This window comes from Halosimplex amylolyticum (genome assembly GCF_051414035.1).
GTDB lineage: Archaea > Halobacteriota > Halobacteria > Halobacteriales > Haloarculaceae > Halosimplex > Halosimplex amylolyticum.
The window spans coordinates 1,184,851-1,240,413 of the sequence record NZ_JBLKNW010000001.1 but is presented as its reverse complement, the minus strand read 5'-3'; the positions used below and the strand labels follow the sequence as shown (position 1 = coordinate 1,240,413).

The 55,563-nt window shown below is 69.0% G+C and carries 51 protein-coding genes, 1 tRNA gene and 1 pseudogene (2 of these 53 cut by a window edge); 23 read left to right on the top strand and 30 right to left on the bottom strand.

Annotated elements, in window-relative coordinates; all coding sequences use genetic code 11:
* The 9 genes from ACMGFE_RS05935 to ACMGFE_RS05895 all read right to left on the bottom strand — a co-directional run.
* Window positions 1-241, bottom strand: partial view of a hypothetical protein gene (locus tag ACMGFE_RS05935; RefSeq protein ID WP_436924154.1) — the 5' portion only. 230 nt of this gene lie to the left of the window's left edge; the window shows 241 of its 471 coding nt (coding positions 1-241); it begins with the start codon at window positions 239-241; its stop codon lies beyond the left edge, outside the window.
* 134 nt (window positions 242-375) lie between these two features.
* Entirely contained in the window at window positions 376-1,599 is a 1,224-nt protein-coding gene (locus tag ACMGFE_RS05930) for a lactate racemase domain-containing protein (protein ID WP_436924153.1), read from the bottom strand.
* A gap of 65 nt (window positions 1,600-1,664) precedes the next feature.
* On the bottom strand, window positions 1,665-2,513 hold the full coding sequence (locus tag ACMGFE_RS05925) for a phosphatase PAP2 family protein (protein ID WP_436924152.1): 849 nt from the start codon (window positions 2,511-2,513) through the stop codon (window positions 1,665-1,667).
* Between the two features lie 350 nt (window positions 2,514-2,863).
* Window positions 2,864-5,635, bottom strand: coding sequence for an AAA domain-containing protein (locus tag ACMGFE_RS05920; protein ID WP_436924151.1), 2,772 nt, complete (start codon window positions 5,633-5,635; stop codon window positions 2,864-2,866).
* Between the two features lie 39 nt (window positions 5,636-5,674).
* The gene (locus tag ACMGFE_RS05915) at window positions 5,675-6,823 is read right to left on the bottom strand and encodes an AAA family ATPase (protein WP_436924150.1); all 1,149 of its coding nucleotides are present in this window, start codon (window positions 6,821-6,823) and stop codon (window positions 5,675-5,677) included.
* 90 nt (window positions 6,824-6,913) lie between these two features.
* Window positions 6,914-8,344 (bottom strand): DUF7519 family protein, encoded by a 1,431-nt coding sequence (locus tag ACMGFE_RS05910; RefSeq protein WP_436924149.1) that lies wholly within the window; start codon window positions 8,342-8,344, stop codon window positions 6,914-6,916.
* A complete protein-coding gene (locus ACMGFE_RS05905; protein ID WP_436924148.1) occupies window positions 8,344-9,651 on the bottom strand; it encodes a DUF58 domain-containing protein in 1,308 nt (435 codons plus the stop codon). The genes ACMGFE_RS05910 and ACMGFE_RS05905 overlap by 1 nt, the downstream gene beginning before the upstream one ends.
* On the bottom strand, window positions 9,644-10,588 hold the full coding sequence (locus tag ACMGFE_RS05900) for a DUF7269 family protein (RefSeq protein ID WP_436924147.1): 945 nt from the start codon (window positions 10,586-10,588) through the stop codon (window positions 9,644-9,646). Before ACMGFE_RS05900 ends, ACMGFE_RS05905 begins: the two co-directional genes overlap by 8 nt.
* Window positions 10,585-12,867 carry a DUF4129 domain-containing protein gene (locus tag ACMGFE_RS05895; RefSeq protein WP_436924146.1) on the bottom strand — a complete coding sequence of 761 codons (2,283 nt, stop codon included), beginning with the start codon at window positions 12,865-12,867 and terminating at the stop codon, window positions 10,585-10,587. The genes ACMGFE_RS05900 and ACMGFE_RS05895 overlap by 4 nt, the downstream gene beginning before the upstream one ends.
* 275 nt (window positions 12,868-13,142) lie before the next feature.
* Between ACMGFE_RS05895 and ACMGFE_RS05890 the strand changes: the two genes are divergently transcribed.
* From ACMGFE_RS05890 to ACMGFE_RS05880, 3 genes are read left to right on the top strand one after another with little or no spacing between them, the layout of a single operon-like run.
* On the top strand, window positions 13,143-13,694 hold the full coding sequence (locus ACMGFE_RS05890; RefSeq protein WP_436924145.1) for a hypothetical protein: 552 nt from the start codon (window positions 13,143-13,145) through the stop codon (window positions 13,692-13,694).
* Window positions 13,694-14,128, top strand: coding sequence for a nuclear transport factor 2 family protein (locus ACMGFE_RS05885; RefSeq protein WP_436924144.1), 435 nt, complete (start codon window positions 13,694-13,696; stop codon window positions 14,126-14,128). Before ACMGFE_RS05890 ends, ACMGFE_RS05885 begins: the two co-directional genes overlap by 1 nt.
* A gap of 31 nt (window positions 14,129-14,159) precedes the next feature.
* Entirely contained in the window at window positions 14,160-14,519 is a 360-nt protein-coding gene (locus ACMGFE_RS05880; RefSeq protein WP_436924143.1) for a DUF8527 family protein, read from the top strand.
* Window positions 14,520-14,601: 82 nt separating this feature from the next.
* Here ACMGFE_RS05880 and ACMGFE_RS05875 read toward each other — a convergent pair whose 3' ends face one another.
* Together ACMGFE_RS05875 and ACMGFE_RS05870 are read right to left on the bottom strand one after the other, a co-directional pair.
* Window positions 14,602-15,552 carry a zinc-dependent metalloprotease gene (locus ACMGFE_RS05875; RefSeq protein ID WP_436924142.1) on the bottom strand — a complete coding sequence of 317 codons (951 nt, stop codon included), beginning with the start codon at window positions 15,550-15,552 and terminating at the stop codon, window positions 14,602-14,604.
* A 51-nt stretch (window positions 15,553-15,603) separates the two neighbouring features.
* Window positions 15,604-15,915, bottom strand: a complete 312-nt coding sequence (locus ACMGFE_RS05870) for a hypothetical protein (RefSeq protein WP_436924141.1) — start codon at window positions 15,913-15,915, stop codon at window positions 15,604-15,606.
* Between the two features lie 125 nt (window positions 15,916-16,040).
* Here ACMGFE_RS05870 and ACMGFE_RS05865 point away from each other — a divergent pair, with 125 nt between their 5' ends.
* From ACMGFE_RS05865 to purF, 7 genes are all read left to right on the top strand, one after another.
* The gene (locus ACMGFE_RS05865) at window positions 16,041-17,216 is read left to right on the top strand and encodes an enolase C-terminal domain-like protein (RefSeq protein ID WP_436924140.1); all 1,176 of its coding nucleotides are present in this window, start codon (window positions 16,041-16,043) and stop codon (window positions 17,214-17,216) included.
* Window positions 17,217-17,291: 75 nt separating this feature from the next.
* A complete protein-coding gene (locus ACMGFE_RS05860; protein WP_436924139.1) occupies window positions 17,292-18,701 on the top strand; it encodes an alpha-L-fucosidase in 1,410 nt (469 codons plus the stop codon).
* Window positions 18,702-18,749: 48 nt separating this feature from the next.
* The gene (locus tag ACMGFE_RS05855) at window positions 18,750-19,856 is read left to right on the top strand and encodes a Gfo/Idh/MocA family protein (RefSeq protein WP_436924138.1); all 1,107 of its coding nucleotides are present in this window, start codon (window positions 18,750-18,752) and stop codon (window positions 19,854-19,856) included.
* Between the two features lie 85 nt (window positions 19,857-19,941).
* Complete coding sequence (locus ACMGFE_RS05850; protein WP_436924137.1) at window positions 19,942-21,009, top strand: M20/M25/M40 family metallo-hydrolase; 1,068 nt, start codon at window positions 19,942-19,944, stop codon at window positions 21,007-21,009.
* A gap of 141 nt (window positions 21,010-21,150) precedes the next feature.
* On the top strand, window positions 21,151-21,336 hold the full coding sequence (locus tag ACMGFE_RS05845; protein ID WP_436924136.1) for an LSM domain-containing protein: 186 nt from the start codon (window positions 21,151-21,153) through the stop codon (window positions 21,334-21,336).
* Window positions 21,333-21,506 (top strand): 50S ribosomal protein L37e, encoded by a 174-nt coding sequence (locus ACMGFE_RS05840; protein WP_135363063.1) that lies wholly within the window; start codon window positions 21,333-21,335, stop codon window positions 21,504-21,506. Before ACMGFE_RS05845 ends, ACMGFE_RS05840 begins: the two co-directional genes overlap by 4 nt.
* A gap of 4 nt (window positions 21,507-21,510) precedes the next feature.
* Window positions 21,511-22,938, top strand: a complete 1,428-nt coding sequence (gene purF / locus ACMGFE_RS05835) for an amidophosphoribosyltransferase (protein WP_436924135.1) — start codon at window positions 21,511-21,513, stop codon at window positions 22,936-22,938.
* 60 nt (window positions 22,939-22,998) lie between these two features.
* Here purF and ACMGFE_RS05830 read toward each other — a convergent pair whose 3' ends face one another.
* On the bottom strand, window positions 22,999-23,190 hold the full coding sequence (locus ACMGFE_RS05830; protein ID WP_436924134.1) for a XapX domain-containing protein: 192 nt from the start codon (window positions 23,188-23,190) through the stop codon (window positions 22,999-23,001).
* Between the two features lie 409 nt (window positions 23,191-23,599).
* Here ACMGFE_RS05830 and ACMGFE_RS05825 point away from each other — a divergent pair, with 409 nt between their 5' ends.
* Entirely contained in the window at window positions 23,600-24,193 is a 594-nt protein-coding gene (locus ACMGFE_RS05825) for a response regulator transcription factor (protein WP_436924133.1), read from the top strand.
* A 240-nt stretch (window positions 24,194-24,433) separates the two neighbouring features.
* Here the strand turns inward: ACMGFE_RS05825 and ACMGFE_RS05820 are convergent.
* Window positions 24,434-24,518, bottom strand: a tRNA-Leu gene (locus ACMGFE_RS05820).
* 148 nt (window positions 24,519-24,666) lie between these two features.
* Here ACMGFE_RS05820 and ACMGFE_RS05815 point away from each other — a divergent pair.
* From ACMGFE_RS05815 to ACMGFE_RS05805, 3 genes are all read left to right on the top strand, one after another.
* Window positions 24,667-25,158 carry a helix-turn-helix domain-containing protein gene (locus ACMGFE_RS05815; RefSeq protein WP_436924132.1) on the top strand — a complete coding sequence of 164 codons (492 nt, stop codon included), beginning with the start codon at window positions 24,667-24,669 and terminating at the stop codon, window positions 25,156-25,158.
* A 254-nt stretch (window positions 25,159-25,412) separates the two neighbouring features.
* Entirely contained in the window at window positions 25,413-26,549 is a 1,137-nt protein-coding gene (locus ACMGFE_RS05810) for an acyl-CoA dehydrogenase family protein (RefSeq protein ID WP_436924131.1), read from the top strand.
* Between the two features lie 72 nt (window positions 26,550-26,621).
* The gene (locus ACMGFE_RS05805) at window positions 26,622-27,149 is read left to right on the top strand and encodes an HAD family hydrolase (RefSeq protein WP_436924130.1); all 528 of its coding nucleotides are present in this window, start codon (window positions 26,622-26,624) and stop codon (window positions 27,147-27,149) included.
* A gap of 36 nt (window positions 27,150-27,185) precedes the next feature.
* On the opposite strand, the gene ACMGFE_RS05800 is transcribed toward ACMGFE_RS05805, so the two are convergent.
* The gene (locus ACMGFE_RS05800) at window positions 27,186-27,419 is read right to left on the bottom strand and encodes a DUF5822 domain-containing protein (RefSeq protein WP_436924129.1); all 234 of its coding nucleotides are present in this window, start codon (window positions 27,417-27,419) and stop codon (window positions 27,186-27,188) included.
* A gap of 76 nt (window positions 27,420-27,495) precedes the next feature.
* Complete coding sequence (locus ACMGFE_RS05795) at window positions 27,496-28,293, bottom strand: alpha/beta fold hydrolase (protein ID WP_436924128.1); 798 nt, start codon at window positions 28,291-28,293, stop codon at window positions 27,496-27,498.
* 185 nt (window positions 28,294-28,478) lie between these two features.
* Here ACMGFE_RS05795 and ACMGFE_RS05790 point away from each other — a divergent pair, with 185 nt between their 5' ends.
* The 5 genes from ACMGFE_RS05790 to ACMGFE_RS05770 all read left to right on the top strand — a co-directional run bounded on the left by ACMGFE_RS05790 (window position 28,479) and on the right by ACMGFE_RS05770 (window position 33,284).
* The gene (locus ACMGFE_RS05790) at window positions 28,479-28,706 is read left to right on the top strand and encodes a DUF7127 family protein (protein ID WP_436924127.1); all 228 of its coding nucleotides are present in this window, start codon (window positions 28,479-28,481) and stop codon (window positions 28,704-28,706) included.
* The gene (locus ACMGFE_RS05785) at window positions 28,703-30,970 is read left to right on the top strand and encodes a CDC48 family AAA ATPase (protein ID WP_436924126.1); all 2,268 of its coding nucleotides are present in this window, start codon (window positions 28,703-28,705) and stop codon (window positions 30,968-30,970) included. Before ACMGFE_RS05790 ends, ACMGFE_RS05785 begins: the two co-directional genes overlap by 4 nt.
* Before the next feature lie 173 nt (window positions 30,971-31,143).
* A complete protein-coding gene (locus ACMGFE_RS05780; protein ID WP_436924125.1) occupies window positions 31,144-31,296 on the top strand; it encodes a rubrerythrin-like domain-containing protein in 153 nt (50 codons plus the stop codon).
* A gap of 15 nt (window positions 31,297-31,311) precedes the next feature.
* Window positions 31,312-32,610, top strand: coding sequence for a glutamate dehydrogenase GdhB (gdhB, locus tag ACMGFE_RS05775; RefSeq protein WP_436924124.1), 1,299 nt, complete (start codon window positions 31,312-31,314; stop codon window positions 32,608-32,610).
* A 119-nt stretch (window positions 32,611-32,729) separates the two neighbouring features.
* Complete coding sequence (locus ACMGFE_RS05770; RefSeq protein ID WP_436924123.1) at window positions 32,730-33,284, top strand: DUF420 domain-containing protein; 555 nt, start codon at window positions 32,730-32,732, stop codon at window positions 33,282-33,284.
* An 85-nt stretch (window positions 33,285-33,369) separates the two neighbouring features.
* On the opposite strand, the gene ACMGFE_RS05765 is transcribed toward ACMGFE_RS05770, so the two are convergent.
* Entirely contained in the window at window positions 33,370-34,092 is a 723-nt protein-coding gene (locus ACMGFE_RS05765; RefSeq protein ID WP_436924122.1) for an alpha/beta fold hydrolase, read from the bottom strand.
* Window positions 34,093-34,201: 109 nt separating this feature from the next.
* On the bottom strand, window positions 34,202-35,308 hold the full coding sequence (locus ACMGFE_RS05760; RefSeq protein ID WP_436924121.1) for a Gfo/Idh/MocA family protein: 1,107 nt from the start codon (window positions 35,306-35,308) through the stop codon (window positions 34,202-34,204).
* Between the two features lie 214 nt (window positions 35,309-35,522).
* Between ACMGFE_RS05760 and ACMGFE_RS05755 the strand changes: the two genes are divergently transcribed.
* Entirely contained in the window at window positions 35,523-36,125 is a 603-nt protein-coding gene (locus ACMGFE_RS05755; protein ID WP_436924120.1) for a hypothetical protein, read from the top strand.
* A gap of 316 nt (window positions 36,126-36,441) precedes the next feature.
* On the opposite strand, the gene ACMGFE_RS05750 is transcribed toward ACMGFE_RS05755, so the two are convergent.
* The 5 genes from ACMGFE_RS05750 to ACMGFE_RS05730 all read right to left on the bottom strand — a co-directional run bounded on the left by ACMGFE_RS05750 (window position 36,442) and on the right by ACMGFE_RS05730 (window position 41,191).
* Window positions 36,442-38,265, bottom strand: a complete 1,824-nt coding sequence (locus ACMGFE_RS05750) for an FAD-binding protein (protein WP_436924119.1) — start codon at window positions 38,263-38,265, stop codon at window positions 36,442-36,444.
* Between the two features lie 2 nt (window positions 38,266-38,267).
* Entirely contained in the window at window positions 38,268-39,158 is an 891-nt protein-coding gene (locus ACMGFE_RS05745; RefSeq protein WP_436924118.1) for a succinate dehydrogenase/fumarate reductase iron-sulfur subunit, read from the bottom strand.
* Window positions 39,155-39,520: a succinate dehydrogenase hydrophobic membrane anchor subunit gene (locus ACMGFE_RS05740; RefSeq protein WP_436924117.1), complete on the bottom strand. Its 366-nt coding sequence runs from the start codon at window positions 39,518-39,520 to the stop codon at window positions 39,155-39,157. Before ACMGFE_RS05740 ends, ACMGFE_RS05745 begins: the two co-directional genes overlap by 4 nt.
* Before the next feature lie 3 nt (window positions 39,521-39,523).
* Window positions 39,524-39,916, bottom strand: a complete 393-nt coding sequence (gene sdhC, locus ACMGFE_RS05735) for a succinate dehydrogenase, cytochrome b556 subunit (protein WP_436924116.1) — start codon at window positions 39,914-39,916, stop codon at window positions 39,524-39,526.
* Window positions 39,917-40,132: 216 nt separating this feature from the next.
* On the bottom strand, window positions 40,133-41,191 hold the full coding sequence (locus ACMGFE_RS05730) for a succinylglutamate desuccinylase/aspartoacylase family protein (RefSeq protein WP_436924115.1): 1,059 nt from the start codon (window positions 41,189-41,191) through the stop codon (window positions 40,133-40,135).
* 206 nt (window positions 41,192-41,397) lie between these two features.
* Here ACMGFE_RS05730 and ACMGFE_RS05725 point away from each other — a divergent pair, with 206 nt between their 5' ends.
* Window positions 41,398-42,741 (top strand): putative ATP-dependent zinc protease, encoded by a 1,344-nt coding sequence (locus ACMGFE_RS05725; RefSeq protein WP_436924114.1) that lies wholly within the window; start codon window positions 41,398-41,400, stop codon window positions 42,739-42,741.
* Window positions 42,742-42,819: 78 nt separating this feature from the next.
* Here the strand turns inward: ACMGFE_RS05725 and ACMGFE_RS05720 are convergent, their stop codons facing one another.
* The 5 genes and pseudogenes from ACMGFE_RS05720 to ACMGFE_RS05700 form a co-directional block, all read right to left on the bottom strand.
* Window positions 42,820-43,119 carry a DUF8152 family protein gene (locus ACMGFE_RS05720; RefSeq protein ID WP_436924113.1) on the bottom strand — a complete coding sequence of 100 codons (300 nt, stop codon included), beginning with the start codon at window positions 43,117-43,119 and terminating at the stop codon, window positions 42,820-42,822.
* Window positions 43,120-43,228: 109 nt separating this feature from the next.
* A complete protein-coding gene (locus tag ACMGFE_RS05715) occupies window positions 43,229-44,239 on the bottom strand; it encodes a transcription initiation factor IIB (protein WP_436924112.1) in 1,011 nt (336 codons plus the stop codon).
* A 224-nt stretch (window positions 44,240-44,463) separates the two neighbouring features.
* The gene (locus ACMGFE_RS05710; RefSeq protein ID WP_436924111.1) at window positions 44,464-45,066 is read right to left on the bottom strand and encodes a DNA-3-methyladenine glycosylase family protein; all 603 of its coding nucleotides are present in this window, start codon (window positions 45,064-45,066) and stop codon (window positions 44,464-44,466) included.
* Between the two features lie 295 nt (window positions 45,067-45,361).
* Window positions 45,362-45,874, bottom strand: a pseudogene (gene epsC, locus ACMGFE_RS05705) (serine O-acetyltransferase EpsC); the annotation flags it as partial.
* 701 nt (window positions 45,875-46,575) lie between these two features.
* A complete protein-coding gene (locus tag ACMGFE_RS05700) occupies window positions 46,576-47,733 on the bottom strand; it encodes an acyl-CoA dehydrogenase family protein (protein ID WP_436924110.1) in 1,158 nt (385 codons plus the stop codon).
* Window positions 47,734-47,847: 114 nt separating this feature from the next.
* Here ACMGFE_RS05700 and ACMGFE_RS05695 point away from each other — a divergent pair, with 114 nt between their 5' ends.
* Window positions 47,848-49,818: a 3-hydroxyacyl-CoA dehydrogenase/enoyl-CoA hydratase family protein gene (locus ACMGFE_RS05695; protein ID WP_436924109.1), complete on the top strand. Its 1,971-nt coding sequence runs from the start codon at window positions 47,848-47,850 to the stop codon at window positions 49,816-49,818.
* A gap of 36 nt (window positions 49,819-49,854) precedes the next feature.
* On the opposite strand, the gene ACMGFE_RS05690 is transcribed toward ACMGFE_RS05695, so the two are convergent.
* The 3 genes from ACMGFE_RS05690 to ACMGFE_RS05680 all read right to left on the bottom strand — a co-directional run bounded on the left by ACMGFE_RS05690 (window position 49,855) and on the right by ACMGFE_RS05680 (window position 55,103).
* Window positions 49,855-51,816 carry an ABC transporter ATP-binding protein gene (locus tag ACMGFE_RS05690; RefSeq protein WP_436924108.1) on the bottom strand — a complete coding sequence of 654 codons (1,962 nt, stop codon included), beginning with the start codon at window positions 51,814-51,816 and terminating at the stop codon, window positions 49,855-49,857.
* A 129-nt stretch (window positions 51,817-51,945) separates the two neighbouring features.
* Window positions 51,946-52,137 (bottom strand): hypothetical protein, encoded by a 192-nt coding sequence (locus tag ACMGFE_RS05685; protein ID WP_436924107.1) that lies wholly within the window; start codon window positions 52,135-52,137, stop codon window positions 51,946-51,948.
* Window positions 52,138-52,220: 83 nt separating this feature from the next.
* Entirely contained in the window at window positions 52,221-55,103 is a 2,883-nt protein-coding gene (locus ACMGFE_RS05680) for a DEAD/DEAH box helicase (RefSeq protein WP_436924106.1), read from the bottom strand.
* Between the two features lie 153 nt (window positions 55,104-55,256).
* On the opposite strand from ACMGFE_RS05680, the gene ACMGFE_RS05675 reads away from it, so the two are divergent.
* On the top strand, window positions 55,257-55,563 hold the 5' portion of the coding sequence (locus ACMGFE_RS05675) for an SCO family protein (protein WP_436924105.1). 353 nt of this gene lie beyond the right edge of the window; the window shows 307 of its 660 coding nt (coding positions 1-307); its start codon is at window positions 55,257-55,259; the stop codon falls past the right edge of the window.

Genomic DNA, 55,563 nt, shown 5'->3' with positions numbered 1-55,563 from the left:
CGTCCATGGAATCGGTCGTCGAGTCGTCGCCGTCCATCGCGTCAGTCATCGATCCGTCGTCCATCGAGTCGTCGCCGTCGTCCATGGAATCCCCACCGTCGTCCATCGAGCCCTCGCCTGGTTCGGTCGTCTGGCTGTCACCGCCGTCGTCGCCTCCGGTCGAACAGCCGGCCACTGCACCGGCCGCGACGGTCGCGATCGCGCCTCTCACGAACGTGCGTCGAGTCGTCTCGTCTGTCATGATTCGTTCGCGTCCGCGCCCGGACCGGGGATAAGGAATTTTCAAACTCCGCTCGGAGGGCCCGCAAACTCCGTTCGGATCGCGTGCAGAGTCCGTCCGAACTCCGTTCAAAATTCGGCTGTGGGCCGCCCCGCTCAGACCAGCAGCGTATCGAGCGCGTCGGGGACGACGAGCACGTCGCTCCCGGGTTCGACGGCCGCGTCCACCGACTCGCGGGCCTCCATCAGACATGCCTCGACGACGTCGGGGCTGTCGCTGTTCGTGACGTAGATGTCGTGGTCGCGTAGCGCGCGGGCGACGACGAACGCTCGCTGGGCGCCGGGCTCGTACCCCTCGCGCATCTCCGCGTAGAGCGCCTCCGCGCTCTCGGCGGTGGAGAGCCGATCGTAGAACCGGCGTTCGCCGGTACCCTCGCCGGCGCCCTCGGGGAGCGCCGCCGGAATGACGACGCGACCCCCCTCACGAAGGGGATTGTGCGCCCCGAGGATCACGTAGGTCGCCGCGCGGGTCGTCTGGTAGAGGTTCGCGTCCTTCGGCGCGCCGACGCCGGCGACGACCGCGTCGTATCCGCCTTCGACGGGAGTCGCGAGGGCGTCGCGAGCCGTGTCGGCCAGGTCCCGCACGACCGAGCGCGGGTCGCCCGCCGCCGCGCCGAGGATCCCGCTCGGACCGTGGGTGACGTTGAGCGAGAACTCGACGCCCACCAGATCACCGGCCGCGTCGACGAACTCGCGGAACGGGTTGTCGTCGACGCGGCCGAGCCTGACGCCATCGCGGGCGAGCAGCTCCGGGCCGTGGGAGTAGCCGATCTGCGACTCGCCGCCGGCGCCGACCACGACGGTCTTCGCGCCGCCGGAGAAGCCGGCGTACTGGTGGGGCTCGACCATCCCCGTCGCGAGGACGGTGTCGGTCATCGCCAGCGTCTCGTTGATCTCGATCGGCGTCCCCTCCACCGCCCCCGCTTCGACGGTCGCGTCGGGGTCGTGATTCCGCGCGAGGTCGGCGTGATCGCCGAGGGCGTCCTCGATCTCGGCGTCGCTCATCGGTCGATGGAGGCCGAGACCGAGGATCACCGTGACCTGCTCGCGGGCGACGCCGGCCGTCCGGAGTTCGTCGAGGAGCACGTCGAGCAGGACGTCGTCGGGCGTCGCGCGGGTCACGTCGGTCACGACGATCCCCACGGTGTCGTCCGGGTCGACGCGCCGTGCGAGCCGCGGACCGTGCGGGTCGTCGACGGCCGCTTGCGCCGCATCGCGGACGTCCACTGGTTCGCCGCCGGGCGGTCGACAGACGCTCACGTCGCAGTCCGGGAGCGAGACGGACACCGTCCCCTCGCCCAGTGGGAGTTCGACAGGCACGCGAGAACCTACGGACCCGCCGTCCGAGAGACTACCGGTCGGACGGACGGGACGACGAAAAACCGTCAGTCCGCCGCGGTCCCGGGCTGCAGCCGCTCGAACCGGCCGACGATCGACGGGAGCGCGACGATGCCGAACGCGAGGGCGGCGTTCGCGACGCTCGCGACGATCAGTTGCGTCTCGACGGCTTCGACGACGATCAGCGCTCCGCCGACGAATCCGACGCCGACGACGTTGACAGTCGCTCGCTCCGCCCGGGAGCGGAACCGTTCGGCGCGCGAGCGCCAGATCGCGCCGACGAGGCCGCCGAGGCTTCCGCCCACGGCCAGCGCGGCGTCGCCGGTCTCCGTCGTCACCAACACCGCCGGGATCGAGAGCGCGACCGCGAGTCCGAACACGACAGCGGGCCCCTCGTCGATGGCGACGGCGAGCACGCCCAGCATCACCAGCCCGACGGCGAACCCCGCGAGGATATCTCCGAGGTAGTGGACGCCGAGGACGACGCGGGAGAGACCGATGAGCGCCACGAGCGCGCCGACGCCGAGGACGGTCCGCCGGTCCCGGTACTCGTCCATGGCGATCAATGCACCGCCGTAGACCGTCGTGGCCGCGATGGCGTGCCCGCTCGGGAACCCGACGGGGCTGGGCTCGACGGGATAGTGCTGGACGCCCGCCGGTGGCCTGGGGAGGCCGAACCAGTACTTCAGCGCGAGCGTCACCGAGACAGCGACGAACGCGACGCTGATCACGGCGAGCAACTCGCGGCGTCGCCGCTGGTCGTTCCAGTACGCCAGCGACAGCCCGACCATCAGGAACTTCGCGCTCCCGAGGAGCGTGACCACCCAGAACACCGGCACGAGTTCGGGTGGCACCGCCTCGCGGATCGCACGACTCGCCTCGACCAGCCGAAACATACCGTATTCCCACCGGCGACGAGGCTTATATCTTCCTTCCCGGGAACCGCGAGAGCGGTCGGAACCTAGTCATAAATCTTCGCCACACGGTGAACGTGGTAACGAAACCGGGAGATAACATCTCGCCACGGGGTGAAAGTGAAACGGTCGAAACCTAGTGATAAACGTCCGCCACGGAGTGAAAGTGAAACGGTCCGCAGCTAGACATAAATCTCCGCCACACGGTGAAAGTGGAGCGACCGTTCACTAGTGAAAAGTGATAGCCACGGGGTGAAAGTGGAACGCTGTCGGTGACGGCTGCTCGCAGCGGAATCCGAGTGCGCTCGCCGAGAACGGAGAACTGACTGGAGTCAGCGCGCCCAGTCGACCATGCGGCCGTACGTCTCGTCGGTGCCGAGCGCCTCGGCGTCGCCGACGAGCACCAGGGCCTTCTTCGCCCGCGTCAGCGCGACGTTGACGCGCCGGTAGTCCTCGAAGATCGGGCTCTCCAGCGTTCCGGTGGCGACGAAGGAGATGACGATGACCTCCTTGCTCGACCCCTGGAATCGGTCGACGGTGTCGACGGCCACGCCGTCGGGGACGTGCTTGCCGATCTCGGCGACCTGTGCCCGGAACGGTGCGATGACGCCGATCTCCTCGGCCGGAACGCCCGCCTCACGGTAGTCGCGGACGGTCTCCGCGACGGTCGCCGCCTCGGTCGGGTTCGTGTTCCCCTCGGCGTGCCCGTCGGGGTCGACGAACGCGACCTGGTCCTGGAGGTGCCCGGGGAGCGCATCGACGTCGACGCCGGGGAGGTCGCGGAGGTGCTGGCCGGCCACCTCGCCCGTCGCGGGCCTGAGCTGGCCGTCGTAGAACTCCCTGGAGGCGAACGCCTGGATGCGCTGGGCCATGCGGTACTGGCGGTCGAGCATGACCGAGGCGTCCGGATACCGCTCGATGAGCCGCTGGAAGAGCGACCGCGAGAGCGTGGCGCCGGGCGCCGGCGTCTCGTCGCCGCCCGCGCCACCGTCGACCGTCGTCTCGGGGTCCGGCTCGTCGGCCTGGACGACCGGCGGCAGCTGCTGGTGGTCGCCGACGAGGACGAACCGCTCGGCGAGGTTCGTCGCCGCGAGCGTGCCGGGCTCGGTGAGCTGTCCCGCCTCGTCGACGACCGCCGCGTCGAAGTCCTGCTCGCGCATGATCCGCGAGCCGCAGGTCGCCGTCGTCGCCGCGACGACCTGCGCGTCCCGCAGTTCCGCCACCCGTTCGTCGGGGTCACCGGCGCGTTCGAGGCGGTAGGGCTGCATGTCCTCGCGGACGCCGCTCTCCGTACCCACGCGGACGAACTCCTCGAACCCCTGGTCTACGAGCGCTTCGAGGGCGTTGTCGACGGCGCGGTTCGTGAACGCCGACAGCAGGACGCGCTCGCCGTCCTCGACCAGCGCTTGCACGATGTGTGCCAGCGTATACGTCTTCCCGGTGCCGGGCGGTCCGTGGATCAGCGCGCAGTCCTCGCAGCCGACGGCGAGGCGGACGGCCTCGTCCTGGGCGTCGTTGTTCGGGACGTACGTCTCGTCGACGGATTCGAACTCGGGTTCGCGCCGGCCGAAGAGGACGTCCTTCTCCGCGGGCGACTGCGTGAGAACGGCGTCGTGCAGCGCCGTGAGCATCCGGTCGGTCGATATCTCCGAGGGGTACACGTCGATGCGCCGCAGTTCGACCGGTTCGTCCGCGGTGACGACGATTTCCGGGCGGGGATCGGTGTCGCCCCCACTGTCGTCGCCGCCTTCGTCGTCGACGCCACCGCCAAGCCGCTCGACGCGCGCGAGTTCGGCCTCGCCGCGGATCGGGTCGCCGTCGCTCGCGAGCACGAGGTCGCCCTCGCGGATCTTCGAGACCGCGCCGGTTCCGCGGGCGCGCAGCTCCCAGTTGCCGCCGTCGAGTTCGCGTCGTTCTGTCGGTTCGAGGTCCACGAGCGCGCGGTCGTCGTCGGCCCGTTCCTCGGGCGTCTGCTCCCAGAGCTTCGCGTACTCGCGGTGGACCGCGCGGCGCTCGCGCTCGATGGACTGGTACACTCGATCGAAGTACTCGCGCTCTTCGTCCGGGACGGGCGACCCGACGACCCCGGCCTTGGACTCCTGGCCCAGCCGGCCGGAGACGGCCATGCAGGTGTCTTGCTCGAAGCAGTACTCGCACTTCGCGTCGGCCTCGTAGCCGGTCGGGACGCTCGCGTCGTACTCCATCGCGGCCAGGGCGTTTCGCGTCCGCAGCACGAACTTCAGGAAGCCCGAGCCGATGGAGAACTCCTTGGCCGGCGAGAGGTCGCCGGTCTCCTCGTTGCGCTCGACCGCGGCGTTCTTGGTGTAGAGCAGGGTGCCCGTATCGGGCGGTTCGCCCCGGCGCTCGCCGAGGATGAGCGCGTAGCAGGTCGCCTGCACCTTGTCGTGAAAGCGGGGTTCGCGCTTCGTGTTCTTCCCCGTCTTCAGTTCGACCGGCATCCCGCGGCGGACGGCGTCGGCCCGCCCCTTCAGGCCGTAGGTCTCGCTGACGAGCGTCATCTCGGAGCGCCACTCGTCTTCGTCGGTCAGGGTCCCCTGCTGGAGCCAGCCCTCGATGGCCGAGGCGTTCTGTCGCACTTCCTCGCGGACCTCCTCGGCGCTGCGACCGAGCATCCCGAGTTCGAGACCGGCCTCCTCGACGCGCTCGTCGATGGACTCCTCCAGGTCCCGCCCGCGGAGCAGGTCGCCGAACACCTCGTGGACGATGGTCCCCTTGACCACGGGGTAGGCGTTTGGCACCCCGCCGATCTTGTTGAGGTAGTACATCCGCGGGCACTGCACCCACGAGCGCACGTCGGTCACGTCCACGAGGAAGTCGGGCTCGACGACGACCATCGAGTCGCCGGTCGTCGAGAACTGCTGTTCGCCGCGGTACTCCCGTTCCTCGGGGTTCGTGACGGCCAGTTCCATCCCGGGTTCGAGGTACGTCGCCGTCTCGGTCCACTTGTCCCAGAGCGTCACCGTGGTCGGTTCGCCCCGCCCCCGGTCGGGCCGCAGGCTCACCTCGACGAGTTCGCTCTCGCCGTACTGGGTCGAGACCGTCTTCGGGTCGCTCACGTCGACGACGACGCCGCGGAGTGTCACGCTCAGTTCTCGGGACGGCCGCGGGAAAAACGCTGTCGGTTAGACGGGGTCGTCGCCGCTGGCGTCGGGTCTGCCCCCGTCCGACCGCTCGGGCGTCGCTCGCCCCTCGCTGCGGCCGCCGTCACCGGAGGTGTCGTTAGGACCGTTCCCGTCGCCGTCAGTACGATCGCCGTTCGCGCGGTCTGTCCCGCCCGCCGAGTTGCCCGGGTCGGGAGCGGCCGGCGAGACGGCGGGGACGTCCACCGCGGCCAGCGCGTCCGAGATTATCGCCTCGGGGTCGACGCCCTCGACGGTCGCCTCGGTCGTGAGGACGAGCCGGTGGGCCATCGTCGCGCGGGCGAGTCGCTTCACGTCGTCAGGCGTCGTGTACTCGCGGCCGGCGACGACGGCGCCCGCCCGTACCGCCTCGAACACCCGCTGGACGCCCCGCGGGGAGACGCCGATCTCGGTCCGGTCGTCGGCGCGGGTCTCCCGGGCGATGTCGATGATGTACCGGCGGACCTTGTCGTCGACGCGCACGTCCTCGGCCAGGTCCTGGAGCGCGAGTACCGTCCCGGGACCCACGACGGGGTCGACGCTCGGCGCGAGCGACCGCCGCTCGGCCCGCTTGTCGAGCAGGTCCATCTCGCCGCCCACGTCGGGGTATCCCATCGCGGTCTTGATCGAGAAGCGGTCGCGCTGCGCTTCTGGCAGGCGGAAGGTCCCCTCCTGTTCGACGGGGTTCTGCGTCGCGATGACGACGAACGGCTCGGGCAGGTCGTGGGTCGTCCCGTCGACGCTCACCTGGCGCTCCTCCATCGATTCCAGCAGCGCGGCCTGAGTCTTCGGCGGCGCGCGGTTGATCTCGTCGGCGAGGACGACGTTCGTGAAGACGGGCCCCTGCGCGAACTCGAACTCCCGCTCGTGCTCGTTGTAGACGTTCGAGCCGGTCACGTCCGCGGGCAGGAGATCCGGCGTGAACTGGACGCGAGTGAACCCCAGCCCCAGCGATTCGGCGAGGACGCGCGCCAGCACCGTCTTGCCCGTTCCCGGCACGTCCTCGACGAGGACGTGGCCGCGGGCGATGACGGCCGCGAGCGTCTCGAACAGCACCGACCGCTCGACGACGACGGCCTCCTCCACCCGTTCCACCACGTCGAGACACACCTCCGTCGCCTCGTCGACGGTCAGATCCTCCTGGTCGGCCATGGCCGTTCCGTGTGACGCCACCGACATGAATCTGTGCGATCCCCGACGCGGAACTGCGAGGCCGGACGGCAGCGGCGGATTCTAGATGCCCTATCCGCGGAGTAACGCCGCCAGTACGAGCGTGCCGACGACGGCGGCGGTCATCGCTACCGTGTTGCCCGCCGGTCCCAGGGCGGTCGTCCGGAGCGCGTACAGGCCAGTGGCGCCCAGCACGGCGACCGCACCGATCCCGACGGCGAAGACACCGTGGTAGAGCTCCAGGCGCCTGGTCTCGGGGCGGTGGCCCAGTTCGGCCGTGAGACCGAGGCCGAACGACCCCGCGTCCCAGACGACGAGCGCCCCCGCGACGCAGGCGAACACGAGCGGTGCGGGGAGCCCGCCGCTGTCCGCGCCGATAGCGGCGATCACCAGGCCCGCGGCGGCCAGCGCCGGCCCGCCGGCCCGGTCGGGGAACACGTCCAGACGGACGGCGATCAGCGCGAACCCGACGAGGACGAACACGGCCAGCGGCGCGAGCAGGACGGCGATCAGGAACAGTATCGGGCTGAAGAGGATGATCCCGGCCGCCTGTGGGACGACGCCGAAGAGGAGAACCACGACGTAGCCGGCGCCGGCGATGGCGCCAGCGACGGTCCGGGTCTTCGTCTCGTCGAACTGCCGGGTGATCTGCCTGGCGCCGACGGCGACGCCCGCCGCCAGGAGCGCGAGCGCGCCGACGGCGAGCAGCGGCCCCAGGACGAACACCGAGGCGAGCGCGCCGACGACCGGCGCGGCACCGGGAACGAGCCCCAGCGCCGGCGAGGAGGTGGCGAGGAAGACCAGCGAGACGAGCGCGGTTCCGACGCCGCCCAGCGCCGCCAGCGTGAGCGCGCGCTTCGCTCCCCCGAGGTTCGCCCGGACGGCGTCGCGTCGGTCGCGAGGGGTCAACTGCACGACCGGGAGCGCGCGGAGCGAGACCCTGACCGCGGCGGCGACGAGTCCGACGACAGCCAGGAAGCCGATCGCGGCGGCCGTCGGGTTCGACGCCGCGGTCGTCCCGGTCGCGAGCTGCCAGCAGAGGAACAGGCCGGCGAGGACGATGCCGCTCCCGAACAGCCAGCAGAGGCCGAACACGTACGAGAGGATCCCCTGCGAGAGCGCCGACTCCAGCGGCTCGTCCGTCGCCACGTCCGCCCAGGAACTCGCCGTCCCGAGCAGCGCGAGCGCGAAGCCGCCGATCAGCAGGTTGAGCCCGCCCGGATAGACGACCACGAGCACCCCGAGCAGTATCGCCCCCGGGAGGAAGCAGAGGTGGCCGACGACCTTCTCGCCGAGGGTGTCGCGGTCGAGCAGGGCGACCCCAGCCGCCGCGATGCCGGCGACGAGGGCGAAGCCCGTGAGGAAGGTCGGCCGGCCGAGGACGACGCCCGTCGCCAGCGCGAGCGCGACGACCGTCACCGCGGCGATGCCGAGACTCGTCTCGCGTGGTCGCCCCTCGTCGCCGACGGCCGACGGCCTGTCCAGGCGGGGACCGAACGGCATCAGCCACCCCCTCCCGTGGCCGTTCCCGCGGGCCGGCGCGCTTCGACGGCGAGCGCGTACTCAAGGACGAGCGCCAGCGGCGTCCCGCGCCGCCAGTCGATCGTTCGCGCCCCGCTGGACTGACAGCGCGCGAGCCGCGTCCGCCGTCGGACGGCGTCGAGCTGCCCGCCGACGGTCGTCGCCGACACCACGTCCGGCGAGAGGACGACCCGCGAGCGACCGAGCGCGCCCCACGAGGAGACCGCCTGTGCGGGTTCCGCGTCGAGCAGCGGCGAGACGAGCGCGATCTGCGAGCGCGGGCTCGCGAGTTCCGCGACCTTCCGGAACTGGTAGCTCGGGTCCACGTCGCTCGGCACGTCGACCTCGACCGCCCGCTCGATGCTGTCGAGCAGCCGCGAGCGGTGGTCTGAGCCAGTCCCCGGCGAGACCCAGTCGAGCCCGCCCGGGCTCGAGGTGTCGCGGCCGACCACCGCCAGGCCGACGTCGTGGCCGACTCGCAGGAGCGCGGTGACCGTCCGGACCGCGGCGTACGCGGAGCGTTCGACCGCCGTGGGCCGGCCCGGTCCCGCGGCCACGCGACAGACGTCGCGGGCGTCGAGCACGACCACGACCGACGTCGACACCCACCGCTCGTAGTTGACGGTCGCGAGTTCGCCCCGGCGAGCGTACTGCCGCCAGTCGATCCGGTCGGCGGCGTCGCCGTGGCGGTACTCCCGTGTCGAGTGGAACTGGACGCCGCGACCGGGCCGGTCGCTCGTGAGTCTCCCGACGAAGTCGTCGCCCCGGTCGGCGAGCGGCGGCGCGTCGGCGTCCAGCCGACAGACCAGCCGGTCGTCGCCGGCCGTTTCGAGCGCCGTCGTCGCGACCATCCCCGCACCGCCCGAGCGGAGGCGCGCTCGCGGTCGCTCGAAGTCGTACTCGCCGCGGCGCGCGACGACCGTGTATTCGACCGTACAGGACTCGCCCGGTTCGAGCGTCGTCCCCGCGCGCGGCGATCCCTCGACGACCTGCAGGTCGTCGGGGACCCGGTCGACGACCCGCAGGTCCGAGAGCGTCCGCTCGCCCTCGTTCGTCGCGGTCACCGTCACCGTGACGGGGCGGCCCGGTGGCGCCGGCGTCGGGTCGACCGTGCGCTCGACCGCGACGGCGTTCGGCGAGTCGACCGTCGAGAGCGTGCCGTAAGCCACGTAGACGAGCGGAACGGCCGCGGCCAGCACGAGCGCGGCGCTCCGGTTCCACAGCCCCGCCACCGCGAGGACGAGCGTCGCGGCGACGGCCCCGCGCCAGCGGACGCGACGCCTACGCATCGTCCCACACCTCCTCGACGAGATCCGCAACCCCCGCGTCTCCGTCCCCCGAACCGTCGGTATCCACGTCTCGGCGGGCAGCGGCCCGTTCGCCGCCGGACTCGCCTGTCGGTTCGTCGGGGGTTTCTTCTTCGCCTGTCGTCCCACCGCCTGTCTCCTCGTCGTCTGTCGCCCCGCCGTCGGTCGCCCCGTCGGCGGTCGCGGGGGAACCGGTGGGGCGCGACGCGCTGGCCCGCTGGAGCGTCCCGTCCGCGGAGCGCTGGAGGCTGCCGAGCGCGGGCGCGAGCGTCGGCACCGTGCGCGGCGCGCGCTGGCCGACGACCGGTGGGAGTTCCGCGTCGGCCGCGTCGGCGATCGCCGCGACCGCCCGGGCGGACTGCCGACGGACGACCCGTTCGGGGAACAACCAGGCCCGGATCCGTTCGCGGAGCGACACTCGTGGCCGCTGGACCTGCTCGTCGAGGACCGCGGCCGCGACCCGGTCGTCCGTCCACGCGCCCGTCGCGAGGACGTCCGCGACCGTCTCCCGTTCGGTGCCGCCCGCCACGAGCACGCGCGTCAGCGTCTCCCGCAGCGGCGGCCGGACGACTTCGAACCCGTCCTCGACGGTTTCGCCCGACGCTGCCCGCTCGCAGGCCTCGTCGACGCGTTTCGCGAACTCCTCGCCGGTCACGTCCGCCGGGTCCGCCGTCTCCTCGGGCGTCCCGACGACGAGCGCGCCCTCGTCTGTCCACGGCGCGGGCGCGACCGTCTCGTCGTCGTCGCCAGAACGATAGAGCTTCGCGACCGCGATGACGCCGCCGACCAGCGCGACGAGGGCTGCCCCGGCGCCCGCCTCGGAGGCGGTCACCGGCGTCAGCACGACGGCCATCGCGAGCGCGGCGGCGATGGCGAGCGTCCCGATCAGAGCCGCGAGCGCGGCGAGGACGCGCTTCACGTGTCCTCGCCCTCCCGCTCGCGTTCGATCGATTCGAAGGCCTCGCGGGCCTGCTCGCTCCGGTCGGTCGACGACCGGTCGCCGTACTCCACCTCGCGGAAGGCCTCGGTGAGGACGCGCACCGGCCGTTCGGGGAAGCCGCGCTCGATGGCCGCCCGCGACACCTCCCCCGGGGTCGACTGGCGCCAGGAGTTCGGGCGAACCCATCGCGCGAACCGGCGCCAGATCGCGCGAAGCGAACGTCGCGTCGCCCCGTCGTCGCCCCCCGTTCGCCGACTCCGCGCACCCCAGGCCGGTCCGGCGTCGGCGCCGGCGTCGGCATCGGCCTCGGGGTCCTCGCGCGTCCACCGGCGGTACGCGAGGAAACCGACGAACAGCGCGACGAGCGACCCCAGGAACCCGAGCGCTCCGAATCGGGCGGTGAGCGCGACGACGAGCGCGACACAGGCGACGGCGCCGACGACGCGGCGGACGGAGAGTCTGGCAGCCGCGAACGCGCGAACGCGTCCCGGAAGCGCCCGGAGCCAGCCCCAGAGCCGAGCCGCGAGCCCGCGGGCCGAGAGCGGGAGCGCGGCGATGCGCGCGGCGAGGCGGCCGAGCACGGCAGCCAGCCGGTCCAGCGCGACAGCCACCCAGTCGGCGACCGCCAGGGCCGTCCGGCGGACGAACGCGACGAGCGCGCGCAGCGTCTCGGCCAGCGAACCGCCGCCCGACCGGACGCGCTGGCGATTCGACAGGGCCGCACCGAGCAGGACGACCCCCGTCGAGACGAGCAAGCCGAGGCCCTCGCCGACCACGAGGCCGACGAACATCGTCGCGACGCCGGCCCACAGCAGGGCGGCGCGGCGGGCGGCGCGCCGCCCGCGAGCGCGAGCGGTGACGCTCACACCGAGGACGCCGACGACCAGCAGGAGCGCGCTCGGGACGAGCGTCGCCGCGTACGCGCTCCAGAGCGTCGTCGTCGCGGTCTGTCGTTCCGTTTCGACCGTGACCGTCTGGCGAGGATCCGCCGGGAGCGAGAGTGCGAGGCTGCCGCTGTCGTCGGTCCGACCGAGTCGCGACCCGTCGAGGGAGACGCGGGCGCCGTCGACGGGGGGCCCGCCCACGGTCGCGTTGACGAGCGCGGGTTCGCCCGGAAATGGTAGTCCCTCCTGGGGGACCACGCGCGCGTCGAGGAGCCACACGTCGACGGCCGTCGACCCCGCGAAGTCGCCGCGCTCGACCGTGACCGTGACGCGCTCGCGGTCTCGCGGGATCGCGAGTTCGTAAGTGCCGTTCGCCGTCGTCCGTCCGACGCGATCGCCGTCGACGCTGACGTTCGCCCGGCGCATGGGCACGTGCTCGACCGTCGCGAAGACCGTCACCGTCTCGCCCGGGTACCGGTCGCCGGCGACGGAGAGGTTGACCGCCCCGTGGACGGCGTACGGTGCGGTGTCGTTCGCCTCGTCCTCGGTCGCCTGTGCGGAGCGGTGTCCGTCGTCGGTACCACCGAGCGCGAGCGGAGTCCCGTCGAGAGTTCCCAGCGACGAACCGAGCGACACCGACTCGTCGAGCGACGGGCCGGGCATCAGCGACCGGTCCAGTCCACCGAGGTCCGACTCGGCTTCGTCGCGATAGGGTCGACGGAAGAACTCGCAGTCGGCGCCCGGCATCTCGACGGTCACGTTCATCTCGCGGGTGTAGGGCGCCCGGCCGCTCACGCTGCCGGTCTCGTCGGTGCGGCCGACGAAGCGGTCGCCGAACCAGACGGGCACGTCCGCGGCGGGGGCCAGGTCGTCGTACACGCTGACTTCGACGATCCCGCCCGGGATCGGTTCGTTCTCCACGACGACCCCGCAGCCCCGTTCGGTCGGCGGCGCGTCGCCGCCCGGGATCGGGATCGGGTCGCCGTCGTCGCGGATCACGTCACCGCCCCCGCCGGCGTCGCCCTCGCCGTTCGCGTCGCCCTCCCCGTCGTTCTGGTCCCCATCGCTCCCGTCGCCACCACCGGCGCCCTCGCCGGCCTCACCGCCGTCGCCGGATTCGCCTCCGTCGCCGGACTCGCCGCCGTCACCGGATTCGCCGCTGTCTCCATCGGAGCCACCGCCGTCACCGCCCTCGCCGAGGCCGCCGCCGGCACCGCCGACGCCGCCCGCGTCGGGCAGTATCGGGGCGACGAACGCGGCGACGACGAGCCCGAGCAGACAGAGAACCACGAGCGCCACCTGTCGGCGGTCGACACCGGCGGCTCCGGCGTCCGCGTCGCCACCGGCGTCGCCCGTCGCGTCTGTCTCTGACACCGTTGTATCCCCACGCGTCCGGGGCCGGAGCCGTCCGGCCGCCGGGTTGTTGTACACCTGTCAGGTGGCCCGGGTAATCAAACGTCCGGTCCTCCGGGTCGGTGCCGCAGCGCGGCGAGGGCGCGGGTGACCGGGCGAGTGGGGGTGCGGGCCATCAGGCGAGCAGGGGCACGGGCCACCAGACGAGCGGACGGCCGCCGATCCAGAGTCGAAGACCGACCGGGTGACCGGGGACCGATGCCTTCATTCCCGGTGGCGTCCAAGGCGCGACCGACATGCGCGTCCGCGACTGGCAGGACATCCTGGAAGACGTCGTGGAGAGCACCGCCGACCCGAGCGGTTGGCGCGCGACCGGCGGCGACCGCGCGAACGGCATCGGCGAGGACCTCTACTTCGGCCACCCCTCCGTCGGGGTGTTCCACGTCAAGACCTACGCGAAGAACCCCTACGAGGTGCGCGGCGTCGGCGCCGAGGTCGCGCGGAAGATCGACGACGAACTCGACCCGCTGTTCCCCGAAGAACCCGGCGAGGGCGGGATGTTCGGCGTCCAGCAGGGGATCGAAGACGAAGACGAGGCCGAGGAGACGGCGTCCCGACTCGAAGAGGTCGTCCAGGCCCACGCCGACGCGCCGACGACGCCGGACGCCCTCTTCGAGGACGTGATGGACGCCCTCGAATCGCCCGCCTACGGGCCGATGGAGTACGACCAGTACGGACGCCCCGAGTCGGTCGAAGACCTCGCGGACACCTTCGAGGAGGCCGAACAGCTACTCGACGCCGAACTCGACGACCTCATCGACGAGTCGGTCGACCGGGGCTTTCACTGATGGGCGCCGCCGACCGGGTGCGGGCGTACTACGACGCGCTCCGGGCCGGCGAGGCACTCGCCCCCTTCTTCGCCCCCGGCGAGGACGTCGTCAAGGTCGGCATCTCGGAACGACTCGTCGGAGGCGAGGAGGTCGCGGACGGTTTGCGCCAACAGACGGAGACGACGACCGGGTGGAGCGTCGAGAGCCGCGACCTCCGCGTCACCGAACGCGACCGCCACGCCTGGTTCGCCGACCGGGTCTCCCTGGCGTGGACCGACACCGACCGACAGATCCGCTACGAGTTCGACACCCGCTGGAGCGGGACCCTCGAACGACGCGAGGCGGACGAACCGACCGACCCCGACGAGGACGAACAAACCGACGCGGCAGCGTCCGACGAGCGCTGGCAGTTCGTCGGCATGCACGTCAGCACTGCGAGGGACCTCGGATGAGTCGAGCGAGACCTCCGGTCGGGTGGTATCGATGGTAGACCCCATCTCGGACGCCGAGCGCTCGTCGTTCAACCGGCGCGTCACGGTCGGCGTGACGCTGCTCGTCGGCCTCTCCGGGGGGCTGGTCGCCCTCCAGATGGATCCGACGCCGCTTCAGATAGTCGGCGCCGTCGCGTTCGGACTGGTCGTCGGCTACCCGCTGGCCCGGTTCGTCGTCCCGACCGGCCCCGCGCCGGCGACGCGGCAGCGCAAGCGCAGGCGCGAGCGCCGCATCGAGGAGAACCCGTTCGCCGACGGGGGCGACGGCGACGAGCGCGACGACGGGACCGGTTCGAACGGCGACGACGGAGCCGGGACAGGATCGCGGTCTCGCGACCGCGGCGGGCGCTGATCGGTCGTCGAACGATTGTACCGTCGCGAACCGGTCGAGAATCGGCCGTCGACCGGTCGAGAAGGGAGGAGTGCTTCGGTCCCTATTCGCTGACGCGGGCGAGCCACAGCGACGGGTCGTCGAGTTCGGCGTCGGTCGGCAGGTTCGCGGGGTCGTCCCAGACGACCGAGGCGCCGGCGATGCCGCGGCGGTCGGCCACGGCGTCGAAGAAGGCCTTGCCGCGCTCGTACTGGCGGCGCTTCATCCCGAGGCCGAGCAGTCGACGGATGACGCGGGCGATGGGCCCCCGTCCGCGACGGCGCGCCTCGACCTTCTCGCGGAGGTCCGCGTACTCGTCGTCGAACGCGCGGTCCATCACGAGTTCGGCGTACCCCTCGACGGCCGTCATCGTCGTGTCGAGTTCCTTGAGGGCGTCGCGGTCGAGCGTCCCCTCGCCGAGGGCCTCGACGGCGCCTTCCATCGTCGTTTCGAGGTGGTCTGAGAGCCACGGGGCGGCGCCGAACTCCGCCGCGTGGGCGACCTCGTGGAAGGCGATCCAGCGGCGGAACCGGTCGAAATCGACGTCCAGGTCGGCCGCCACCTTCTCGATGTTCGGGTGGACGAAGTACAGCGCGTGGTCGTCTCCCTCGGCGAGCAACAGGGGATCGTACTGCCCGAGGACGTTGTTACCGAGGAAGGCGAGCGCGATGCTCATCGTGCCGGTGTTGACGACGCGGCTCGCCCCGGGGAACATCGTGACTTGCTCCTCCAGCGGGCGCATGACGCGCTGGAAGGTGGCGACGTTGGCGTCGATCCAGTGGTGGCGGTTCTGGATCTCGACCATCTCGGGCAGGTCGAAGTCCACGGCGGCGACCGACCGGACGCGGTCCCGGGCGTCGCGTACGTCGTCGGCGTACCCCCTCTCCTCGGCCTCGGTCAGGGCCAGCGAGCCCGGTTCGGTCGACGCCTTCGCGGCGTCCGCGACGGAGCGCCAGTCGACCGGGCCGTCGCCCGACGCCGTCGTGACAGCGCGGACACTCTCGTACAGTCCCATACTCGAATCAGGTGACGCCGCGGGATATGCCTTCTCCCCGCCCGGTCGCGGTTAGAACCGCGCCAGGAGGCCGCTGCTCTCCGCGTCTTCGGCTTCCGTCATTTCGAGCGCGGGCTCGCCCGATCCGCCGAGGAGTCGCCGGATCGCGACGACGGCGAGGATCATTCCGGCGAACGTGAGGACGATCCCGAACGGGTTCGACCCGTCGTCCTCGGTCGCCGTCTCGACCCCTTCGTCCTCGTCCGCACCGAACGGGAGACCGCCCAGTCCGCCCGTTTCGGCGGACTCGGCGTCGCTGTACGGTGCGTTCGCGGTGAACTCGGCGTCGTCGAGGTGGACTTCCAGAAGCGTGAACTTCGCCATAGGTGACATTCGGCGAGCGACCGGAAAGGGGTTTCGCCGGCAACAGCCGGTCCCCAGACCTCGCCCGACTCCGGCTCCACGCCGACATCCCAACCATTCTTGAGGCCGCCAGTCGACCCAAGCGTATGGCACCGGAGATAACGAAAATAGAGAGCACGGAGTTCACCTACGAGATACCGGACATGGGGACGGACCAGCACGGGTTCAACCTGGTCTACGAACCCGGGAGCTCCGTCGAGCGCAAACTGTTCGCCATCAAGGTCTTCACCGACGAGGGGATCACCGGCGAGTACGTCGGCGGCAACTCGCCGGGCGCGGCGCAGTACAACACGTTCGCGAACTACCTCATCGGCAAGAACCCCCTGGAGCGGGAGAAACACTGGTCGGAGGTCAAACGCGCCCTCCGCAAGTACGACCGGATGGGCATCGGCCCCATCGACATCGCCCTCTGGGACTTCGCCGGCAAGTACTACGACGCGCCGATCCACGAGCTACTCGGCACCTACCGCGAGCGCATCCCCGCGTACGCATCGACCTACCACGGCGACGAGAACGGCGGGCTGGAGACGCCCGAGGACTTCGCCGACTTCGCCGAGGAGTGCCAAGACATCGGCTACGACGCGTTCAAGATCCACGGCTGGGGCGGCAGCGACGGCTCGCGCGACCTCGACCGCGAGGTCGACGCGGTCCACGCCGTCGGCGAGCGCGTCGGCGACGAGATGGACCTGATGCACGACCCCGCCTGCGAACTGGAGACGCTGGCCGACGCGCTGAAGCTCGGCCGCGCCCTCGACGAGGAGGGATTCTACTGGTACGAGGACCCCTACCGCGACGGCGGCATCTCCCAGCACGCCCACCGCAAGCTCCGCCAGCAGCTCGACACCCCTATCCTGCAGACCGAGCACGTCCGCGGGCTGGAGCCGTTCACCGACTTCATCGACGCCGAGTCGACGGACTTCACCCGCGCCGACCCCGAATACGACGGCGGCATCACCGGCGCAATCAAGCGCGCTCGCGTCGCCGAGGGTCACGGCCTCGACGTCGAGTTCCACGCGCCCGGCCCCGCCCAGCGCCACTGCATCGCCGCCGTTCGTAATAGCAACTACTACGAGATGGCGCTGGTCCACCCGGACGCGCCGAACACGACCCCGCCCGTGTACGCCGGCGACTACGAGGACCAGCTAGAGACCGTCGACGACGAGGGAACGGTCCCGGTCCCCGACGGTCCCGGCCTCGGCGTCGATTACGACTGGGACTACATCGAGGCGAACGCCACCGGCAGCCTCCACACCTACGAATAACGGACGCGTTGCGGTGCCGCCCTCCCCGATCGTTCGCGCCCCAACGCTGATTAGGCGTCCGCCGGTGGCCCGGCCATGGACGAGTACGAACCGACCTGGGCCTCGCTCGACGCCCATCCTGTCCCGGAGTGGTACCACGACGCGAAGCTCGGCATCTTCATCCACTGGGGCGCCTACTCCGTGCCCGCCTGGGCACCCACCGACGCCGAGATCACCGCCTCCGACGGGTCACCGTACGCCGAGTGGTACCCCTACTACATGTACGCGGAAGGGTCGGAGACCCGCGAGTACCACCGCGAACGGTACGGCGAAGACGTCGAGTACGACGACTTCGTCGACCAGTGGGACGCCGAGAACTGGGACCCGGAGCGGTGGGCCGACCTGTTCGCCGACGTGGGCGCCCGGTACGTCGTCCTCACGGGCGAACACCACGACGGCTTCCCGCTCTGGGACTGCGCCTACACCGCCCACGACGCCGCCGAACGAGGGCCGGAACGCGACATCGTGGGCGACCTGGCGGCCACCGTCCGAGAGCGGGACCTCCGGTTCGGCGCCTCCTACCACGCCAACTACAACTACTACCAGTCAGGCTTCGGCGGGCCCGAGGGCCACCCCGCGTTCCCCCGTGGCCCGCTCGGTGAACCCGAGACGACGCCCGGCCGGGAGTACGTCGACTACATGAACGCCAAACACCGGGAGCTGATCCGGAAGTACGACCCCGATATCCTGTGGTTCGACACGCCGACGGCCGACAGCGACCACTTGCGCACGAAGGAACTGATAGCTGAGTTTTACGACGACGCGGCCGAGCGCGACCGCGGCGTGGTCGTCAACGACCGCGCCGGGGTCGACGCGATCGGGACGACGATCGATCCCGACAGCGACCCAGCGGAGATCCACGGCGACTTCTTCACGCCCGAGTACCACACGCTCGACGAGGTCAGCGACCGCAAGTGGGAGGCCTGCCGCGGCATCGGCCACTCGTTCGGCTACAACCGCGCCGAAGACGAGAGCGACCACCTCTCGACGGGCGAACTCGTCCGGACCTTCGTCGACGTGGTCTCGAAGAACGGCAACCTCCTGCTCAACGTCGGCCCGAAGGCCGACGGGACGATTCCGTCCCTGCAGCGCGAGCCGCTCCGGGGGCTGGGCGCGTGGCTCGACGTCCACGGCGAGGCGATATTCGGCTCTCGACCCTGGGCCACCGCGGAGGACGACCGGAGCGCCGTCCCAGTGCGCTACACGTGGCGCGACGAGTCGCTGTACGCGACGGCGTTCGAGTGGCCCGACGACGACCTGTCGCTGACGGGTCCGATCCCGTCCGGAGCCGTCCCCGGCGAAGCGACGCTGCTGTCCGCGGACGGCCCGACGACCTGCGAAGTGATCTCGGACCGGGACGGCGTGACCGTGACTCTCCCCGAGCGGCCGGCCCACAACCACGCCTTCGTCGTCCGGTTCGACGGCGTGGCCCACCCCGAGCGCTGACGGGTCGACCACGAAACGGCCAAGACCCCTCCCCGTCATGCCAGAGGCATGTCGACATATCGCGCGGGCATCATCGGTGCGGGCGGCATCGCGGGGCTCGGTATCCTGGGGATGCACGACGAGGAAGACATCGGGCGGAAGAAGTTCACGGCCAGCCACGCCGGCGGCTACGACGCGGCCGAGGACATCGAACTCGTGGCGGTCGCCGACGTCGACGAGGAGAAACTCGACCGGTTCGGCGAGGCGTGGGACGTCCCCGAGGACGGTCGCTACGTCGGTCACGAGGCCATGCTCGAATCGGAGGACCTGGACGTGGTCTCGGTGTGCACGCCGTCGTACCTCCACCACGATCCCGTGGTCGACGCTGCCCGCTCGGCGGCCGAGCCGGCCGCTATCTGGTGCGAGAAGCCGATCGCCTCTTCGGTGAGCGACGCCAACGAGATGGTCGCCGTCTGCGACGAGACCGACACCGAACTCGTGGTGAACCACTCGTTCCGGTTCACCGAGAAGCAGCGGCGACTCGCCGAACTCGTCCGCGAGGAAGACCTCCTCGGCGAGGTCCACTCGGTGTCGATGCAGTTCCGGATGGAACTGCTGCGCAACTCGACGCACCTGCTCGACACGCTCGTGCAACTGCTCGACGCGCGCGCCGAGCGCGTGGCCGGCCACATCACCGGGGAGAACGAGGCCGTCGACAGCCTGGAAGCGGGCGAGACCGTCGACGACGCAGGGGGCGGCGGTTTCGTCGTCATGGACGACGGCTCGTTCGCGACCGTCGATTGCACCATCCCGCGCGCGGACTCCTCGATGACGATGCAGTTCGTCGGGAGCGAGGGGAAGCTCTACCTGAACAACGACGACGGCGAGTGGCGCTACTGGCGCCTCGACGACGGCGACCACGTCGAGGTCGACCTCGCCGAGTACGGGATCGAGGGCGCCTGGACCTGGGAAGACGACTACGAGCGCGCGTTCCCCAACGCAGCCCGCCACATCCAGGACGTCCTCGACGGGGAAGCAGAGAACCGCTCGCCCGGCGACGTGGCGACCCGGTCGCTGGAGATCATCGTCGGCTTTTACCTCTCGCACTACACCGGCGGGCAGGTGTCTATCCCGCTCGACCGGCCGCTGCGGGACGTCGAGATCACCTCGTGGTAGGGGCGAGTCGCTGGCGCCCGGCCGAACCCGAATCGAGGCGCTCGCCGGTAGCCACGTTCAAGGGATCTCAGTCGAACGTGGTCGCATGGACCAGCCACACCGCGCGTTTCTCGACGACCTGCTCGCGACCGCCAGTCCGTCCGGCTACGAGGTACCCGGCCAGCGAGTCTGGGTCGACTACGTCGACGAGTTCGCCGACGAGGTCCGCACGGACGAGTACGGCAACGCCGTCGCCGTCCACGAGGGCAGCGACGACGCGGACGCCTCGATCGCGTTCACCGGACACGGCGACGAGATCGGCTTCATCGTCCGCGAGGTCACCGACGACGGCTTCCTGCGGATCGGCCGGGTCGGCGGGTCCGACAGGACCGTCGCGCAAGGACAGCACGTCACGGTCCACACCGACGACGGACCGGTCTCCGGCGTGATCGGACAGCTGGCCATCCACCTGCGGGACGGCGAGGACAACGACGCGCCGGAGATCGCCGAACAGCACGTGGACATCGGCGTCGCCGATGGCGAAGACGCCGAGGACCTCGTCGAAGTCGGCGATCCGGTGACGTTCGAACAGCGCGTTCGCGAACTCGAAGACGGGCGACTGACCGCGCGGGGCATGGACAACCGCGTCGGCATCTGGGCGGCCGCCGAGGGGCTGCGTCGGGCCGCGGAAGCGGACGCTGACGCGACCGTCTACGCGGTCAGCACGGTCCAGGAAGAGGTCGGCCTGCAGGGTGCCCGGATGGTCGGGTTCGACCTGGACCCGGACGCCGTGATCGCCTGCGACGTGACCCACGCGACGGATTCGCCGGGGGTGCCGGGCAAGAAGTCGACCGGCGTCGAACTCGGTGAGGGCCCGGTCGTGGCGCGGGGGAGCGCCAACCACCCGGCGCTGGTCGCCGCCGTGCGGGACGTGGCCGACGAGACGGACGTCGACGTCCAGCTGGAGGCGACGGGGTCGAGAACCGGGACGGACGCGGACGCGTTCTACACGTCCCGCGGCGGGACGCCGACGCTCAGCCTCGGACTGCCGAACCGCTACATGCACACGCCCGTCGAAGTTATCGAGGCAGACGACCTCGACGCGATGGCGGACCTGCTCGGTGCAGTGGGCGCACGGGCCGAATCGTTCGCGCCGTTCGACGTCGGGCTGTAGTGCCGTTCGACGTGGAGCGCCCGCGGCCGCGCCCGCCATCGCGCAGTGGCTGAGACGGAGCGATCCGGGGACGAAACGGGTACGTCGGGGGTCGATTGGGCAAGCGGTACGTTTATGCACGCGACGACAGGCAGTTCGGGTATGAGTGGACGACCGCTGGACGTGCTCGAGGCGTCGCTCGGCGAGGAGGTCACGGTTCGTCTGAAGGGCGGCGAGGAGTACGTCGGCGACCTCTCAGGCTACGACCAGCACATGAACCTGGTCATCGAGGACGACCAAGACACAACGATTATACGCGGCGATAACGTCGTCTCGATCAACCCATGACTGGCGCAGGAACCCCGAGTCAGGGAAAGAAAAACACCACGACACACGTCAAGTGTCGCCGGTGTGGCGAGAAATCGTATCACGTGAAGAACAAGGTCTGTGCGTCCTGCGGGTTCGGCGAGTCGGCCAAGCGACGTGACTACGCCTGGCAGGACAAAGCGGGCGAGTAAGGAAATGCACGAGAAGTGCGGCGTCGTCGGCATCTCGACTACCGACCGTGACGTCGCCCGCCCCCTCTACTATTCGCTCTACGCCCTCCAGCACCGCGGCCAGGAGTCCGCCGGCATCGTCACTCACGACGGCTTCCAGCAGTACGAACACGTCGAGATGGGGCTCGTCGGCGACGTCTTCGACGAGGACGACCTAGACTCGCTCAACGGTTCGAACGGCATCGGCCACGTCCGCTATCCCACGTCGGGGAGCGTCAGCAACAACTGTGCCCAGCCGTTCTCCGTCTCGTTCAAGAGCGGGTCGCTCGGGCTCGCCCACAACGGCAACCTGATCAACACCGAGGAGATCCGCGAGGAACTCGCCGGGCTGGGCCACGCCTTCACCTCCGACGGCGACACCGAGGTCATCGCCCACGACCTGGCGCGCAACCTGCTCGAAGAGGACCTCGTCCGCGCCGTCAAGCGGACGATGAGTCGCATCCACGGCTCGTACTCGCTGACGATCACGCACGACGAGACGGTGCTGGGCGTTCGCGACCCGCAGGGCAATCGACCGCTCTGTATCGGCGAACTCGACGACGGCTACGTGCTCGCCTCCGAGAGCGCGGCCATCGACACGCTGGACGGCGAACTCGTCCGCGACGTGCGGCCGGGCGAACTCGTCGTCCTCCACGATGACGGGACCGGCTTCGACACCTACCAGCTCGTCGAGACCGAGAACACCGCCCACTGTTTCTTCGAACACGTCTACTTCGCGCGGCCGGACTCGGTCATCGACGACGAACTCGTCTACGAGGTGCGCCGCGACCTGGGTCGCGCCCTCTGGGAGGAGTCGGGCATCGAGACGGACGTCGTGATGCCCGTACCCGACTCCGGGCGCGCGTTCGCGTCGGGCTACGCCGACGCCGCGCCGGAGGGCGTCGAATTCGCGGAGGGACTGATGAAGAATCGCTACGTCGGGCGGACGTTCATCATGCCCACCCAGGACGAGCGCGAGCGGGCTGTCCGGCTGAAGCTCAATCCGATCAAGAGCACGGTGGAGGGCAAGACCGTCACGGTCATCGACGACTCCATCGTCCGCGGGACGACGTCATCGCAGCTCGTCGAGTTGCTCTACGAGGCGGGGGCCGAGGAGGTCCACGTCCGCATCGGTGCGCCGCCGATCATCGCGCCCTGTTACATGGGCATCGACATGGCGAGTCGCGAGGAACTCATCGCGGCCGACCGCTCGGTCGAGGAGATCCGCGAAGAGATCCAGGCCGACTCGCTGTCGTACCTCTCCATCGAGGCCATCGCGGAGGCGCTCGGCAGGAGCGACTCAGACCTCTGTCTGGGCTGTGTGACCGGCAAGTACCCCTACGACATCGAGGGCGAACAGACGGATCGGGAGGTCCAGCGACCGGCCGTCGGCCACTCCTCGGCCGACGACTGAACCCTCGTTCCGGTCGGGAACCCCACGACCCGCCTTCTTCTCTTCCAACGCCGTACTCGTTTAGACGTAACTGAGTACGTCGATCCCGACGTCGAAGTGGTCGAGGACGACGTAGCCGAGGTAGATACCGACGATCCCGAGGACGCCGGCCGCGTTCGGCGGCGCCGGGATCGGGACGTTCAGGAACCGGAAGACCGCGCCGGTTAGAAAGCCAGTCAGCATGGCGAGCGCCACAGTCGAAGCCGAAGACATGCCGCCCCCTACAGGCGGTCGGCACTCACTTCTTTCGGCACAGGACGTACTCCCTGATCAGTCGAACCGACGGCGCTAACGCTGGCCGGTTCGGGTCCCGCAAAAGGTGGGTGGGTGTGGGGTGGGTGGGTGATGTGGCACCGAATGGTGCCGCACATGTATATAGCCGAGAGGGGATTATAAAACCAGCGATGTGATTATCTAGTGTGATAATAGAATAGGCCACTGAGTCGAATTTTCCACAGAATCGGAAATTCAGTCCAGTGAGTACGCAAACCTGATTCACCGGCTTCGATATCATCTCTGTTAATCGGAGAGCAACGTATTTGCGGAGCCTCGCGAAAGGACGATCGATGAGACGGATCGGTCATTCCGACGGCGCGACGCGGTCCCCGCGGAGGATGCCAGCGTGACCGACGCGGGTCCGACCGTGCTCGTGGTCGACGACAATCGGGTCATCGCGGACACGTACGCCCAGTTCCTCGCGGAGGACTACGAGGTCAGGGCGGTCACCAGCGGATCGGTGGCGCTGGAAGCGCTCGGCCCGTCGACCGAAGTCGTGGTGCTCGACCGCCGCATGCCCGGTCTGTCCGGCGACGAAGTGCTGACGCGGATCGCGGAACGGGCGCACGAGTGCCGCGTCGTCGTGGTGACGGCGGTCGAACCCGACGTCGACGTCGTCGACCTGCCGTTCGACGGCTACCTGGTCAAACCGGTCGGTCGCGACGAGCTGGTCGCAGCGGTCGACGAGATGCATCGGCGAGCGGACTACGACGACGCCCTCCGGCAGTTCCTCGCGCTCGCCTCGAAGAAAGCGACGCTTGAGGTCCGCGCCGACGAGGAGGAACTCGCCGAGAGCGACGCCTACGCTCGTATCGAGGAGCGTCTGGAGGCGAAGCGAGAGGCACTCGGCGTCGAGACGGAGACGCTCGAACGGGTCGTCGGTGGCGACGCCCCCGACATCGCCGAGGTGGACCACACCGACACGCTGCGGACGGACTGAGACCGTCCGCGTCCCTCCGCTCACCGGCCCCATCGACGTCACGCTCGCTCCGCTCGCGTGACTCCCAAGGGAGTGCACCTGCACTGTGGTCCGCGTCAGCGGACTGATCTCACGGTGGAGCGCCGCAGACTGCCGAGAGGCCGTCCGCGTCGCTCGACAGGGAACTTCGGTAGGAAGTTTGCGTGGGTGCAGTCCCAAGGGAGTGCACCTGCACTGTGGTCCGCGCGAGCGGACCGGTAGTGCGTGGGACCGGATTTGAACCGGCGGACCCCTACGGGACAGCGCCCTCAACGCTGCGCCGTTGGCCTGGCTTGGCTACCCACGCACCGGGTGTCTGTCTGCCTGCGATTATTGGTTGCCCTGGCCCCGATAAAAGCCCTTTCGTTTACGTCCGACGACTCCGGTCGGCTGTCAGGTCATCCCGACGAGAGAAAACGGGCCATTCAAATAGGGTCTGTCCACTACCCCCCAGCATGGCTAAGTATTCGACCGGTGGCGCCGGCTCCAGCGCCAGCGACAGTTGCGAGCTCTGCGGCGCTGAGAACGTCGACCTCCAGACGGCCAGCGTCGCCGGAGCGACACTCAGCGTCTGCTCCGAGTGCTCCCAGCACGACGAGACGCCCACCAAGGCGTCGGGCTCCGGCGACGGCGACCGGAAGCGCCGCGCTGCCCAGAACACCGCGCGCATGCAAGACGCCGGCTCGGGCGACGCCGAGCACTGGGAGGACGGCGCCGACTACGACGACGACCAGCTCCCCTACCTCGTCAGCGACTACGGCGACGTCCTCGTCGAGGCCCGCCAGGACGCCGGCCTCCAGACCGCGGAGCTCGCCGACGCCGTCGACGCCGACGAGTCCGACGTGCTCGCCGTCGAACAGGGACGGGCCACCCAGGCCAACGTCGGCGGCTCGCTCATCGCCGCCCTCGAAGCCGAACTCGACGTCCAGCTCGTCGACTCGAACTGACCGGTCCCCACCCACCGGTCTCTCTGTCTCTGCCCTCCCCTCGACTGTGGCGGTCTCTCGGTATCCGTTTCCGCGCCCCACTTCTCCGCGCTCGCGCTTCCCGAGCGTTCGCTCCCCGCATTCCTGTTTCCCGCACTCCCGTTCTCCATGCTCCTGCTCTCTCGCTCTGCGCTCCTGATCCCTCTCACATCGATCCCGCGTCCACCCCGACGGCGGGCGGGCAATTTTTGCCGGCGGTGGTCGAAGGGGCCGTCATGGAGCTTTCGGCCACGCAGGAGGCGATCCGCGACGCCGTTCGCGAGTTCGCCGCGGAAGAGATCCGACCGGTCGCCGCCGAGGCCGACCGCGAAGGGGCGTTCCCAGAGGACGTCTGGGACGGGCTCGCCGACCTCGACCTGACCGGGCTGACGGTCCCGGAGGCGTACGACGGGTTCGACGCCGACCGGCTGACCTACGCCGTCGTGAACGAGGAAGTCGCCCACGGGTCGCTCGCGGTCGCGACCGCGCTGTCGGTCCACTGCCTCGCCACCTCGTGCATCGCGGAGTTCGGCGACGGGTCCGTCCGCGAGGAGTGGCTCCCGGAGATGGTCGACGGTCGACCCGTGGGCGCCTTCGCGCTCTCGGAGCCCGACGCGGGGTCGAACCCCGCCGAGATGTCGACGACGGCGCGGGAGGTCGACGGCGGCGACGCGTACGTCGTCGACGGCAAGAAACAGTGGATCACTAACGGCGAACGGGCGGGCGTCGCCGTCGTCTTCGCCAAGACCGACCCCGACGATCCCCGCTCGGTGACGCAGTTCCTCGTCCCCACCGACGCCGAAGGCCTGGAAGTCGGCAAGAAAGAGGACAAACTCGGCCTCCGGGCCAGCGACACGACGAGCCTGATCTTCGACGAGGTCCAGATCCCCGCTCGATATCGGCTCACCGAGCCCGGCCGCGGACTCGCAGCCGCGTTCTCCATTCTCACGGGTGGCCGGATCGGCATCGCCGCCCAGTCGGTGGGGCTGGCGCAGGCGGCCCTCGACGAGGCCGTGGACTACGCGGGCGAGCGCGAGCAGTTCGACCAGCCGATCGCGGACTTCCAGTCGATCCGGCACAAACTCGCAGACATGTGGACGGACGTGCGAGCGGCGCGCGCACTGACGTGGGAGGCGGCGATGGCGCAGGACCGCGGCGAGGACGCGCGGACGGCGGCGAGCGTGGCGAAGTACTTCGCCAGCGAAGCGGCGGTCGACGTGACGAGCGAGGCCGTCCAGATCCACGGCGGCTACGGCTACACGACGGACTTCCCCGTCGAGCGGTTCTACCGGGACGCGAAGGTGACGACCATCTACGAGGGGACCAGCCAGATCCAGAAGAACATCATCGCTCGCGATCTGCTTGGCGAGTGACTGGACCGGGCGCCGCGGTGCGGTTCGGCCCGGGTCGAAGCGCATTTGCGCGCTCGTTGCCTACCGACGGGCGTGACGGAGTACGACGCCATCGTCTACGACCTGGACGGCACCCTGGTCCGCCTCGACGTGGACTGGGGGGCGGTCGCCGACCGCTGTGCCGCGATTCTGAGCGCCCGCGGTCACGACCCCGACGGGGCGGACATCTGGGAGATGCGGGAACTGGCGGCCGAACACGACCTCCTCGACCGCGTCGACGAAGCCATCGCGGAGTTCGAGCGCGAGGGCGCCCGGAGCGCTCGCCGGCTGGCGCTCGCCGACGCGCTCCCGCACTCGGTGCCCGTCGGCGTCTGTTCGCTCAACTGCGAATCGGCCTGCCGGATCGCGCTCGAACTGCACGGGCTGGACGGCCACGTCGACGCCGTCGTCGGCCGCGACTCGCACGAACTCGTCAAGCCGGACCCCGCGCCGCTCCTCCACGCCGTCGAGGCGATCGGGGCGTCCCCCGGGCGGTCACTGTTCGTCGGCGACTCGGCGTCGGACAGGGACGCCGCCAGGGCGGCCGGCGTCGACTTCCAGTGGGTCGAAGACCGTGTCTGAGCGGGGACCGACCATCGGACCGAACGACGCCCGGAGTTACCCGTCTCGACGGCGCTCGTAGGCGTAGATAGACAGCGCAGTGACGATCCAGACGACGGCCCCGACGCGGACGGCGAAGAGGACGCGGTCGGACCAGGTCGGTAGCGCGACGACGAGCGAGAGGGCGGCGACGAGCGGGGCTCCCGCGAGGATAGTGACCACGAAGGTGAGCTGCATCACCCGACCGTAGTCGACACCGTCCGGATCGGTTCGCTCGACGCGCGCTGGCACGTCTGCGTCTTTCGGCGAGGGGACCTTGAGTCTCCTGTTTTCTGCCCGTGGACCGCGATCGGTGGAGCCGCGGTCCTCACGCGTCGACCGTTCCGAGAAACTCGCCGACGGTCTGGCCGAACGCGTCCGGCCGCTCGGCCATGGCGAGGTGGGCCGCGTCGGGGATCTCCGCGTATTCGCCGTTCGGCAGGTTCTCCGCGAGGTACTCGTGGTACGCCGGCGGCGTGAGCGAATCGTGCTCGCCGACGACCGCGAGCGCGGGCGCGTCGATCTCGTCGAGGCGATCGCGCACGTCGAACGTGTGACAGGTCAGGAAGTCCCTGCGGGTCACCTCCCGGCCGGTTGCGCGCAGTTGCGACTTCGACCGGTCGAGCGCCCGCCCGTCGGCGTCGTGGAAGAGTCGGTCATCGCCGTGCAGGAACTCGACGGCGCGCTCGAAGTCGTCGGCCAACCACTCGCGGAGGGCCTCGTGGACGGCGAGCTTCGCGCCGGTCCCGGCCAGCACGAGCGCCTCCGGGTCGAAGTCGGTGTCGAGGGCGACGTGCTGGACGACGGCGCCGCCCAGGGAGTTGCCGACGAGCACGTCGGCGCCCGTCTCGCGGGCGACGGCGACCACGTCTCGTGCGTACGCGACGAGCGTGTCAGAGCCGGGCTCGGTTTCGAGGTCGCCGGAGTCGCCGTGGCCGCTCAGATCCAGCGCGGCGGCGGGGTGGGCGGGGCCGTCGGGGCCGTACTGGGCGGCCCACACGCGATGGGTGGCGCCGCTACCGTGCACGTAGAGGACGCGAACGCGTCCGGCCCCGGACGCCGACCCCGCCGGGCGGCCGGCGACTCTGTACGCCGTCTCGCGGCCGTCGTGGCGAACGGTCTCCATGGTTCCGGGTTCGGCACAGTCCGGGATAATCCCTGCCCCGGTGTCCCCGAAGGGGTCCCTTTCGGCCGATCCCCCAGACCGCTGTCAGTGTGAACTGCAATTCCACCACTACGGAATGAGGTGGGGACGGGGGCGGGTAAATTAGCGATATATTTATATAGTTATCGCGCTAACTACGAGTTAGTATGACCGGAACCCAACAGTTGGCCGACGACGTGGGCCTGCGGCGCTACGAGTACGACGACGAGACGGTCCTGGCGGCGGACCTCGGTCCGGGCCGGGACGCTTCGGTCGACGTGCTCGACGACGCGGTCATCGTCGTCGTCGACGACGAGCAGTACGATCTGGACCTTGCTGGAGACGCGCAAGCGTTTATCCGCAACGGCGTCCTCACCATCGAGGTGAACGCATGAGACTCACTGTCAAGCCCCTGAAACAGAAGGACGCGGGTCGCGGGCTCGCCGCCATCGACCGCGCGGCGATGGCCGAACTCGACCTCGAGAACGGTGACTACATCGTCATCGAGGGGACGGATTCCCGCGCGGTCGCGCGGGTCTGGCCCGGCTACCCCGAGGACGAGGGTCGCGGCGTCATCCGCATCGACGGCCGCCTCCGCCAGGAGGCTGACGTCGGCATCGACGACAACGTCGACGTCGAGAAGGCCGACGTGAACCCGGCGACCCGGGTGAGCGTCGCCCTGCCGCAGAACCTCCGGGTTCGCGGCAACGTCGGCCCGATGATCCGCAACAACCTCAGCGGCCAGGCCGTCACCGAGGGCCAGACCGTGCCCGTCAGCTTCGGGCTCGGCCCGCTCTCGTCGATGAGCGGCCAGAAGATCCCGCTGAAGATCGCCGAGACCGACCCGTCGGGGACCGTGGTCGTCACGGACTCGACGGAGGTCGACGTGGCCGAGAAGCCCGCCGAGCAGATCCAGGGAGGCGCCCCCGGCGCCCCCGAGGGCGGCGCCCCCGACATCACCTACGAGGACATCGGCGGACTGGACGACGAACTCGAACAGGTCCGCGAGATGATCGAACTGCCGATGCGTCACCCGGAGCTGTTCGAGACGCTCGGCATCGAACCGCCGAAGGGCGTCCTGCTCCACGGCCCGCCCGGCACGGGGAAGACGCTCATGGCGAAAGCGGTCGCCAACGAGATCGACGCGTACTTCACCGACATCTCCGGGCCGGAGATCATGTCGAAGTACTACGGGGAGTCCGAAGAGCAGCTCCGCGAGATCTTCGACGAGGCCGAGGAGAACTCGCCCGCCATCGTCTTCATCGACGAGATCGACTCCATCGCGCCCAAGCGCGGTGAGACCCAGGGCGACGTGGAGCGCCGCGTCGTCGCCCAGCTCCTGTCGCTGATGGACGGCCTCGAATCGCGCGGGCAGGTCATCGTCATCGGCGCGACCAACCGCGTCGACGCCGTCGACCCCGCCCTGCGCCGCGGCGGTCGTTTCGACCGCGAGATCGAGATCGGCGTCCCGGACAAGAACGGCCGCAAGGAGATCCTGCAGGTCCACACCCGCGGGATGCCCCTGGTCGAAGGCATCGACCTCGACCAGTACGCCGAGAGCACGCACGGCTTCGTCGGCGCGGACCTCGAGTCGCTGGCCAAGGAGTCGGCGATGAACGCGCTGCGCCGGATCCGGCCGGAACTCGACCTGGAGTCCGACCAGATCGACGCCGAGGTGCTCGAACACCTGGAAGTCACGGAAGACGACTTCAAGCAGGCGCTGAAGGGGATCGAACCCTCGGCCCTGCGCGAGGTGTTCGTCGAGGTGCCCGACGTGACCTGGGACCAGGTCGGCGGGCTCGAAGAGACCAAAGAGCGCCTCCGCGAGACGATCCAGTGGCCGCTGGACTACCCCGAGGTGTTCGAGGCCATGGACATGCAGGCCGCGAAAGGCGTCCTCATGTACGGCCCGCCCGGCACGGGGAAGACCCTGCTCGCCAAGGCCATCGCCAACGAGGCCCAGTCGAACTTCATCTCGATCAAGGGCCCCGAACTGCTGAACAAGTTCGTCGGCGAGTCCGAGAAGGGCGTCCGCGAGGTGTTCGAGAAGGCTCGCGCGAACGCACCCACCGTGGTGTTCTTCGACGAGATCGACTCCATCGCAGGGGAACGCGGCGGGAACACCACCGACTCCGGCGTCGGCGAGCGCGTCGTCTCCCAGCTCCTGACGGAACTGGACGGCCTCGAAGAGCTCGAGGACGTGGTGGTCATCGCCACCACGAACCGGCCGGACCTCATCGACCCCGCGCTGCTCCGCCCGGGTCGACTCGACAGGCACGTCCACGTGCCCGTCCCCGACGAGGAGGCCCGCCGGAAGATCCTCGAGGTCCACACCCGCGACAAACCGCTCGCGGACGACGTGGATCTGGACGAACTGGCGACCCGCACCGAGGGCTACGTCGGCGCGGACATCGAGGCGGTCGCCCGCGAGGCCTCGATGGCGGCGACCCGCGAGTTCATCGCGAGCGTCGACCCCGAGGACATCGACGACACTGTCGGCAACGTGAAGGTCACGATGGACCACTTCGAGCACGCGCTCGAGGAGGTCACCCCGAGCGTCGACGAGGAGACCAAGGAGCGCTACGAGGAGATCGAGGAGCGCTTCGGTCCCGGCGAAGCCGAGGTCGAGGAGAAGGAAGTCGGCCGCACCTTCCACTGACGACCGGTCGCAGTCGGCCCCTTTTCGGATTTATTTCACCGCAGCGCGCCAGCCGTCGGCTCTCGTACGCGGTCCTGACAGCGGACGGCCGGACCGCGACCCGACCGAATATTAATATGTAATTATATACCCTAAATACTTAATATTATATAGTCATCGCCCGATCTCCGGGTATGCCGCACAACCTCGACTTGCCAGCGGACCCGGCCACGCCGTCGACCTACGAGTGTCTCGTCTGCGGGACGATCGTCGAAGCGGAGTCCCACCCCGGGGACTGCACAGAGTGCGACGGCGAGTTCCAGAATCGCGCGATGTCTCTCGAGTGAGCGGTCACCCCTCCCATGTCTTCAGACACGTCTGACCAGTCGACAGTCGATAACCCCGAACCAGTACCGGACACGACCGAATCCGCGCTAGCGACGGCGCGCCACCAGCTCGAACGGGCGGCCTCGCTCCTCGACATCGATCCGAACGTCGTCGAACGGTTCCGCTATCCCGACGTGGTCCACGAAGTGACGATCCCGATCGAACGCGACGACGGCGGCGTCGAAGTGTTCCGCGGTTATCGGGCCCAGCACGACAGCGTGCGCGGGCCGTACAAGGGCGGGATACGGTTCCACCCCCACGTGTCCCGCGAAGAGTGCATCGGGCTCTCGATGTGGATGACGTGGAAGTGCGCCGTCATGGACATCCCCTTCGGCGGCGCGAAGGGCGGCGTCGTCGTCGATCCGAAGGACCTCAGCGACGGCGAGCGCGAGCGCCTCACCAGGCGGTTTACCGACGAGATCCGGAACGTCATCGGTCCGACGACGGACATCCCCGCGCCGGACATGGGGACCGACGCGGAGACGATGTCGTGGATGATGGACGCCTACAGCATGCAGGAGGCCGAGACGATCCCCGGCGTCGTCACCGGCAAACCGCCGGTCATCGGCGGGAGCGAGGGCCGCGCGGGAGCGCCGGGCCGGAGCGTCGCGATTATCGCGCGCGAAGTCGCCGAGTACTACGACTCGCCGCTCGCCGAGAGCACGGTAGCCGTACAGGGGTTCGGGAGCGTCGGCGCGAACGCCGCGCGACTGCTCGACGACTGGGGGGCGACCGTCGTCGCCGTCAGCGACGTCACCGGCGCTGCGTACGACCCCGACGGGCTGGACACCCGCGCGGTCCCGTCCCACGAGGAACAACCGGAGGCGGTCGCACGATCCGCCGACCGGACGATCGGAAACGACGAACTGCTCGCGCTCGACGTCGACCTGCTGGTTCCAGCGGCCGTCGGTAACGCGATCACCGAAGCGAACGCGGCCGACGTTCGCGCCGACGTGATCGTCGAGGGCGCGAACGGACCCGTCACGTTCGCCGCCGGCGAGATTCTCGCGGAACGTGGCGTCCCGGTGATCCCGGACATCCTCGCGAACGCCGGTGGCGTCACAGTGAGTTACTTCGAGTGGCTCCAGGACATCAACCGCCGGGCGTGGTCCGAGGAGCGCGTCAACGAGGAACTGGAGACGGAGATGCTCGCCGCGTGGGACGCCGTCCGGACCGAGTTCGAGCGCGGGGACGCGAGCTGGCGCGACGCCGCCTACGCCGTCGCGCTCGGCCGCCTCGCCGAGGCCCACGAAGCCCGCGGGCTGTGGCCCTGACCCGGGCGGGCTCTCCCGAGCCCGCTCGGTCGAACGCGTGCGTCGGACTCGGGATTCGCGCGCGTGCCGCTCGACGCGAAGCGCAACGCCATTGACCGTCGAGTCCGGAGCTTCGAGCGATGAACGTCAGGGAGCACGTCCCGGCCGTGTCGGGTATCCTCTCGGTCGCCGCGCTCGCGCTCGTGTTCGCCGCGGCGCTCCAGGCCATCCCCCCGGCGCTCCTCCCGCGGGCACCGGACGCGGTGTTGCACGCGATTCCCCACGTCAACGCCCTCGTGAGCGCGACGGCCGTCGGCACTATCGTCGTCGGCTGGCGAGCGATCCGCCGCGGCGACGTGGCGAGACACCGGGCGGCGATGCTCGCGACGACGGTCCTGTTCGCGCTCTTCCTCGTCGCGTACCTCTACCGCGTCGCTATCCTCGGACCGACGGAGTTCACCGGGCCGCCGCTGGTCGAGAGCGCGGTCTACCCCGCAGTGCTCGGGATTCACATCGTCCTCGCCGTCGTCTGCGTCCCGCTGGTCATCTACGTGCTCCTCCTCGCGGCGACCCACACGGTCCCCGAACTCCGCGAGACGCGCCACCCGCGGGTCGGTCGCGTCGCGGCGGCGCTGTGGCTGATCTCGTTCACGCTCGGCGTCGTCGTCTACCTCATGCTGTACGTCCTCTTCTGAACGACTCCGCTCGTCGGGGGCGGCCCCGCTGAACCGGGAACACTCCGCTCACCCGAGTGGCCGCGCTTACTCGGGATGGCCCCGCTCACTCGGGTGGCGACTGCTGAGTACGGACGGGACCCGTCAGCGCGTCGGGCCCCTCCGCGAGCACGGCGAGTACCCACTCGACGGTCCGGTCGCGCGAGCCGGAGGAGAAGAACTCGTGGCCGCCGTCGTAGAGCACGGTCCGTTCGGCCGGGGCGCGCTCGCCGATGGCGTCGACGCCGACGACGCCGTCACGGAGCGAACAGAAGACGACGCTGTCCTCGCGGAAGTTCGGAAGCCGACCCTGCGCATCGGCGACCGTCCGCAGGAACGCCGGCGCGATCCGGTCGGGCCCGTCGGCCAGCTGCTCGTCCGTCGCGAGGTCGCCGAGCGCGTCGTCCTCCATGGGGACCGGGATCACCAGACGCGCGGTCGGCAACGACACGAGCAACCGCTGGAGGGGACCGGACTCGCCGGCCATCCCCCACCAGGGACTCAGGTAGACGCGCGGTGCGGTCGAGTCGAGGTGGGCCGCGACGAGGCCGCCGGTGCTGTGCGAGAGGATCCTGTCCGGGTCGGTCGCGTCGTGGCGGTCCTGGGTCGGCCGGACGTACTGCGCGTCGAAGTCGTCCCCGTGGTCGGGGATCGTCCCGACGTCGACCGCGTAGCCGGCCGCGACCAGCTCGTCGACCAGCCAGCGGACGTTCTCGTGGTGGGGGCGGTTCCCCCACCCGAGGATGAAGAGGACGCGCTCGTCGCCGTCACCGAACTCCGTGAACTCCATGCGAGACGACTGGGGAGCGGTCTTACAAAAGTTCGGGGCCGGTCGGCCGTTCCCGGCGCTCGCTTCCGTTCGTTTCTCGGGTTCGCTCCGAGACTCTCTCTGTGCTGGCTCAGTCCTCGCGCTCGGTGGGGTCGAATTCGAGTTCGCCGGCCGCGACGAGCGCCTCGAAGGCGTTGTCCGCTGCCTCCAGCGGGAAGTCCACGCGGCCGCGCTTGCGGGCAGACTCGTAGGCGCCGAAGATGATCTCCGCCGTCTTGAGGCCGTTTCTCGCGCCGAGTTCGGACTCGCGGCCCTGGCGGAGCGCGGCGAGCACCTCGGCCGCCGCGCGGTCGATGTACTCGCTGCCGTACTGGCGGCCGGCGGCGTTCGCCCCGTGGAGGTCCTCGCCGTCGACGTCGACGGCTTGCCACTCCGCGTCGCCCGCCCGGCGGATCTCCAGCATGTTCCCCGAGTCGCTGTCGAGACGGATCTCGCCCTCAGTGCCCCGGAGGACGTGCGCGGCGTCGGCGAAGCCGCTGCCCGTCCCGCCGGAGATGACGCCCTGGACGCCCGTCTCGTACTCCCAGAGCGCCCAGGCCTGGTTCTCCTGGTGCATCCCGAAGCGGACGTCCTCCTCGCGGTAGTCGATCTGCGCGATGACCCACGCCGGTTCGGCCTCGCCGGCGAACATGCCCGTCAGGTCGATGGTGTGCGCGCCGGTGTCGTAGAGGTCGCTCCAGGTGGTCTCGACCCGCTGCAGGTCGCCGATCTCGCCGTCGTCGACCAGACGCCTGGCCTCGCGGAACGGCTTCCCGAAGCGGCGCTGGCGGTTGAACGTCAACTGGACGTCCCGTCGCCAGCAGGCCTGGGCCATCCGCTGGGCGGACCCCCAGGTGTGGGCCATCGGCTTCTCGGCGTGAATAGCGGAGACGACGCCGCTGCGAGCGCAGTCCACGACGACGTCCTCGTGGATCTGCGGCGGCACCGCGACGGTGACGACGTCGGGCTCGACCGCGTCGAGCATGGTCTCGTAGTCCTCGAAGACGTGCTCGTCGGGGAGGTCGAACGTACGGCCGAACGCCTCCGCGTTCTCGGGGACGATGTCGGCGCAAGCGACGACCTCGCAGTCCGGCTGGTTCTCGAACGATTCGGCGTGGCGGTACCCCATCGCGAACCCCTCGACGGTGGGGTTCTCCGGGTCCGGTCCCGTTCCGATGACTGCGACCGTTTCGGTCATGCCCGTTCAGAGCCCGAACGCGTAAAAGCCTCTTTCGGTCGATATCGTCACTCTCAGCCAATGTGTAGCCCGATAGTGATAGATCGAAGCGCCGGTGGGAGAGGTGTCACGGGAAATGGTGGTGCCAGTTACCAGAACACGCGTTTCTACCAGACGAGTTCAATAAGATATATCACTGACTTCTCACCAACGTTACAACAGCTGAGCTATCGACATGCCTACGATAACTGTCGACGGATCCGAATTTGAGTACGAGAGACAGGCGAAGAACAGGTCCGAGAGCGTCTTCGAGGCCAGAGTCATCTGCGAGTCCCGGACCGGCGAGCGGTCCATCAGATCCTTCGAGATCGACGTGAAGGCTCGGGACGACCTGACGGCCACCCGAATCGAGACCGCGCTCGAAGACTGGAAACGAACCCATCCGACGCTGACGATCGAGCAGATCGTCATCGAGGAGACCAAGCGCTGCGGGTTCGGTCAGCGGACCGGCGAGGCCGACGGCGAAGCGGCCGCCGACGCCTCGGCGAGCGGCCAGAGCGGCCAGTCCCAGCCCCTCTACCGCGGTGGCGGGCGCTCGGTGCCGCGCTCCCCGGTCGGGTTCGGGGACGTCCCCGTCGAGCGCGGCGAGGACGTCACGTTCCACGTGGCAGGCCCGGACTCCTCGGTCTACGGCACCAGCAGCGGCACGGTGACAGGCGTCAAGACCGGGACCGAGGACTACAACGTCCTCATCATCGAGACAGACTCGGGGACCAAGCGGGTCCGCGAGGACTGGATCGTCGACGAGAGCGACGACGACGAAGACGACGAGGAGTAGCCGAACCAGACAGGGTGGTTCCGGGACGTGGGGGTCCCGGAGCGCAGAATCGATCGTATTCTGCGGGTGATCGTGGCATCGTCCCGTGAGCGGCAGCGATGGGGAGCGTGTTCAGAACCAGCGGAGGTTGCCTTTTAGCATCCGCGCGAACGAAACGAGGTGTGACCAACGGGAGCGCCTCGATGTGAACGGGGAACGGAGTGACCCGTGAACGAAGTGAGCGCGGTTCACGCGAGCGCCTACGGCGCTCGCGCTTTTTCACCCATGTTTTTGGTCGGGGGGTCGCCGCAGGCGACCCCCCGACGAAAAAGATGGGTTAGTAAGACCGCTCTTTCGGCTCGTACTCCTTCTCGCCTTCGAGGAGGACGGGCTTGTAGTAGAGGCGCGGGTTGCCGTCGTTCCAGGCGAGCAGGGTGTGTTTGAGCCACTTCTCGTCGTCGCGGAACTGGTACTGCTCGCGCCAGTGAGCGCCGCGGAACTCCTCGCGGGCGAGGGCGCCGACGGCGATGGCCTCGGCGACGTCGATGATGTTGCGCGTCTCGATGGTGTGGATGAGGTCGGTGTTGTAGGTGCGCGAGGGGTCCGAAGCGGCGACGTGCTTGTAGCGCTCGCGGGCCTCGCGGATGTCCGCGAGGGCCTCCTTGAGGTTCTCCTCGCGGCGGAAGACGTTCACGTTGGCTGTCATCGTCTCCTGGATGTCGTCGCGGACGTGCGCGTGGTTGATGCCCTCGTCTTCGAGGAGGCGCTCGACGCGCTCGCGCTGGCGCTCCACCTCCGTCTCGACGACGCTGGCGGCGTCGACCGCCGCACCGTCTGCGGCGACGCTCTCCTCGCCGGTGTCGACCGCGCCGATCTCGATCTCGTCGGGGAGGTCGCCCGCCTCGCTCTCGGCGCTCGGACCGGTCGCGATCTCGGCCTCCTTCATGTCGCCGCCCGCGGCGTGCTTGCCGGCGCGGGCACCGAAGACGAGCAGTTCCGGCAGCGCGTTACCGCCGAGGCGGTTGCCGCCGTGCAGGGAGACGCAGGCGACCTCGCCCGCAGCGTAGAGGCCGTCGATGCAGGTATGGCCGTTCTCGTCGCACTCGACGCCGCCCATCTGGTAGTGCTGGCCGGGCTTGACCGGCATCGGCTCGTCGAGGCCGTCGACGCCCTCGAAGTCCTCCGCGAGGTGGAGGATGTTTTCGAGCCGATCGAGGATGCGCTCCTCGCCGAGGTGGCGCATGTCGAGGTGGACGTACTCGTCTTCGATGCCACGTCCCTCGTTGACCTCGGTGAGTTCGGCGCGAGAGACCACGTCACGGGAGGCGAGTTCGCCGTCGTTGTTCGCGTAGCCGTACTCGAACATCAGCCGCTCCTCGTTGTCGTTGTAGAGGATCCCTCCCTCGCCCCGGACGCCCTCGGAGATGAGGACGCCGGTGGAGGGGAGCGTCGTGGGGTGGAACTGGACGAACTCCATGTCCTCCATCGGAACGCCCGCGCGATACGCCATCGCGTAGCCGTCGCCGGTGTTGGCGACCGCGTTGGTCGTGTGGTCGAACGCCTGGCCGGGGCCGCCGGTGGCGAGGATGACGCCGTCGTTCGCGCGGAAGCCGTCGATCTCGCCGCTGGCGATGTCGTAGGCGACGACGCCGTGGCACTCGCGGTCCTCCACGTCGTCGTGGTCGGTGACCGCGACGTCAAGGACGTACCACTCCTCGTAGACGGTGATACCGCGCTTGACGACCTGCTCGTACATCGTGTGGAGCAGGTGGTGGCCCGTCTCGGCGCCGGCGTAGGTGGTTCGGGGGTGGGAGAGGCCGCCGAACGGCCGCTGGGAGACGGTGCCGTCCTCCTCGCGGGAGAAGGGCATCCCCCAGTGTTCGAGCTGGATGACCTCGTCCGGGGCGTCCTGAGCGAACGTCTCGACCGCGGGGGCGTCCCCGAGGTAGTCCGACCCCTTCATCGTGTCGTAGGCGTGCAGTTCCCAGGAGTCCTCGGGGTGGAGCGCGGCGTTGATGCCGCCCTCCGCGGCTCCCGTGTGCGAACGGACGGGGTGGAGCTTCGTGACCATGGCCACGTCGGCTCCCTCCTCGTGGGCCTCGATCGCTGCTCGCAGGCCGGCGCCGCCGGCGCCGACGACGAGTACGTCGTGTTCGTGCATGGTTACCAGAATTTGAGGTTCGACTTGACTGCTTCGCGTTTCAGTTCCTGGATGTGCTCGGTGAGCGGGATGTCCTTCGGGCACACCTCGGTGCAGGAGAACTGGGTCTGGCAGCGCCAGACGCCGTGTTCCTGCTCGATGATCTCCAGGCGGTCTTCCTTCTTGATCTCGCCCTCGCGCTCGTCCATCGCGAACCGGTAGGCCTTGTTGATGGCCGCCGGGCCGAGGTACTCGTTGTCGCCCGCGGCGATGTTACACGAGGACATGCAGGCGCCGCACCAGATGCACCGCGTGGACATCTTCACCTTCTCGCGGTTCTCGGGGGACTGGCGCTGTTCCTCGCGCTCGCCCTCCGGGAGTTCGTCGGGCTGGAAGTACGGTTCGACGGCGTGCATCTGCTCGTAAAAGTGCTCCATGTCCACGACGAGGTCCTTGACCACGTCCTGGTGGGGGAGCGGTTCGATGCGGACCGGGTTCTCCAGGTCCGACATCTGGGTCTTGCACCCGAGTCGCTGCTGGCCGTTGACGAACAGGGCGTCGGAGCCGCAGACCGCCTGTCGACAGGAGTGGCGGAAGGTGAGCGAGGAGTCGTAGTGGTCCCGGGCGTAGATGAGCGCGTCGAGGACGGTCATCCCCTTGAAGAAGGGGACCGAGAAGTCGTCGAAGCGGGGCTCCTCCTTGCCCTCGACCTCGGGGTCGTAGCGGAACACCTTGATCTGGACGGTGTCCTCGGCCTCCCGCACCTCTTCGCGGGCCTGCTCCTCGCGCTCACGGGCCTCCGCTCGTGCCTTCTTCTCCGAGAGGCGCCGCTCCTGCGGGGTCTGTTCGGCCTCCGCGGCCGCGTCGGCCTCGGTCTCTTCGTCGGTCTGCTCGGGTTCGATTTGGGTGCTCATAGTAGATCAGTCATCGCGAGCGCCACGCGGGTTCCCTGAACGATCAGTGCTAGGCTCGCCAGCGCCAAAACGGCCCCGACTGCGCGCTTGCGGGTGCCCTCCAGGCCCTGGTTGATCAGGGCGTTGTAGACGCCGTTGACGCCGTGGAAGGTCGCGGTGACGAGGAACAGCCACATCGTCGCGAAGTAGCCGACCTGTCCCATCCGCGCCTGGGTGCCGGCGAAGGTGATCTCCGCGGCGTGGTTGACGAAGTGCAGGAGGAAGAAGTGGAAGGCGAGAACGCCGATCAGGAAGACCGCAGTCAGCCGCTGGAGGAGCCACTTGGTGCCCCCGCGCTGGAACGAGGAGTAGTGCTGTGCCATGAATTACACCCCCGCGAGGAACGTCGGCACGCTCGCGACGACGATGGCGGCCGTCACGACGAGCGACGCGTAGAAGCTCTTGTCCTGGTTCTCCAGCCCGAACCCGAGGTCGACGAACAGCAGTCGCACGCCGTTGAGGATGTGGAAGACGGCCACGGACAGCAGGCCGACCTCCAGGACGCGGACGACGAGCAGTTCCTCGAGTCCCTGGAGCGTGTTGGTGTACACCGTCGGGTCGTTGGCGGTCGCCGTGCTCAAGACGGCGATGTGCGTGAAGAGGTAGCCGACGAGCACCCAGCCGGTGAACTTGTGGAAGATCCAGGCCCACATGCCCGGCTGGAACTCCCGCCACCGGCCGAAGTCCTCGACCGCTCCGCGGTCGTACGTCTCGCTCATACACCGGGCGCAAAGGCTCCGGGGGGTATAGTAGTTTCTACACCGACCCGTTTCGGCCGCCGAACACGTTCACAGGAGTCCACAACTCGCCGGTTTCGGTCGGTATTTCCCGATTTTCCGGGATCGTTCGCGACCGTCGTGAAACCGAACTGTCACAGTCTGTCGGTGCGGGCCGACGACAGGGTGGTCGCGGGACTGTCCGACGGCGCGCGCGACTCACTCCGCGGCGGTCACGTCGTCGTGCGAGTCGGTGCGTTCGGAGGTCGCACCGACGCCGCCGTTGCGCTCGATGGCCTCCAGCGTCTTCTCGTCGAGTTTTACGAGGTGACAGAGCGGGTTCCCCGGATAGACGACGGGGTTCTCCAGCACGCCGACGAGCAGCCCGGTGAACGGCGCCTCGACGCGCGCCGTCTCGGTCTTGAACGGGTTGGCGATGGTACAGATGGTCTCGCCCTCGCGGACGACAGCCCCCCGTTCCTCGTGCATGTCGACGAGCCCTCCGGCGTCTGCCCGGAGCCAGGTCTTCTCGCCGGAGCCCTCGATGACGGTCCGCCACCCGGGCCAGCGGACGCGTTCGGTCGGCAGGAGGCCGAACTCCGCGAGGACGCTCTCGGCGCCCACGAGGGCGCGGTCGATGAGCGAGCGCTGGAAGCGATGGGCCTCGCCCATCTCGACGGTTATCGTCGGGGTGGCGCGCTCGCTGGCCTCGCGGCGGAGCGTCCCTTCGGACCCCTCGTTGTCGATGATGACGTTCGAGGCGAACGCCCGCGCCACGCGCTCGACGGCCGAGTCATCCATGTCGGCGCGGACGTGGAGCATGTTCGTCCGTCCACGGGTGGAGGTGTGGAAGTCGATGCCCAGATCGCAGGGCCTGACGAAGTTGTGGAAGATCCGCTGGGCCATCCGCTTCGCGCTGGTCGAGCCCTCCTTGCCCGGGAACGACCGGTTGAGGTCGCGGTCGTAGACGGGGAGGTATCGCTCCTGGGCGATGAACCCGGGCACGTTCAGCACCGGCAGACAGATGAGCGTCCCGTTGAGGTCGTCGAGGTTCCACTCGTGGGCGATCTCGCGGACGACTTCGACGCCGTTGAGTTCGTCCCCGTGGGAGGCGGCGCTGAGAAACGCCGTCGGGCCGGGTTCGGCCCCGTTGACGATGGTGACGGGGATCCTGACGGGATCGCCGAGATACGTCTCGCTGACGCTGTAGCGCACGTTGGCCGTCTCACCCGGGTCGACCCGACCGCCGTCGTAGGTGAACGGCTCGGCCTCGTCCATACCTGCCAGTACGGCCGGGGGTTGAAACGTGTGGCGGCCCCGGCCGGCGAACCGATACCGGGCCGGGTCGGGCCGGGACCGAACCGAGATCGGAACCGAGCCGAGATCGGACCGCGGCCGATCGCGTCGGTTCACCGTCAAATCCCGGGGGAGACGCCGAGAGGGCGACCGTCAGTTCTTTCCTCCGCCGTCGAGTGGTCTCGGTCATGGCGACTTCTGACTCCGTCTCGGTGGGGGTATTGAGTCTCCACAACAGCAAGGAGACCAAGGCGATACTGAACGCCGTCGAGGATCTGGGCCACGACCCCGAGTGGCTCCGCCGCGAGAACACCACGATGCGGATCGAGGGCTCCGAGCCGATTCTCGAACCCGACGTGGACGTGATCGCGAACCGGCTACTGCTCTCGAAATCGACCGAGCCCTGCGAGGAGATGGGGCTGGCCAACACGTTCGAACAGCTCTGCCCGATGCTCAACGAGCCCGCGAAGACGCTCACGTCGATGCACAAGGTGGCCTCTGCGGTCGCGCTCTCGGACGCCGACGTGCGCGTTCCCGACGCGCTGTTGGCGCTCTCGTCCGATCGGCTCAACCTCGAACGCGACTCGTTCGGCGAGGAGGCCGTCTACAAGACCGCGATCGGGACCAACGGTGGCGGCACCTGGAAGGTGAACGCGTCCGAGCACGTCAACGCCCGCGTCGGCAACCGCTACGCGTTCCTCCAGAAGCTCCTGGAGCGGGGCGACGTGCCGACCCGCGACCTGCGGGTGTACGTCGTCGACGGCGAGGTCGTCGGGTCGATGTTCCGCTACGCGCCCGAGAACGAGTGGCGCACCAACGTCGCCCTCGGAGGTCACGTCGAGGACGCCACGGACGACGTGCCGGACGAGGTCATCGCGACCGCGAAGACGGCCGTCGAGGCGGTCGGGCTCGACTACGCCGGCGTCGACCTCATGGAAGGCGCCGACGGCTGGTACGTCCTCGAAGTCAACCCGACCGCCGGGTTCAAGGGCCTCTTCGAGGCCACGGGGACCAGCCCAGCGCCCTACATCGCGAAGCTCGCGATCGAACGGGTGGGCGGCGAGGTGGACGACGAGCGCGTCGACGAACTCGCCGGTTTCCTCGACGACTCGGTGCCCGCGTGCAAGCCACCGGCCGTCTCGACGTCGGGATCCGACCCCCTCGTCATCGGCTACACCGAGGAGGTCCTCATCAGCGGGACGAAAGGCTCCGAGTCCGTCGTCGCGAAGTCCGACACCGGCGCGACCCGGACGAGCATCGACACGCAACTCGCCGCCAACATCGGCGCCGGCCCGATCAAGTCCATCACGAAGGTCCGCTCGGGGTCGTCGAAGAGCTCGAAGAGCCGGCCGCTCGTGGACGTGGTCGTCGGCGTGGGCGGCACCCGCCACACCGTCACCGCCAGCGTCGAGGACCGCAGCCACATGAACTACCCCGTCATCCTCGGCCGCGACATCCTCGGTGACTACCAGGTCGACGTGAGCCGCAAGGCCGACCGCGAGTCCGACCCCGAGATCGAGTCCGAGGAGTAGCTGTCGCCGCCCCCGTCCTCGCTTCGTTCTCGTCCCGTCACTCCCCGTCCGCGATGCGCTCGGCGAGTTCCCGCGCCGTCACTCCCCGTCCGCGATGCGCTCGGCGAGTTCCCGCGCCGTCGCGACCCGTTCGTCCGCGGCGTCGTCCCCCGTCTCCTCGACGTTGGCGAGCAGGTCAGCGACGTGGCCCACGCGCTCGCGGACCACGCCCGCGTCACCGCCCGTCGTCGCGACGTCGCTCGCGTCGCCGGCGACCGCTTGCGCCTCGCCGATCCAGCGGCTCGCCTCACGCTCGACGGGGCGTTCCTCGGTCGCTCGCAACGCGTCGTGGAGTCGCTCGACCCGCTCGGCGAGCGAGTCGTCGTGATCGTCGGTCACAAAGAAACAGACGAGCCCCGGCCCCTTCCGTTCGGGGGCTCGGGGGCGGGTCGGCGCCGTACTCCGGGACACGGCCACGGGTGGTCACCGTCTCGTCGGCCCACCGTCCTCAGGCGAACTGCGGTTCCTCGGCGGCTTCGAGCAGTTCCTTGTAGCGGTTGCGGATGGTCACCTCGGAGACGTCGGCGACCTCGCTGACCTCCGCCTGCGTGATCTTCTCGTTGCACAGCAGCGGCGCGGCGTAGACGGCCGCGGCCGCGAGGCCGACCGGGCTCTTGCCGACGTGGACCTGCTCGGCCTTGGCCGTCTCGAGGAGTTCGCGAGCGCGGCGCTCGGCCTCGTCCGAGAGGTCCAGGTCGGAGGCGAACCGGCCGACGTAGCTCTCGGGGTCGGCGGGCTCGATCTCCAGGCCGAGTTCGCGGACGACGTAGCGGTAGGTCCGCTGGAACTCCATCTCGTCGATCCGGCTGACCGCGACGACCTCGTCGATGCTGCGCGGCGTGCCGGCCTGTCGCGCGGCGCCGTAGACGGCGCTGGAGGCGACGCCCTCGATGGAACGGCCGGGCAGCAGGTCCTCGTCCAGCGCGCGGCGGTAGATGACCGACGCGGTCTCGCGGACGTTCTCGGGCAGGCCCAGCGCGCTGCCCATGCGCTCGATCTCGCCGAGCGCCTGCTTGAGGTTGCGCTCTTTGGAGTCGCGGGTGCGGAACCGCTCGTTCCAGGTGCGCAGGCGCTGCATCTTCTCCCGCTGGTTCGAGTTCAGCGAGTTGCCGTAGGCGTCCTCGTTCTGCCAGCCGATGTTCGTCGAGAGGCCCTTGTCGTGCATCATGTTCGTCGTCGGCGCGCCGACGCGCGACTTCTCGTCTTTCTCCGAGGCGTTGAACGCCCGCCACTCCGGGCCGGGATCGATCTCGTCCTCGTCGACGACGAGGCCGCAGTCCTCGCAGACCGTCTCGCCGCGGGTGCCGTCGGTGACGAGCGATCCGCTACACTCGGGGCAGACTCGTTCGTCTGTCGACTCCTCGCGGGCGCGTTCCGACTCGGCCTCCGTCTCGGTTCGCGTCTCCGGGCTCGATACGCGAGTCTTCGCCGTACCGGTGGTAGTGCGCGTGTCTGTCATGGTGAGTCACCTGCGTGGAGGGCAGGATGGGTGGGCGGGGGCTACCGGCGGGGGAAAACCGAAGAATCCGGGAGCCGTCCCAACTAACCAATCGTAAGGGAGAAAACTACTTAAACGTTTCGCAGCCGTTACCTATCGAACGTCGGCGAGCGGCCCCGTCCGCGGCGTTCTGGGGGGATCTCTCCCGGCACCCGAGCGTCGCTATCCGGCTATCTGGGGCGAGATCAGTCCTGGCCGACTTCGGTTTCGCCGCCCTCGTAGTGGTTCCAGAGGTACAGCGACGCGTACGAGCGGTAGGGCCGCCAGCGCTCGGCGGCGTCGACCATCTCCGCGCGCGTCAGCTCGGCGTCGAACAGCAGGTCCATCCCTTTGCGGATGCCCAGGTCGCCGACCGGGAAGACGTCCTCCCGGCCGAGGCCGAACAGGAGGAACATGTCCGCCGTCCACGGGCCGATCCCGTGGATCGCCGTCAGTTCCGCTTTGACGGCGTCGTCGGTCATCTCGGCGAACGTCCGCCGGTCCCACCCGTGGTCGACGAACGCCTGCGCCGCGGTCTTGACGTATTCGGCTTTCGCCTGCGAGAGCCCCGCGTCGAGGAGGACGTCGCGGTCGGCCGCGAGCATCCCCTCCGGCGTCACTTCGACGGCCTCGAACAGCCGTTCCCGGATGGCCGCCGCCGACGCCATCGACACCTGCTGGCGGATCAGTGAGACCACCAGTCGTTCGTAGAGATCCTCGGCCGGTTCGAGTTCGAGCGGCCCGTGCCGGGTCACGACGGGGCCGAGAATCTCGTCGTCCGCGAGCGCCTCGATGTGGTCCGCTGTCATCGCCAGGGAGTCGGGACTGGGCCGGCAAGGCCGTTTCGAACCGCACCGCCCCGCTCCGCTCCGGACTCGCCGTCGAGTGGCCGCCCAGCAAAAGGACCGCGCTTCAGTCGCCGATCCCCGCCGTCCCGCAGCAGGCCGGCGGGTCCGCGAGCGTCGCCTCTTCCGCGTCCTCCCCGGTGCGGCCCGCTTCGGCATCGCCGTCGCCGGTCTCCCCGGTCTCGCGGTCGCCGTTCGCGGCGGCCTCGCCGACTTCCGCGTCCTCTGCCGTCGGTTCGGACTCGGCCGCTTTCCCGTCGCCGCCCCGCTCGACAACTTTCGCCGGATTGCCGACGACGGTCGCACCGGGCGGCACGTCCTCGACGACGACCGCTCCGGCGCCGACCGTCGCGCCGTCGCCGATGGTGATGTCGCCCACCAGCGTCGATTGCGCGCCGAGTGTCACGCCGTCGCCGACCGTGGGGTGGCGCTTGACCGGCCGCGGGTCGTCCCCGCCCAGCGTCACGCCGTGGTACATCGCCACGTCGTCGCCGATTTCCGCCGTCTCGCCGATCACGACGCCCATCCCGTGATCCACGAAGACTCGCCGCCCGAGTTCCGCGCCCGGATGGATCTCGACGCCGGTGAAAAACCGGGTCAGCTGTGAGACCAGCCTGGCGGTGAAGTGCAAGTCGTGCGTCCAGAGCCAGTGGGCCAGCCGATAGGCCCAGACGGCGTGGAGGCCGGCGTAGAGAAACACCTCGGCGGTGCTCCTGGCGGCGGGGTCGGTCTCGCGGGCTGTGCGAACGTCCTCGCGGAGTCGGTCGAACATGGTGTGTGAGTGCGTAGGTCCGTGTCGGTGCGTCGAGCGAGCGATGCGAACGAGAAGGAGCGGGCGCTCAACAACACCGTCGCCGAACACTGTTCGGCTGGTCGGTCCCCGTGCGAGCGGACGAGCGCGAGCGCCCGTAGTGCATGTCTCTCATTCCACTTCCCAGCGGCTTAAATCGTGCGACACTCTCCCGGAGTCGTTCGATCTGTCGATATCTGGTCACTTGGTTCCGAGAATCGCTCGCTCAGCGTTGCTTCGACCGTACTCGACAGTGAGTGCTGATAGCCCTCGGCCCGCTCGCTAGCAGTCGGAACTGCAGACTACGCCAAGCAACGAAAGCCCTCGGCCCGCTCGCTAGCAATCGGAGCAACCGCAGGTAACAGCAGGTGATGAAAGCCCTCGGCCCGCTCGCGGTCGCTGAGCGACATACCCTCGCTTCGCTCGGGTAGTGGTCGCTCAGGCGACTCCGTTCGCTTCGCTCACCGCGACCGGGCCTCGCCCTTTCAGTCCGCCAGGACAACAACAGCACCGCCCCGTACAGCACCGCAGACAGCCTCACACCTCCCCAACCGACTGCGCTTCTCGCTCACTGCGCTCGCTGCGATGCTCATCCCTCGCACGACTACGTCGCGCCACAGAGGGCGCGACAGCGCGCGCCACAGCCGGTGACGTGACCGAGAGCGAAACGCCCAACGACCGGATCAGGCGATGCCTTTGCCGAGGAGTTCGCGGGCGATGATGTTCTTCTGGATCTCGGTGGTGCCCTCGTAGATCTGGGTGATCTTCGCGTCGCGGTAGAACCGCTCGACGTCGAAGTCGTTGACGTAGCCGGCACCGCCGTGGATCTGGACGGCCTCGTCGGCGGTCTCGACCGCCACGCGGGAGGCGTACTCCTTGGCCATGGAAGCGAGCTGGGTGAGCTGGTCGTCGGCGTGGTCGACGCTCCAGGCGGACTTGTAGGTCAGCTGGCGCGCCGCCTCGGTCTTCGTGTGCATGTCGGCGAGCTTGTGCTGGATGGCCTGGAACTCGCTGATGGGCTTGCCGAACTGCTCGCGCTCCTGGGCGTAGTCGAGCGCGCGCTCGGCGGCGCCGCGGGCGATGCCGACGCCCTGGGCCGCGACGGCGGTGCGGGTCTCGTCGAAGAACTGCATCAACTGGAGGAACCCGGCGCCGCGGGTACCGACGAGGTTCTCCTCGGGGACGCGCACGTCGTCGAACATGAGCTCCGCCGTGTCCGAGGCGCGGATGCCGAGCTTGCCGGTTATCTTCTCGGTCTGGAAGCCGTCGCGGTCGGACTCGACGAGGATCTGCGAGAAGCCGTTGTACCGGCCCTCCGCGTCGGGGTCCGTCTTGCAGAGGACGACGAAGAAGTCGCCGACCGACCCGTTCGTGATCCACATCTTGTTGCCGTTGATCACCCACTCGTCGCCGTCTTTCTCTGCGGTCGTGGAGACGCTGGACACGTCCGATCCCACGTCGGGTTCGCTGATGGCAGAGCCCATGATGGCCTCGCCCTCCGCGACCGGGCGGAGGTACTCCTCTTTTTGCTCCTCGGTGCCGAACTCGACGAGCGCGTCGGCGCCGAAGGCGGCCGAGGAGATGGAGAGACCGATCCCCGGATCGGCGGCGAAGAGCTCCTCCACGATGATGATGTTCGTCAGGTAGTCGTAGCCGACGCCGCCGTACTCCAGCGGGACGTTCGACCCGACCAGCCCCAGTTCGGCTGCCTGATCGACCAGGTCGTGCGGGAACTTCTCTTCGGTGTCGTACTCGGTCGCGACCGGCTTGATCTCGTTCTCGGCGAAGCGACGGACCTCGTCGCGGACCTGTTTCTGTTCGTCTGAAAGGGCGAAGTCCATACTGTAATTGTCATTGGTTACCATACATAACGCTTCGTAATCAACTACCAACTCGTCAGTCGTTTACTTATGAGAGAAACCTTGAAACGGCAGCCGAGAGAGCATACACACGTCATGAACTTCGAGGATATCGAACAGGTCGCGGTACTCGGCGCCGGCAACATGGGCCACGGCATCGCCGAAGTTGCGGCGCTGGCGGGATACGACGTGGCGATGCGGGACATCAAACAGGAGTTCGTCGACGACGGCTACGACAACATCGAGTGGTCGCTCGGCAAGCTGGCAGAGAACGGCCAGATCTCCGACGAAGAGGCCGACGCCGCGCTCGACCGCGTCGAGCCGCTCGTGGACCTCGAGACAGCGGTCGAGGACGTCGACGTGGTCATCGAGGCCGTCCCCGAGAAGATGGAGATCAAGAAGGAGGTGTACGACGAGGTCGACGAGTACGCCCCCGAAGGGGCCATCTTCGCCACGAACACGTCCAGCCTCTCCGTCACGGAGCTCTCCGAAGTGACCGACCGCCCCGAACAGTTCTGTGGCATGCACTTCTTCAACCCCCCGGTGCGGATGCAGCTCGTCGAGGTCATCTCGGGCGCCCACACGAGCGACGAGACGCTCGACGCCGTCGAGGAGCTCGCCGAGGCGTTCGACAAGACCCCCGTCCGCGTCCGGAAGGACTCGCCCGGGTTCATCGTCAACCGCATCGCCGTCCCGCAGATGAACGAGGCCGCCTGGCTCGTCTACGAGGACGAGGCGACGATCGCCGAGGTCGACGCGACGACGAAACACGACATGGGCCTGCCGATGGGCGCGTTCGAACTCTCCGACTACGTCGGCCTCGACGTCTCCTTCGACGTCCTCGAGTACGTCAACGGCGAGCTCGGTCGCGCGTACGAGCCCTGTCCGCTACTCCGTGAGAAAGTCGAGGCCGAGGAGTTCGGCACGAAGAGCGGGAAGGGCTTCTACGACTACGACGACGGCGAGGGCGTCCAGATACCGCGCGGGGAGGGCCGCGACGACATCGAGGCGCTGCTCATTGCCGTGACCGCCAACGAGGTCGCGAAGCTAGTCGACGAAGACGTCGCCGACCCGGCGGAGATAGACGAGGCGGTCATGCTCGGACTCGGCTGGCCGCGGGGGCCCGCGAAGATGGCCGACCAGCACGGCGTGGCCGACCTCGTCGAGACGCTCGACGAGTGGCACGAGCGACACGACCACCCGCGCTACGAGGCCGCCGACTACCTGCGCGAGGTCGGTGAGTCGGGCGGGTTCTACGACGCCGGCGAACCCGCGGACGAAACCCGCGAGTTCGAGACCATCACCGTCTCCGTCGACGACCGGGTTGGTCGGATCGAGATCGACCGGCCCCACCGGATGAACACCATCACGATGGAGATGCTCGACGAGATCGACGCCGCGATCGACGACTTCGAGGCGGACGAGGGCGTCCGCGCGGTCCTCCTGACCGGTGCCGGCGACCGGGCCTTCTCGGCCGGGTTCGACGCCTCGACCGCGGCGGCCGGGAGCGGCATCGAGGCCCACGAGCTCTCCCGGAAGGGCCAGCAGACCTTCGGCCGGTTCGAGGAGAGTCCCATGCCCGTCGTCGCGGCCATCGACGGCTACTGTCTGGGGGGTGGCATGGAGCTCGCGACCGCCGCCGACATGCGTATCGCGAGCGAGCGAGCCCAGTTCGGTCAGCCCGAGCACAACCTCGGCCTCCTGCCCGGCTGGGGAGGCACCCAGCGGCTCCGCGCCGTCGTCGGCGAGGGACGGGCCAAGGAGATCATCTTCACGGCGCGCCGGGACTACGACCCCGAGACGATGTACGACTACGACTTCGTCAACGAGGTCGTCGAGAACGACGAGTTCGAGGCCCGCGTCGCCGAGCTTACTAGCGACCTCGCCGCCGGCCCGCCGGTCGCCCAGAAGTTCACCAAGATGGCGATGCACGCCGGCCGGGACGACACCGACGCCGGGCTCGAAGTCGAGAACTTCGCCTTCGGTCACCTGTTCACCACGGACGACATGTGGGAGGGGATGGCCGCGTTCCAAGAGGACCGCGAGCCCGAGTTCGAAGGGAAGTAACAGCGACAGTTCGTTTTCGACTGGATTTGCCCGACTTCAGTCGTCCTCGGCGGCGTCGAGCGCCTGCTGGGCCACGCGTTCGCTGGCCTGTTCGACGAACTCCTCGGGCAGTTCCTCGATCTCACCGGCCTGCACCCGCCAGAGATTGGCGTAGAGGCCGTCGCTCTCCAGCAGATCGTCGTGCGAGCCGCGTTCGACGATCTCGCCGTCCTCGATGACGAGGATGGTGTCGGCGTCGCGGACCGTCGACAGGCGGTGAGCGATGATGAAGGTCGTCCGGTCGGCGGCGAGTTCGTCGATGGAGCGCTGGATCAGCATCTCCGTCTCAGTGTCGACCGCGGAGGTGGCCTCGTCGAAGATCATGATCGCGGGCGACTGGAGGATAGTCCGCGCGACTGCGACGCGCTGGCGCTGGCCGCCGGAGAGTTTCACGCCGCGCTCGCCGATGTCCTGGTCGTAGCCGTTCGGGAGGTTGCTGATGAAGTCGTGGGCCTCGGCGCGCTTGCAGGCCGCGACGACCTCCTCGCGAGTGGCGTCGAACTGGCCGTACTTGACGTTCTCCTCGACGGTGCCGTCGAACAGGAAGTTATCCTGACCGACGTAGCCCATCGACCCCCGGAGACTGGACAGCGTCACGTCGCGCACGTCGTGGCCGTCGATCCGGATCTCGCCCTCGTTCACGTCGTAGAGACGCAGGAGGAGCTTGACGATGGTCGTCTTGCCGGCGCCGGTGGGGCCGACGAGGCCGACCGTCTCGCCCGGGTCCAGGTCGATGTCGATGTCTTCGAGGATGGTCTCGTCGCCGTCGTAGCTGAACGTCACGTCGTCGTACTCGACGCGGCCCTCGATGTCTTCGAGGTCGACGGCGTCGGGTTTGTCCTGGATGTGGACGGGCAGGCTCATCAGGCCGAGGATGCGCTTCGTCGAGGCCTTCGCGTCCTCGTAACGCTCGATGATGTTGCCCATCTGGGCGAGCGGGTTGACGAGCCGCTGGGTCAGGAGGAGGAACGTGACGAGCGTCCCCACGGTGAGTTCGCCGTACTGCCTCCCGAGGAACGAGAAGTCGTTCGTGAACGGGCCCGGGGGGCCCTGGAGGATCCAGACGCCGCCGACGATGAACGTCGCGATGAACGCCAGCGACGTCAGCACTCGCAGGCCCGGGCGGTAGACGAACCCTAGACGGAGCGCGAGCCAGTCGAGTCTGAAGTACCGGTAGGAGTGCTCCTCGACGCGTTCGTCCTCGTAGTCCTCCGTGTTCGAGGACTTGATGACCTGGATGCCGTTGAGGTTGTTCTCGAGGCGGCTGTTGAGGCTCCCGACCGACTCGCGGATGTCGGCGTAGCGCTCCTCGGCGAGTTGCATATACCAGTAGGTGAACACGGCAGAGAGCGGGACGACGACCAGCGTCACGACCGCGAGCTGCGGGTTGAGCCAGAGGAGAATGACGGCCGTCCCGAGCATCAGGACGATGAGCTGGATCATCTCGCCCATCATCGAGTCGAGGAACTGCTCCAGCCGGTTGGTGTCGTTCGAGAGGATGGAGATGAGTTCGCCCGTCTGGACCTCGTTGAAGAAGTCCATGTCCAGCCGCTGCATCTGCTTGTAGGTCGCCGTGCGAGCCTCGTGTTTCACGCGGTGGGAGAAGAGGTTCAGCGAGGAGGCCCTGACGAAGATCAGCAACGCCTGGCCGACCATCGCGACGCCCATCGTGCCGATGGCGAACCAGAACTGGCCCATCGTGGTGGTGGGGAGCCAGGCGTCCGGGACGAACGGTAGGGAGAACGCCGCGTCGTCGCGGAAGATGGCGTCGATGGCGACCCCGAGGATGACCGGGGGAACCAGCGAGAAAAAGCGCGACCCGATACTCGCGAGGACACCGACGACGAACCACCGCCTGTTGCCGTGGCCGAACTGCATGAACAGCTGCCACAGCGGGTGTTCGATCTCCTCGCGGTGTCGCTCGATGTACTCCGAATCTATCGCTTGGTCTGGGCTCACGGGTTAGGCTGTCACGCGTGTTAGCCATCCCACCGCAAAAAGGGGTCGGTCGACCACAGTCTCTCCGCTAGTTTCGCCGCCGTCGGTCGGACTCCCGGTCGTCCGTTGGAGCGAGACGCGCCCTCGGACTCAGCACATCTCCCCCAGGTCCCGCCACTCCTCGGTGTGGAGTCCGACGTCGAGTTCGCGGCCGCACCCTTCGCAGTAGAACGTGCCGCTGCGTCGGTCGGGCGGGAACTCCGCCGACTCGCCGTGCTCGTCGCACGAGACCCGGATCCCACGTTCTTCACCGTCCAGGAGTTCGACTGAGTAACTGGTCATTCGAGCAGGCATCTGTCGGAGTCGGTCGGAGATAAACCCGACGCCGGCACAGTCCGCCGTCGGTCGACCCGACTCCGACCGACTCAGTCCCAGAAGCTTCGGGTCCGCGCGTACTCGCGCTCGCGGCGGAGGATGTCGCGGTAGAACTCGTCCTCGTCCTCGCGGAGCTTGTTGATGATCAGGGCGGCGTTGCGCGGTCCGACGCCGCGGGCCGCGAGCGCGATTACCGCCTGTTTGCCGTGCGTCTGGACGAGGCTCGCGGACGTGTACGCGCGCTCGGTCATCTTCTCCTGCTCGTCGTCCTTGTCGTCGGCCTTGACCGCCGACACCACCTCGTCGGCCCAGGGGTTCAGCGCGGCGATACGGGTCGACCCGCACTCGGGACACTCCGGCCGGTCGCGGATCCGCTTGACCGGCTTCTTGCGCTCCCAGTCCTGGCAGTGCAGACAGAAGAGGATCATCCGGTCGTTCTGGATGCGCTCGCGCACGGTCTGGATGACGCTCGCGTCGGCGTGGTCCGGCGAGAGCAGTTCCTGCCCGGCGCTGCGGCCGCCGAGTCCGATCGGCGTCCGCTCGCCGAGGCGTTCGACCGAGAGCTCGCCGGACTGGACCCGTTCGAGCACCGCCGCGGCCCCCTCGACGTCCAGTTCCTCGTGGAGCATCTCGCGGACGGCCTCGTCGTAGACGGGCGTCCCTTCCAGGGCGTCCATGAGGCGGTCGCGGCCGAACCGGTTGCTCGACCCGCGGCCGCGCCAGCGCTTGAGCGCGCCGAACTTCGTCGCGACCTGGGCGACCTTGAACTTCAGCGAGTCGGCGTTCTTCAGGCTCAACTCGATCAGGTCCGGCAGGTGGACCGGGTCCGTCTCTTCGAGCACTTCCAGCACGTCCGTCGCCGACGCGTTCCGCGGCACTTCCAGTTCGATCCGGTAGGGGTCGATCTCCATCCCCACCGACGAGCCGGTCCGCTGGCCGAGCAGCGCCGACAGCAGGCGCCCGAGCGTCTCGTTGATCTTGTGGCCGAACGCGGCGTTGACGACGAGTTCGCGCCCGCGGAACTCGACGAGGAGGTCGCGATCCGTCGGGATCGGGTGCTCGTGGTCGGCCACCTGTTCGAGCCCGCCGCCGATGGTCTCGCTATCGCCGTCGTAGCGGGACGTGAACTCCCGCGCCACCGAGTCGACCGACGCCCCCGACTGGAGCTGTCGGCCCGCGATCCCGCGCATCTCGCCGACTTCCTGCGCGACGGCGTAGGGGACCGGGATCTCCGAGCCGGTCCAGGAAGGCACCTCGCCGCCGGGGTCCTCGACGGGCGAGACCGTCACCGTCTCCTCCTCCTCGTCGATCTCCGTGATGCGCCACATCTCGCCGCGCTGGATGAACACCTCGCCGGGCGTGGCGAAGTTGACGACGAAGCGCTCGTCGAGCGTCCCCACGTCGCGGCCGCTGGCGACGTCCTCGACGCTGTAGGTCGCCTCGTCGGGGATCATCGAGAGGTTGTGATAAAAGTACTGCCAGGTCCCCCGTCGCTTCTGGATCTCGTCGGTCTCCTCTTCGAGCCAGACCACCTTGTTCCCGGCGAGCTCTCTGACGACGCTCTTGAACTCGCGTTCGGAGAGGTCGCGGAACGGGTACGCCCGCGTCACGATCTCGTAGGCGCGCATCGCACGGATGTCGCCGAAGTCCATGACGAGCCCGGCGATCTGGTTGGCGACGGTGTCGAGACTGCCGTCGTGGATCTGCGCCGACTCGACCTCGCCCGCGCGCGCCTTCCGCGCGATGGCGAGCGCTTCGAGCGTGTCGTCGGGGTGGGCGGTGACGATGGTACCGCGGGAGACCAGGTCGCGGCGGTGGCCCGCCCGCCCGACGCGCTGGAGCAGTCGCGTCACCTGTCGCGGACTGTTGTACTGGATCACGTGGTCGACGTGGCCCACGTCGATGCCCAGTTCCATCGACGACGTGCAGAGCAGGCCGTCGAGTTCCCCCGCTTTGAAGTCGTCCTCGACCTCGATGCGGGACTCCTTGGCGAGCGAGCCGTGGTGGACCCCGATGTTCGCGTCGAGTTCCTTGAACCGCGAGCCCAGCGCCTCGGCCAGTTGCCTGGTGTTGACGAAGATCAGCGACGACTCGTACTCCTCGACCAGTTCCGTGATGTACCGGACGTGGCTCGCGAAGTCCGGGTCGGTCATCAACTCGCCGGCGAGGCGTTCGTCGCCGTCCCGCACCTGCGGCGAGCGGACGCGCACGTCGAGCCGGCTGCCCACGTCGATCTCGACGACCGAACAGCCGCGGTCGCCGGTCAGGAACTGCCCCACCTCTCCGGGGTCGCCCACCGTCGCCGAGAGGCCGATCCGCTGGAAATCGTCGGCCAGTTCGAGCAGGCGCTCCAGGCCGACCGTCATCTGCGCGCCCCGCTTGGAGACCGCCAGTTCGTGGACCTCGTCGACGACGACGTGGTCGACGTCGGTCAGCGCCGTCCGCAACTTCGACCCGGTCAGCATCGCCTGCAGCGTCTCGGGGGTCGTCACGAGTACGTCCGGGGGGTCGTTGGCCTGCTTCTGGCGCTGGTAGTCGGTCGTGTCGCCGTGGCGGACCTGCACGTCCAGATCCAGCCGGTCGCCCCACCACTCCAGCCGCTCGCGCATGTCCCGGTTCAGCGCCCGCAGCGGCGTGATGTAGAGCGCACCGATGCCGAAGGTGTCCTGTCCTTCCAGCGCGTCGAAGACGGGGAGCATCGCCGTCTCGGTCTTGCCCGTCCCCGTCGGCGCGACGGCGAGGACGTTCTCGCCGTCGACCAGCGGCGGGATCGCCTTGCGCTGTGGCTCGGTGGGCGTCTCGAAGCCCCGCTCCGAGAGCGCCGTCCGGACCTCCGTCCCCAGCGCGGCGAACGCCGCGGGGTCGCCGTCCTCGGGGCCACCGCTCGACTCGCCGACGGCCTCGGCGTCACCGGCTGCTCCGGCGTCTGTCATCGCCCGCCCTACGGGTTTGACCCGATTAAGGGCCCCGATCCCGCGCGGCCGAACCGACTGTTCGGCGGCGTTCCATCGCGCTCGCGAGCGGAGCGGCTCCGGTTGGAGCGCGACAAGACGCCATTCATTGACGTTCGCCTCACCTGTCGACGCATGAAGCGACGCAACTATCTCGCCGGGCTCTCGACGGCCGCCGTCGCGGGAGTCGCGGGCTGTGCCGGCGGGGGGAACCCCGACGTGGTCCTGTCCGATCCGGACCGCGAGTTCGACAGCGCCGACCTGCCCTATCCGGCCTGGGGCGAGCGAGTCCCCGACGTGACCCTCCCGGCCGTCCACGCCGAAGGCGAGGTACGACTCCGCGCGGTCGACCGGCCGGCGCTGCTGACGTTCTTCTACAGCCACTGCATGACGGTCTGTCCGGTGCTCGTCGGGACGCTCCGGAACGTCCAGACGCACGCGC

Excerpts from the sequence above, each read along its gene's own strand:
- ACMGFE_RS05925 (WP_436924152.1), bottom strand. The coding sequence starts at position 2,513 with ATGTTTCGGCTGGTCGAGGCGAGTCGTGCGATCCGCGAGGCGGTGCCA.
- ACMGFE_RS05915 (WP_436924150.1), bottom strand. The coding sequence starts at position 6,823 with ATGGCCGACCAGGAGGATCTGACCGTCGACGAGGCGACGGAGGTGTGT.
- ACMGFE_RS05910 (WP_436924149.1), bottom strand. The coding sequence starts at position 8,344 with ATGCCGTTCGGTCCCCGCCTGGACAGGCCGTCGGCCGTCGGCGACGAG.
- ACMGFE_RS05905 (WP_436924148.1), bottom strand. The coding sequence starts at position 9,651 with ATGCGTAGGCGTCGCGTCCGCTGGCGCGGGGCCGTCGCCGCGACGCTC.
- ACMGFE_RS05890 (WP_436924145.1), top strand. The coding sequence starts at position 13,143 with ATGCGCGTCCGCGACTGGCAGGACATCCTGGAAGACGTCGTGGAGAGC.
- ACMGFE_RS05885 (WP_436924144.1), top strand. The coding sequence starts at position 13,694 with ATGGGCGCCGCCGACCGGGTGCGGGCGTACTACGACGCGCTCCGGGCC.
- ACMGFE_RS05880 (WP_436924143.1), top strand. The coding sequence starts at position 14,160 with ATGGTAGACCCCATCTCGGACGCCGAGCGCTCGTCGTTCAACCGGCGC.
- ACMGFE_RS05875 (WP_436924142.1), bottom strand. The coding sequence starts at position 15,552 with ATGGGACTGTACGAGAGTGTCCGCGCTGTCACGACGGCGTCGGGCGAC.
- ACMGFE_RS05870 (WP_436924141.1), bottom strand. The coding sequence starts at position 15,915 with ATGGCGAAGTTCACGCTTCTGGAAGTCCACCTCGACGACGCCGAGTTC.
- ACMGFE_RS05865 (WP_436924140.1), top strand. The coding sequence starts at position 16,041 with ATGGCACCGGAGATAACGAAAATAGAGAGCACGGAGTTCACCTACGAG.
- ACMGFE_RS05860 (WP_436924139.1), top strand. The coding sequence starts at position 17,292 with ATGGACGAGTACGAACCGACCTGGGCCTCGCTCGACGCCCATCCTGTC.
- ACMGFE_RS05855 (WP_436924138.1), top strand. The coding sequence starts at position 18,750 with ATGTCGACATATCGCGCGGGCATCATCGGTGCGGGCGGCATCGCGGGG.
- ACMGFE_RS05850 (WP_436924137.1), top strand. The coding sequence starts at position 19,942 with ATGGACCAGCCACACCGCGCGTTTCTCGACGACCTGCTCGCGACCGCC.
- ACMGFE_RS05845 (WP_436924136.1), top strand. The coding sequence starts at position 21,151 with ATGAGTGGACGACCGCTGGACGTGCTCGAGGCGTCGCTCGGCGAGGAG.
- ACMGFE_RS05840 (WP_135363063.1), top strand. The coding sequence starts at position 21,333 with ATGACTGGCGCAGGAACCCCGAGTCAGGGAAAGAAAAACACCACGACA.
- purF (WP_436924135.1), top strand. The coding sequence starts at position 21,511 with ATGCACGAGAAGTGCGGCGTCGTCGGCATCTCGACTACCGACCGTGAC.
- ACMGFE_RS05830 (WP_436924134.1), bottom strand. The coding sequence starts at position 23,190 with ATGTCTTCGGCTTCGACTGTGGCGCTCGCCATGCTGACTGGCTTTCTA.
- ACMGFE_RS05815 (WP_436924132.1), top strand. The coding sequence starts at position 24,667 with ATGGCTAAGTATTCGACCGGTGGCGCCGGCTCCAGCGCCAGCGACAGT.
- ACMGFE_RS05810 (WP_436924131.1), top strand. The coding sequence starts at position 25,413 with ATGGAGCTTTCGGCCACGCAGGAGGCGATCCGCGACGCCGTTCGCGAG.
- ACMGFE_RS05795 (WP_436924128.1), bottom strand. The coding sequence starts at position 28,293 with ATGGAGACCGTTCGCCACGACGGCCGCGAGACGGCGTACAGAGTCGCC.
- ACMGFE_RS05790 (WP_436924127.1), top strand. The coding sequence starts at position 28,479 with ATGACCGGAACCCAACAGTTGGCCGACGACGTGGGCCTGCGGCGCTAC.
- ACMGFE_RS05785 (WP_436924126.1), top strand. The coding sequence starts at position 28,703 with ATGAGACTCACTGTCAAGCCCCTGAAACAGAAGGACGCGGGTCGCGGG.
- ACMGFE_RS05780 (WP_436924125.1), top strand. The coding sequence starts at position 31,144 with ATGCCGCACAACCTCGACTTGCCAGCGGACCCGGCCACGCCGTCGACC.
- gdhB (WP_436924124.1), top strand. The coding sequence starts at position 31,312 with ATGTCTTCAGACACGTCTGACCAGTCGACAGTCGATAACCCCGAACCA.
- ACMGFE_RS05770 (WP_436924123.1), top strand. The coding sequence starts at position 32,730 with ATGAACGTCAGGGAGCACGTCCCGGCCGTGTCGGGTATCCTCTCGGTC.
- ACMGFE_RS05765 (WP_436924122.1), bottom strand. The coding sequence starts at position 34,092 with ATGGAGTTCACGGAGTTCGGTGACGGCGACGAGCGCGTCCTCTTCATC.
- ACMGFE_RS05760 (WP_436924121.1), bottom strand. The coding sequence starts at position 35,308 with ATGACCGAAACGGTCGCAGTCATCGGAACGGGACCGGACCCGGAGAAC.
- ACMGFE_RS05755 (WP_436924120.1), top strand. The coding sequence starts at position 35,523 with ATGCCTACGATAACTGTCGACGGATCCGAATTTGAGTACGAGAGACAG.
- ACMGFE_RS05750 (WP_436924119.1), bottom strand. The coding sequence starts at position 38,265 with ATGCACGAACACGACGTACTCGTCGTCGGCGCCGGCGGCGCCGGCCTG.
- ACMGFE_RS05745 (WP_436924118.1), bottom strand. The coding sequence starts at position 39,158 with ATGAGCACCCAAATCGAACCCGAGCAGACCGACGAAGAGACCGAGGCC.
- ACMGFE_RS05740 (WP_436924117.1), bottom strand. The coding sequence starts at position 39,520 with ATGGCACAGCACTACTCCTCGTTCCAGCGCGGGGGCACCAAGTGGCTC.
- sdhC (WP_436924116.1), bottom strand. The coding sequence starts at position 39,916 with ATGAGCGAGACGTACGACCGCGGAGCGGTCGAGGACTTCGGCCGGTGG.
- ACMGFE_RS05730 (WP_436924115.1), bottom strand. The coding sequence starts at position 41,191 with ATGGACGAGGCCGAGCCGTTCACCTACGACGGCGGTCGGGTCGACCCG.
- ACMGFE_RS05725 (WP_436924114.1), top strand. The coding sequence starts at position 41,398 with ATGGCGACTTCTGACTCCGTCTCGGTGGGGGTATTGAGTCTCCACAAC.
- ACMGFE_RS05715 (WP_436924112.1), bottom strand. The coding sequence starts at position 44,239 with ATGACAGACACGCGCACTACCACCGGTACGGCGAAGACTCGCGTATCG.
- ACMGFE_RS05710 (WP_436924111.1), bottom strand. The coding sequence starts at position 45,066 with ATGACAGCGGACCACATCGAGGCGCTCGCGGACGACGAGATTCTCGGC.
- ACMGFE_RS05700 (WP_436924110.1), bottom strand. The coding sequence starts at position 47,733 with ATGGACTTCGCCCTTTCAGACGAACAGAAACAGGTCCGCGACGAGGTC.
- ACMGFE_RS05695 (WP_436924109.1), top strand. The coding sequence starts at position 47,848 with ATGAACTTCGAGGATATCGAACAGGTCGCGGTACTCGGCGCCGGCAAC.
- ACMGFE_RS05685 (WP_436924107.1), bottom strand. The coding sequence starts at position 52,137 with ATGACCAGTTACTCAGTCGAACTCCTGGACGGTGAAGAACGTGGGATC.
- ACMGFE_RS05680 (WP_436924106.1), bottom strand. The coding sequence starts at position 55,103 with ATGACAGACGCCGGAGCAGCCGGTGACGCCGAGGCCGTCGGCGAGTCG.